Here is a 57,671-nt window from a genome sequence, read left to right as displayed (position 1 = left end):
TAGTCACCGGCATCGGTACGGTCACCGTTCAGCCCACGGTAGACATGCTGGACCGTCTTGGAACGGGGTACGGAGGGGTCGCCGTGGTAGGTCCGCACGGTGGAGTAGCCGACCCAGTTCGACCAGGTGCGTTTCGCGATCGGTGCCATGTCGGCCTTGTCGTGCGCCCACAGCACGTTCGTGGAGGAGGCCTCGGTCGAGTACTCGTATTCGGTCGTCTCCGGCGGGCTCCCGCCGACGAGGTCGCGGTCGGTGACTTTTCGGACGACGTACTTGTGGAACCAGCCCCAGCCGGTCGAGGTGCCGACGGTTGTCATCTGGGGGTAGCAGCGCCGAAAGTTGTTGTCCGGATCGATCTGCCCGGCGTCCAGCAGCGCCTTGGTGCAGTCCGTGCCGAGGTACTCGACCTCGACCTCACGACCGGTGCCGGTCTTGATGATCCACATCCGCCAGTGGTACATCGCCGGTACCCCGTTGGATGACGTTGAGTCGACCCTGTTCTGCAGCGGCCGTGCCTCGAACCGCATCGCCGGCTCGCTCATGCCGGTGACGCCGTCGGCGGCGTAGCCGGTGTGCGTGATCGAACGCAGGTACAGCGTCGGCCCGGAGCCGCCGCCAGCGTCGGGGAACTCATACGACAGGTCCCACTTGTCGACGTTGCGGTACTGCCCGGCCGCGGCGTTCCACGCCTGCGTGGTGACGGCATTGAGCCGAAACGGGGTGAAGAATGTCGGCGACAGCAGCTGTGGGCACGACGTGGCGGAGCAGTACTGGTCCCAGGGGACGTCGCGCCAGGTGCTGCTGGCATCGATCCGGTTGAACCACGAGTTCTGTACCCGGTACGGCGCCGGAGCGCTCATTTCCTGCCCGGCGCGCATGCCGTAGTCGATGTGATCGAGGGTCGTGGTCAGGTCGTAGTCCGCGGCGACCTGGTTAACGTTACGGCCGTACTTTCCGGTGTACTTCGAGTAGTGGTACATCATCGAGTTGCCCGACGGGTCCACGACGTAGTCGAGGTTCCACCGGTACGCCTGGTTGCACCACGAGTCCTTGTACTGGCCGTTCCAGTGCGCGTAGCACTCCTCGCCGGGGTCGTCGCCGAAGACCGGCACGAACGCCGCCGAGTTCGTGTTGATCGTGTCCGCCGGTTCGTAGCGCTGCCACCGGCCGAAGAAGTACTGCATGCCGTCCGGGGTGGTGACCTTCCACCAGTACTTCGGCGTGGTAGTCGCCGCGATCCAGCCGCCGAAGACCCGCTCCACCGACCAGCCCTCCGAGTCGACGACGCGATACTGGCCATCCCACTGACTGCGCACGATCGTCACGGACTTGCCGTTGAGGACCAGTTGGGCGATCTTGTCTGAATCGGACCAGCACAGGTCACCGGCGCCGACGTAATAGTCATCGCGGCACGACTTGAACGTCCGCTCGATGTAGCCGGGATTCCAGTCCCAACCCCGCCCCACCCACGACGCCTGGTTGTTCGTGCTCTCCGACAGCCCGTCCACCGACTGCGAGGAGTAGTTCAACTCCACCGTCGGCGACGGGCCGGCCAGCGGCTTCGGCACCGACATCGGATACGACCAGCTGAACCCGCCGCTGGCCGAGCCTGCCGCCCACGAGTACGACGGCGCCAACGACGTCGACGTGTAGGACCCGGCCGACGACGAGGATGTGGCCGCCAACGCGAACACCGTCTCGCCGGAAACAGCTTTCGCCTCCACGCTCGGATCCACGGCCGAAGGCGACCCGTCCGGGCGCGCCTTCGGCTGCGCCAACGACGGCGCCGTCTCCGCGACGTCGACCACCGGTGCCGAGACCACTCCGGAGGCCTCGACGTTCACCGCACCCGGAACCCTGGTCTGGACCTGGCACTCCCGCACCTGAGGAGTAGTCAGCACGCACGCCGGCATAGACACCAGCGTCAGCCGCTGCCCGAAGTTGCCCCCATAAAGGTCAGCGAACGCGGTGTAGTCCACGTTCAGGCCCACCACGCCCTTGCCGACCTTTCCATCGGCACGTGAGGCGGTGAAGATCACTCCGCGGACACCGGCACGTTCCGCCACCGCCGGCGCGGCGACCTCCACCCGTACTGACGCGGGCGGCGTCACACCGGCCAACGCGCGCTGCTGCTCAGCCGCAGTCCGCGGTTCGCCGGACTCACCGGGCGCATCCGCGGCCGCCGACACCCGCACCGGCAGACCACCCGCCACCGCCGCGCTCGACGTTCCCGGCGCCACCGCCCGCGCCGCAGCCCAACTACCGCCATCAACGCCGATTACCGCCGCACCGCCGGCCGGCAACGTCGCCCGCCGCGCCGGGTGATACTTCGGATCGTCCATCAACGACGGAGTTTCTGGCTGCGCCTTCAGCTGCGAGCCTGGAACAGACTGGCCACCTGCACCCGGCGTCGGATCGCCAGGAGCCGCCATGACGATCTCCGGAACCGAGAGCACGCCCGCAGCCACGGACAGCACCAGAATCCACAAAGGCATCCGGGCCCGCTTGTGAGCGGTCCAGGGCAGCGATAGACGACGCGGCATGCAGCACTCCAGGTGTCCCCGTCAGGCAGTAGCCGCCAGATCTTGCTCGTGCGCCGAACGGCCAGGCCAGACCCGAACCTGTGCAACCTTTCAGCGATCCGCCTCTGCCCAAGCCGCGTCAAACATGCGTCTCCACCACCTCACCACCAAGAGTGAAATGCCCGAAATCGGCCACCTGTTATCAGGCGACGAGTCGCGCGCATGAGTCGCCCGCACGATACGAATCGGCCGGTCAGAGGCGGTGAGCACGCAATCCGGCCCGCGGACGGCTCGGGCGAGGAGGTCACGGAACGGAATAGAGCGAAGTTCGGGCTCCGGGGCAAACGCGGCAGAAGATCAATGGCCCGCCGGTGGACAGTCGCCCGGGCGCGGCGCTGGTGGACCTCGCCCACAAAGTAGACCCGCCCACCTGATGCACGAACCACCACCAGTAGACGGGGCGCTGCACCCGCGACAAGCAGAACAAGCCACTGCGCCGACGCGGATCCGACGACAGCTCCACACCCGCCCGCCACCGTCCCGTCGCTCATCCAGTCGACCGGGCCGGGCAAGCGGACAGGCGTGGTAACGGTCGAAGCCGGCATCACGATCACGGTCGGCGATCCTCGCCGGGCTGGCCGCCGCTTTCGGTGAGTGACGGCAACCCGATCCACCACCCTTGTAAGCGACCTGCGTCGATATCATTGCCCCTCGTCACGTGGCCTGCCGAGGTCTCGCACCTGCCTGGGAGGTGCGAGCCTCACTTCCACCGAGGGACAGACCGAGTGCGGATACCGCGCCAGTCGGCGAAACACCAACGACCGCACGACCCCGCACTCCTAGAGGATTCTGAAGGGCCGCCGAGTGAGTCAACCGCCGCCCTACGACCCGCAGCACTACCAATACCCACCCGGCGCGCCAACGGCCGGTCCAGGCTCCTGGCCGCAGCCGTACCCGCAGCAGCGGCCGCAACCTGGTATGCCGCAACGACCACGCTGGAATTCGACCACGCTCGCCGTCGCTGCGGGCATGGCCGTCCTGTTGATCGTGGCCATCGGCTTCGTCGTAGTCGCGGCGATGTCCGACAACGAGCGCCCGCCGAACAAGGCCGATCCCCTTGATGAGGCCCGCGCGCTCGACCCGTGCTTGGTCGGCAACTGGAAACAGGAAGAGTGGCACGCCGACGTCGACGTCGGCGCCCTCACGCAACGACCGGACATCGGAACCGTGTGGATGAGCGGCAACGGACGGTTCTGGACCATCTTCCCCAGCGGCACCGCGATGGACGGCAACATCGTCGTTAACTACCACGGCACCAGCGCCGACGGCCGCACCATCCGACTCAGCTACAGCGGTTCCGCCCGGTACAAGATGACCACCACCAACAACAAGATCAACCTGGCCGGTCTCGACAGCACCGTCGACCTGACCATCTACGTCAACGACACCGAGATCCACTCACGGCAGCTATCCGCCGAGAACCGCGACAACATCCCCTACAGCTGCCGCGGAGACACCTGGGAAGTCACCGGGCCCGGCCCCAACGACCGGGCCCGATACACGCGCCAGTAGCGACCCACACGCACTCGCCCCGTCGCCGGCGAAGTGGGTGGATGGGGGAGTGGTGCCCCCGCGCCGAGTGAATGCGGGCGTGGATGCCCCGGCGCGGGGGAGTGCGCCCATTGTAGAACCGCCGACATGCAGGACCTTCTTCATGCCGGGCCGCGCCGCAGGATTCGGCACGGCCGGCCCTTCCGGCGAGCTTGCGGCAATGCCGCCGTCACTACAGTGGCGCCTATGAGCGTGGAGGGCGGCCGGGCGAGCGTGTGGACGATCCACGGCGAGCGGGTCATCGACGACAGTCGACGGGCTGTGCTCAGCGTCGCTGATGTGGAGTTACCCGACGGTGTGCGGTTCGAGCAGTACGTCCTGCGGGTGCCGCCGGCCGCGATGGTCGCGGTCCTCGACGACAACGAGCGGGTGCTGATGATCTGGCGCCATCGCTTCATCGCCCAACGCTGGGTGTGGGAACTTCCCGGCGGCTACCTCGATCCCGACGAGGATCCGATGGCGTGCGCAGCCCGAGAAGTCGAGGAAGAAACCGGCTGGCGACCACAGCACATGCAACACCTCGTGGCCTTCCAACCGATGATCGGCACCATCGACCAGCACAACGTCGTCTACCTCGCCCGCGGCGCCACGTACGTCGGTTCCACGCCGGACATCAACGAGGCCACCCGGATCGGCTGGATCCCGCTGTCTGACGTGCGACAGCACATGGCCGACGGCTCGATCATCGGTGCCGGATCGGCATGCGGCCTGCTGGCCCTGCTGGTGCTGAAATCGGAAGGCGAACTCTAGGCATCATGCAGCGCCGGCGATCGCCTGCTCGGTGAGGGCCCCTCACGGAATGCCAACATGCTTGACCAGTTGATCTGCTAGGTCGGCGAGGTAGCTACAGTTCGGTGCGAAGCGCAACCCCTGCAGTGGCGTCTGCGGCCCTGCAAAGCCCGCTCTGTGCATCCCTTGTCCCGCAGGGCGCCCGGGTCAGTGTTCAGGAAGCGGCGACAGGCCGGAACCGGTGAGGGTGTAGGCGGCCCAGTGGACCGGGTGGGCGTAGTCGATCTCGGCGTTGCGCAGCGCCGACCGTTTGGCAGCGAGACGCTGACGTGCGTGGGCGTCGAGGATCTCAGAGTTGGCTTGCCGGCTCGCGCGGTCGATCAGCTGGTAGAGGTCAGATCGCGAGGCTCCCCGTAGCGCGCGCTGCGCGTTGCGGAGAGCGCGCGGTGGGTTGGTGTTTCGCAGTTGCGCGTAGAACCGGTCCACGAGTAGGGAGGCCGGCTCGTCGGCGATCGCCCATTGTGTACTGAGCACGGTTGCCGCGCCGGCGAAGAGGAAGCCGCTGGCGATGCCGAGGTATTCGTCGGCTGGGTTCTGGTGGTCGCTCATGGCGGTTTCGCATCCTGACAGGGCAATGTCGGCGCCGGCGGGGACCGGCACCCGCCCGTCGAAGAGGTTGCCGAGGGTTAGTGCCCCGTCGGCGAGCTCGATGCGCGATTCCAGGGGATCGTCGCGGCGGTATCCGGCGTGTCCGGCGTAGTGGCACGGGTTGGCGTCTGCTGCGGCTCGAATCCACCGGTCGGTGGTAGCTCGACTGCCGGCAAGGATCCGGTTCGCGGCTGGGGCCGGTCGGACGGCAAGCGCGTCGAGGCGGGCCATCGGCAGGTCCCTTGTGGGATCGAGGAGGACCAGTGGACGTCTCGGGACGGTGGTGTCTGTGGCGTCGGCCCGCTGCCGGCAGATGTCAAGCAGGGTGAGGCTCGGCGTGTAGGACACGTCGAACCGGTCGCTGACGTAGCGGCGGCGGCGGCCGCGACGGTCGTACCAGGCGCTGACTGGCAGTAGGTGTAATGCGCGGTGCGGGACGATGAGGAGTTTGGTGATGCCGTGCACCTTGAGCCACGGGGTCAGCGGGCGGAACAGAGCGCCGTACAGCCAGCGCAGGCAGTCGTCTGTCGTGCGCTTCCAGGAGTGTTCGTCCGTTGCGCGGCGGCCGTAGGCGTGCATCCAGCCTGCCGGGCCGAAGATCCGCTGTTCGAGGTCCAGGCTTGTCACTTCCGGCACGGTGAATACCGTCGGCGCGGCCCAGCCCGTGGTGCGGGGTAAGGGGCTGTTGTTCAGGTCGGCGCCTTCGGCGATTGCGTAGATGACCGTTCCGCTGCGGGTGAGCGCGAACTCCACCACGGCTGTTCCCGGTGCGCGCAGGAGTAGCCGTGCGGCCTCTGCAGTTCCGACCGTTTCGCCGCGGGCGATTCGGATCGCGTACTGCCAGCGGGGGTGCTGGCGCGTTTCGAGGGCGGTAGTCGCCGTCGGGTGGGGTGTGATGTGGCCCGCGGCACCGGCCGATGTGCCGGGCGTCGCTGCGGTGAAGAATGGCCCCGCCGCGGCGAACGGACTGCCGGCAGGATTTGGTTCCAAAGAGGTTCGCGCCGTGCGGGCGGAGTGCTGAAGTGAGTCGGCGTCGGTGCGGGCCTCGCGTGCGGTTCGAGGGCCGCGCGTCCATACCGCCGTACGGCCGGTGACGAAGGCGGTCGCCTCGTGCAGCGCGGTGGCGAGGTTTTCGGCCACGGCCGACCGGCCGGTGACGAAGTCGCGTTCCCAGCCGCGGAACTCCCGCAGCGTCCAGCCGGGTGCCGGGGTGCTCACATCGTCCGACCATGGTGGCGGCCCAGCGGCGGCGGTCACCCTTGAGAGGGCCGCAGCCGCGTCGCGGCAGCGCTGCACCGCTGACTGACTGCCGTCCCGGTCACCGTTGTCCACGACGGCGCGCAACTCGGTGAGAGCATCGTCCAGATCGCCGACAGCGTCGCGGACCTCGTTCGCCGAGGAGGAGCGGTATCCGCCGGAATGCAGCAGGGCGGCGACTGTCCATATGTCCCGGACCATGATGATCGGGGGTGGTGGATCCCGGTCGATGGTTCGGCCGAGCGCGTCCGTGAGTGCTGCGAGTCCTGCCGGGAGAGTCTCATCTGGCGTGGCGGGCGGGTCGAGGGTGACGTCCACGATCTCCGACCCGGCGATGTCGGCGTCGCCGGACGGTGCACTCGTCCCGCCATTAAACAGGGGTCTGCGTTGCCCGCTCTCCCGCCAAAACTCCTCAGATGTCCGGGTCAATGCCGCGTCCGGGCGGCTGTGCCGCCGTGCGATCAGGTCGCCGAGGTATCTCGTCTTGGCCTTCTCCAAGGTGTCGAGAGCACATGCGGCGCGGCCGAGTCGTAGTCGACACAGCATGGCCTGCTCGTAGAGGTGGGCTTTGCCGGCGAAGAAGTGACGGTCGTTGGGGGCACCCAGCAGGCGGGCCCACATCCGGTCGATGACCCGCTCTGCGGCGGCGTACGAGCCCTCCGCCGCCCGCCACTGCTGTGCTGTGGCGAATAGGTCGCCGACTGCCATGTGGGCGCGCCAGACGACCTCGGGCGCGTCTGCGGTGACGGCGTCGGCTGCGGCCTGAAACCAGAACGCGCGCGCCGTGTCCCCCTCGCCGCGGTCTGCGGCACGTTGTGCGGCCAGCATGCACAGCACGATTGCGGCCTCACGATGTCGACCGCCGTGCCCGAGCCGGGTCAACGCGTTGAGCACCTGGTCCGCGCCGTACGGGGGATGAACCAACCTGGCCGCGATGGCTTTGATCACCCGCGCCGCCCCGGCATCGTCGGACGGGCTCGCGGTAAGGCCGGTGCGGATGACCGAGGCCAGATACGGTCCGGTCGCCGTCAACACCTCGGAGTCCGGCCAGACGGACTCCAGCGGACCGGACGGCAGGGTGGCCAGCGTCGCATGCCACGCATGGCGAGCTACCTGGTCGTTCGGGTCGCCGATGGCCGCGACGAGGGCCGGCAGCGTGCCGGGATCGGCGCGCGCGGCAAGCGCAGCGGCGGCGTCGGCCCGCACCGCGGGCTCTCGGTCCTCCAGCAGGGCGCACAGCTCCTCCACCATGACCGGGTCGGTTCGGCGCACGAGTAGTCGTGCCGCTGCCCGCACGGCGGCGCGGTGACGACGGCCGAGGGCACAGCGGATCATGTCGGTCAGCCGCGCGGCCTCCATACGCAGTAGGACGTCTTGGGCGTGCGGCTCGTCGGGGCCTGCCTGCAGAAGGGCCTCATGGGCGCTGTCGCTGCCGATCCGCTCCAAAGCTTGGACCGCGGCAGCGGCGACGGTCGGCCGCTGCCGCACGAGCTGGGCGAGGTGCGGTACCGCCGCGTCCAAGCGCCGTGTCCCGACCCGCGACACCGCAGCGTTGCTGGTGCTGTCGTCGGTGTCGTACATCGACAGGATATCCGCGTCGGTGAGCCTCACCACCCTGACCGTGGTGCCTTGCCTGACCGCGACGAACGTCCCTCCGGTCGCGACAGCGATTCGAAGAGCGTCGACCTTGCCGACATGCCAGGATCCGCCCCACGGCATCGACCCGTCGACTGACAGATGGCGGAAGTCGACCGACCCGGAAGTGCGGCCCCACCCCTTGAAGGCTATGCAGTTGCCGCCCACCACTGCACGCATCCCGGACTCGCCGGCCCGGCCTTGGCGAGGCTCCCCGCCCGTCGCGTCGGCCGACCAGAGCGCATCCGCCAACGGGTCGATCGCGTGCCGGCCGTCGGCACTGATGAGGGCCATCGCGCCGGGTCGCGGGTTGTCGATCGTCAACAGTGGACGGCGTGCCACCCGTCCACCGCCCGGCCCCGACTCGAGCGGGTACGTCGAAATCCGGCCGTGCCAGTCGTGCTCGTCCGCCCGCCACCACACCGCGATGCAGCCAGTCATGCAGCGAAGCTCGCGCACCTCGGGAAAATGTGCCAGTGCCACGACGGGACCGGCTGGGTCACCGGGGCGGGACACGACCGTCCACACCAGACCGTCGGTGTGCCCAGCCGCAACGACGGAGCCGTCAGGCAACCATTCGGCATCGGCAAGTCCCGCCATAGCCAGGGTACCGGCCGGAACGGCAGCGGGTTGAGAGGCGTCGATGCCGTACAGGTGCAGACGGTTCGACCCGTCCGACGATGCCGCGGCTGTGAGGATCTCGCGGCCGTCGGAAGAGAGCGCAGCCTTGATGACTGTGCCGGACTGCTCGACCGTCGCGCACAGCGAACCAGAAAAGTTCACGACATACGCCGAAAAATGTGCCCCCGGAGTCCGGGCCAGTGCCAGCTCGGCATCGGGCGAGATCCCTATGATCTCGTCCGTCGAACCGATCAAATCGAAGGTCGTCACCGGAGTGAGCAAATCGGGTGACATACCAGCCTCCGTTCTGTTCCTGCCCGTACAGTGCCAGGTAATTCGGCTCCTCACCCATCGATTCGCCACTGGAAGGTGTCAGGTGACCGACGATTCCGCGCCGGTTCAGCTCAGCCCGAACAACGTTGCGTTCTGCGGATCGACTGTGTGGCGGGGGGACGAATCATCGCTAGTGGGCACGGACTCCACGAAGGAGTACGCCACGTTCGTGAAGGACCTACTTGAGGCCGAAGAGAAACGTGGCACGGGTATGGAGACCCGTGCGCTCGCGGTTGTCACCAGTTCCGGAACGCTCGTCACACTCATGTTGGCGCTGGCGGCACTGGCTACCCGGGTGTTGCAATTTCGGGTGCCGGACCATGCGCTTGGCCTCGCCGGGCTGGCAACCGCCAGTTTCGTCGTCGCCGGAATCCTCGCGGCGCTGGTGAACGCGACCTGGCCAGCCTGGGGACCCGGGCCCGACTGCCTGCGGACCGAGCTATGGGACAGGTGGGGCAAACCGACCGACGACCCGCAGGCGAAGGTGACGGCGACCCGGCTCGCACTCTGGAAATCGGCGCACAAGCTCACACAACGGAAAGCGAAACTTGTGTTTGCTGCGGCGATCTCGCAGGTCGTCGGCGTCTTTGCGGTTGCCGCCGCGGTCGTGGTCGTGTTGTTCGCCGACTAGTGCTCCCACAGGAGATCCGTTCTATGGCTTGGTGAGGGCTTGGCGGCGTCGGCGGTAGATGGACCAGGTGATGGCGTCGGTGTGGCGTCGGGTCAGTTCGATGATCAGGGCGGGGAACAGTCGGCGGAGTTCGTGGCCGGTGATCGCGGTCAGACCGTCCGGGACACCTGCCGTGTTGCTGGTGCTGAGTGTTGCTGCGCATTGAGGAACGCGCGCGCGGCGAACACGAAGGTGTCCAGCGGTGCGATGCCTTCCAGCGGCGCACTGATGCTGGCCGGGGCCGAGGCCGGACTGGTTTACTTGGAACGATTCCTTGATGCTCCAGCGTCGGCGGGCGACCGCGACCAAGTGGTGCAGCGGCACCGGCCGCGGTGCCCGGCACCGGTAAGACGCCAGTTCGCCCATTGTGCGGTTGCAGTGGACCAGCATCCAGTGGTGGCCGCGGCGTGGGTCGAGGAATCGGGTTAGCCCGACGAATGCTTAGCCCTAGCAACGGAATCCGGCGCGGCGGGTCGGGGCTGGCAACTGCTGAACGGATCGGCACCGCCCGCCGATCCCGGTGAGCGCCGCGGTGTCCACCGGGTCGGGTTCACCGCGGTCCGGGTCCATCAGACGGGTGACACTGCACGAGCGAACAGTCAACCATCCGATGGCGACATCGAACCCACTCATGCTGTGGTGGGAGAGCACGCCGAGATTTCCCGGGACCGACGGAGGTGCGGGGGAGTGGACGAGGGCATCCAGGCCATCGGAGGCGACGGGATCACCGCCCGCTTCGTGCGGGACGCAACGGGCACGCCGGCGACTGTGAGCCTTTACGTCGATTGCGACGGCGGCGAGGACAGCAACGACAAGTTCCGGACGCAGTGGGATGTCGCGTCGGTCGCGGTCACGCTCAGCGGGACCACGGTGACCGCCACCCCGCCGGCGGTGCAGACCGCCTACGGCGGCGGGCGGTACACCGCGGCCCTGCCGGTCGGCACGACCGTCGGCGGCATCGCCGGAAGGGTGGTGCTGCACGGGTTCGTGACCACCGAGGACACCCAGAGCGAGGATCCACCGCCGCCCGAAACCCGTCCGTGGACGAAGGATCAGGCCTTCCAGGTGGTGGTTGAGTCGGACACCGTGGGGCCGGCCATCACCGCCGAAGCAGAGCCGGTGACCAGTACAGAGGCCCGGCAGACTGTTCGGTTCACCGCGACCGACTCGAACGGGGTGCGATCGGCGTCGTGGGAACTACCCGGCCGGGTGGCGGTCCCAGTGCCGGTGCAGGCCGACGGGCGGTTCGAGGCCGACGTCGATTGGCGGGCGAGCACGGGCGCCGGCCGGGGTGTGGTGTGCCCCGCCGAGTTTGTGATCCGGGTCCGGGCACGGGATCACGCCGCCCCGGTCGGCAATGAGGGTGTGCTAGACGTGGCGCTGCGCGACCGGGTGGCGCCGACCGTCGTGATCCGGTCGATCTCGGACGGGGACGAGTTTCCCAACGACGGCGACGGCGCCTCCGTGCCACTGGCCGGCACCGCTGAGGACTATTGGAGCGGCGTGACCGAGATCCAGTATGCGCTGGACCGCAACCCGTGGATGAGTCTGCCGTGGGACGGTATGGCCGTACCCGTGCGGGAGTTTTTCGCCTCGGTGCGGATCAAGGACTTCGGCCGGCACCGCCTGGAGGTGCGCGCCCGGGACGCTGCGGGCGTGTGGTTGGCCCCGCCTGCGGCCGTGGAGTTCGAGGTTGCGACGCCGGTCGAGACCTCCACCGCATATGACCCCCTGTCCGCCACGGCATATCTGGCCGACCTGCTCGGATTCGCCGGGCGGTCGGTGAAGGTGCCGCGCAACCAGCGGGCCGAACTGTCCGCCGCGGCTGAGCGCCGGTTGGTCGCGGTAGAGATCGGCCGGCTGTTCCACCGTTCGCCCACCACCCTCGTGTCCACGCCAGGCGCGGGTGTCGTGGAGATCTCCCCGGTCCGCGCGGTGGTCGAAACCTTCCGCACCGTTCTCGACCCGGTCCGTCGGGATCTGGTGGCGCATTGGCGGTTCACGGAGGGCGGCGGACCGCAGGCCGCGGATGGCACGGGCAACGGCTTCACCGCGCGGGCCGTTCCCGGCGCGGCACCGACCTGGGTGCCCGGGCCAACCGGCAGTACCGCGCTGCGCCTCGACGGCGAGCGCGATGAGCTGGCCGTGTCCGAGGCGGGGGCGCTCACCATGTCGAGCGCCGTCTCGATTGCCGCCTGGCTACGCCCGGAGAACGCAGCCGGCGCCGCTCCGGCCGTCATCCTGGCGAAGGAGTTCGAGTACGGGATCGGCCGTACCCCGGACGGCTTCCTCGCCGTGATTCTGGCGAACACATCCCCGGGCTGGCAGTGGCTCACCACCGGGGTCAGGCTGGACCCCGACCGCTGGACACACGCCTGCGTGGTGTACGACCGGGGCACCCTGCTCGCGTACGCCCACGGCCGGCTCGTCTTCCGTCACGCCGGTGGTGGCGAGCTGGGCAGCACATCGCCCAAGGTGCAGGACGTCCGGATCGGTGGCGGCCAGGCGTCCAGTATCCGGTACCGCGGTGCACTGGGCGACCTTCGGGTGTACCGCGGTGCTCTGGAGCCCGCGGCGGTTCGGATGCTCGCCGAGCCCGGGGTCGGCCCGCTCGCGTTCTGGCCGATGACCCACGCGACCGGCGAGGAGTCTCCGGACGAGGTGACCGGCCGGCCGCTGCTGCGCGGCACCGCGGAGTGGGCTGCCGAACCGGACGGCCGGGCATTGTCGCTCGCCCCGGGCAGGCAGGCCCGCATCGAGGACGTCGCCGGGCTGGTCATTGGCACCGGCGACTTCACCGTGAACGCCTGGATCCGGCTCGGTCAGCCGGCCGACGCGACCACCCCGCGCCGGACGGTGCTGCGCCGCAGCGACGGGGCGGGGCCGCCCACTCCAGAACTGACCCTGGTCCAGGGCCGCGACGCGCTGCGGTTCACGGTGGCGACCACCACCGGCGAGCTTGTGGGCCCGGAGCCGGTGCCGCTGGTGCCCGGCCGATGGACGCACGTGGCCGCGATGCGCAGCGGTTCCCTGTTGATCATCTACGTCGACGGGCGGCGCGTCGGCGAGCGGGAGGCCACCGGCCGCGTCCGGTTCAACAGCGGCCCGATCACCATCGGGGACGGCGACGCCGGTCCCGCCTTCACCGGCTTGCTGACTGGGTTAGAGATCCACGACCGGGCCCTCGCCGCCGCGGAGGTGGCTAGCCGGGCGGCCCGAGTGGACAGGGCCAGCGCGGCGTACCTGCGTACCGTCTACCGGATCCTGCTCGACCTGAACGGCGTGTCCTTCGACGAGCTGCGCCTGATCCGCTCGGTCGCCGATAGGCCGGTCCGCGAACGGCTGGCCGGGCGGCTCGGACTGCGACTGCGCGCCGGCCGGCCGGACGAACTGGACGACCTGCTGTGCCAGGGCCCCGTCACGGAGGGCTGGCTGGAGACCACCTTCGGCCTGCCGGACACCGCCCGGGAACCGGGGACACAGGCACCGCCGATCCGGCTCGTCCAGTGGCGGCGTGCGACGCTGCGCGCACTCTGGCAGGAACAGGACGCCGCGCCGGCGCGGCTGCGGGAACCGCTGCTGGATCCGGCGCTGGTCACCGCGGGCGAGCTTCCCGGCCAGGACGACCTGCGGCGGGTGCTCAGCGAACGGAGCGCCGAACTGCGGGCATACGCGGACGACGCGCACGCCGAACGCCGGGCGCAACCCGATCGTGCGGTGGCCTTCGCCGCGCTCGTCGACGGTGCCGGCATCGGCACCGCCCGGCTTGCCGAGTTGGCCGCCCGGCGCGCCGCAGGCGAGCCGATCGCCGACGACCTGGCCGGGCTCGATCTGCAGTACGGCGAGTTCGCCCGGCTACTGGTGATCCGTGACCTGGCCGCGGCCGCGCTCACCGACGACGAGGACTGGTCCGATCTGGTCGATGTGCTGGTGGCGGTACGGCGACGGCGGCGACTCGCCGGTTGGAAGGCAGCCGAGCTGACGATGATCGGCGGCCGTCCGCTGATCCTGGCGCCGGAGACGTTCGCGCTGCGCGAACGCCCGCCGGATGACTTCGCCGACCGGAGCCTGCGATCCCGGCGCAGCGACATGGAAGACCGTCTGGCGACGCGCGTAGGGCAGGATCAGGCGATCGCGGCGGCGAACACGGCGACCTGCCGCGACGCCGAGGCGGCACCCCTGTCCGTCCTGCGGGACGCGCTGCTGCCCGCCGTGGCCGCCACGCTCGGGCTTCCGGGGACCGCGAATGCGGTGTCCGAGGCACTGCTCGCGGACATCGGCGCCACCGCGGGCGCGCCGGTGGTCAGCCGGGCGATGTCGGGCGTGGAGCTGGTCGGCGGGCTGCTGTTCGCCCTGCGCACGCGGCAGCTAAACGACCTGCACCCGGCGGCCCGCTGGTCGATCCCGGAGCCGGCGGCCTTTGACGCCGACTGGCTGTGGATGAGCTCATTCGAGGCGTGGCGCGCGGCGATGCTGGCCTTCTTCTACCCCGAGTCAATGCTATATCCGGCATTCCGGCCCGGCGGGAACCGGCCGGCGAGCAGGTCGGCGGCATTCGAGGCGGCGATGGCCCAGCTTCGGCGGCGCGACGGTACGCCGGCGACGCGGGTCGAGTGGGCAATCCAGAAATTCACCATGATGCGCGCGAAAGGCGCGGACCCGATCCCGAACGACTACGCCCCGTCTCCCGCCTCCGCCGGCCAGCACCGAGAGCTCAACAACGCATTGGACCCACAGCAGGCCATCCCGGCCGTGGTCCAGGAGGTGCTGTACTTCGTTCCGCTGCTGGTCGCGGTGCAGTACTGGCGATGGGGGCTGTACCCGTACGCGCTGGACTGGTTCCGGCTGGTCTACGACGACACCGCGGCGGTCGGCGAGCGGGTCGTCTACGCCGGCCTGCGCAGGGAGCGCAACGACGCGCCGGCGCTGTCCAGGCCGGACGACTGGCTGCGCAGCCTCGACCCGCACACACTGGCCACCTTCCGCGCGGGTGGCAACCCGTACACCCGGTTCACCCTGATGGCACTCGCACAGTGTCTGTTAGATCTCGCTGACAGCGAGTTCACGAAGTCGACCACGGACGCGGTCGCCCGGGCCCGTTCGCTGTACCTGAGCGCGGACGGGTTGCTAGCTGATCCGGACCTGCAGCAGCCGCCGGCGGCACCGAACCGGCTGCTGGCCGAGAACCCCCTGCTTGTGTTGCTGCGCCTGCGCTCCACCAACCAGCTGCTTAAGCTGCGGCAGGGCCGCAACATTGCGGGCATGATGCGGCCCTCCGACGAGGAGCAGGCCGCGGGTACGCAGCCGGTCTTCGACGCGAACGGGACGCCCGTCCCTCCGGCGCGGCCGAAGCTTCCACCGACCGGCTACCGGTACGCGGTGCTGATCGACCGGGTGCGCCGCCTTGTGGCTCTCGCAGCCCAGGTCGAAAACGCCTACCTGGGGGCGCTGGAGCGGCAGGACATGGAGACGTACCGGGCCGTGGACGCCGGCCGGCACATCGCTTTGGCCGAACAGGGCGTGCAGCTACAGCGCCTGCGGCTCACCGAGGCAGGCGACGCCCAGGAACTGGCCCGGCGCAGGCAGCGGCGCTCGCAGATCCAGCAGGAGACCTACCAGGACTGGATCGACGGCGGACCCAGCTCGTACGAGAACACAGTGCTGGCGGCGTACATCGGGGGAGGCCTGTCTCGGATCGCTGCGATCGGGCTGGGAGCCGCTGCCGCGATCGCAGCCCAGAGCGTCAGCATCGCCACGGCGTCAGCTGGGTCGATGGGCGCGGCAGGGGCCGCCGCGGCGGTGCCGATGGGGGTGTACACCGGCACCACCATCGCGGGGGCGTTCGCGAACGCGGTGGCCGCCGAAGCCGACACCGTCGCGCAGGTCGCCGCCCTGCAGGCCGGCTGGGAACGGCGCGAGGACGAGTGGCGGCTCGAGAAGAACCTCGCCGACCAGGACTTCCTCATCGGCGACCAGGAGCGCAGGCTCTCCGACAACGCGTACGCCATCGCGGAGCAGGAACTTGCCACCGCAGCGCTGCAGAACGAGCACCAGAAGGCGATCGCGGAGTACCTGGCCACCAAGTTCCTCAACGCCGAACTGTACGAGTGGATGAGCGGTGTCCTGGGCGACGTCTACGCCACACTGCTGCAACAGGCCACCACGATGGCACTGCTGGCACAGCAGCAACTCGGGTTCGAACGCCAGGCGCAGCCGCCGGTCTTCATCAAGGACGACTACTGGGTCGCCCCGATCGAGGACGGCTCAAGCGGGGCGGCGCCCGACCGGCGAGGGCTCACCGGCTCGGCCCGGCTGCTGCAGGACGTCGAACGGTTGGACGAGTACGCGTTCCTGAACAACCGGCGCAAGCTCAACCTCAGCCATACGCTCTCACTGGCCAGCCTCGTCCCGTTCGAGTTCCAGCGCTTCCGGACCACCGGCGAGCTGCCCTTCAACACGCCGATGCGGCTGTTTGACCGGGTCTTCCCGGGCCACTACCTGCGGCTGATCCGCCAGGTGCGGGTGTCGCTGGTCGCGCTGGTGCCGCCGCAGCAGGGAATCCGCGCCACGCTCACCGCCTCGGGTGTGTCCCGCGTGGTGGTGAAGGGCGAGAGCTTCGCCACGGTGACGGTCCGTCGTGACCCGGAGCAGGTGGCATTGACTGGCTTGATCGCCGCGTCCGGGGTGTTCGAGCTGGACACTCAGGCGGAGATGCTGCTGCCGTTTGAGTCGATGGGGATCGACACGGCGTGGGTGTTTCAGCTGCCCCGGCCGGCCAACCCGATCGACTACGACATGGTCGCCGACGTCCTCGTCACCATTGACTACACCGCGCTGAGTGACCCCGACCTGCGCCGGCAGGTGATCGAGGAGATCGGCGACGTCGCCTCCGCCGACCGAGCCTACAGTCTGCGCTCGGATTTTCCGGACGGCTGGTTCGCGCTACACGACACCGCCCCGGGCGCGCGGCCGGTCGTCGAGTTCACCACACTGCGCTCGGACTTCCCGCGCTGCCTCGACGATCTGCGGCTGGCGCACGTGGTGCTATATCTGGTGCCCGGCACAGAGGAACCGAACGAGGCCGACGTGTTCGACCTGCGGTTGACGCCGGAGCGTGGTGCGGCGGCCGGAGGTCCGGCCCGGACCACGCCCGACGGCGTGATCAGCACCCGACGTGCCAATGGGACTGCGTGGCTCGGCCTACAGGGGACCGCTCCGGTGGGGGACTGGCGGATCGAGTTCGAGCCTGCGCTTGCCGGCCGGCTCGCCGACGGCTCGGTCACCGACATCTTGCTGGTGCTTAGCTTCGCCGGCCGTACGCCGCCGTGGCCGGCCTGGTGAGCAGCAATGACCGGCATCAGTACCCCCCGCGGCGGTGGTGCGCTGAGCGGAATCGGCGAGACGTTCCAGCCCGGCCTGCACACCGGCACCGGCACGCTGAAGGTTCCCCTGCCGCTGCCGCCCGGACGGGGGACGGTTGCGCCCTCCCTGTCCCTTACCTACTCCTCGGCCGCCGGTAACGGTCCGTGGGGGCTGGGCTGGACGCTGGACGTGCCGCGGATCGCGCGGCGCACCGACCGGGAGGTGCCCCGATACGTCGACACCGACGTGTTCGTCCTGTCCGGCGCGGAGGAACTGGTCCCGGTGCCACTCGGCCCCGCGGTGGAGCATCCGGTGCCGGACGGCGCGATGGCGGCCCGGTACCGTCCGGGCACCGAGTTGGCATACGCCCGGATTCTGCACGTCACCGGTCCCGGCAACGACTACTGGGACGTCTGGACCGGCGACGGGCTGCGCAACCGGTATGGCACCGCTCGGCCGCCGGATGTGCCGCCCGGCTGGGTGGACCCGGCCACCGTCCGCACGCCGGCCGGCGAGATCTTCGCGTGGCTGCTCAGCGGCACCACCGATTCGCTGGGCAACCGGATCGCCTACACCTACCGCGGCGACAGCGGCGCGCAGCGTTACCTGTCCACGGTGGCCTACGCCGACCACGGCGACCCGGCCAATCCGGAGTTCGTGGTCACCGTCTCTGTCCTCTACCAGGATCGGCCGGACCCATTCAGTGAGCGCCGCCCCGGCTTCGAGCTGCGCACCACCCTGCGCGCGGAAAGAATTGAGATCACCACGGCCGGCGTGTCCACCGTCGTCGAGCTGAAATACGCGGCGGGTGATCTCTCGCAGCTGGCCTCAGTGCGGGTGGTCGGTCACGACGCGGTAACTGGTGACCGCCAGGCGTTACCCCCGCTGACCTTCGACTACCGAGCGTGGCAGCCTACTGAGCGGCGTTACCTTCCGCTGAGTGGCACGCTGCCGCCGCGGCCGTTGGGCTCCGGCACGGAACTGGTGGACCTCTTCGGCGACGCACTTCCCTCCGTGGTCGAACTGGAAACCGGCCGATACTGGCGTAACCGCGGCGACGGGTCGTTCGACTTGCCGCGCACGCTGCGTTCGGCGCCGGCCGGGGCGCGATTTGGTGCCCCGGGCGTGCTGCTCACCGACTTCAACGCGGACGGCCGGCCGGAGGTGGCGGTCACCGTGGCTGGCCGCACGACGGTGTGGCCGGTAGCCGCCCCGGCGGACGGCGAGCCGGCCGGCTTCGCGCCGCCGGGCCGGGCGGTTGCCGCGCCGGCCGCCGGCTACGGCGTCGCTCAGATCCGCCTCGCCGATCTCGACGGCGACCGCGTCCCCGATCTGCTGTTCGGTGGCGCCACCCCGCTGGTCGCCACCGGTGACGGGCACGGCGGCTACGACCGGCCGCGGCCGCTGCGGGACCCACCGCCCGTGCTCGCGGACCTATCGCGCCCACAGGTGCACCTGACCGACATGACCGGCGACGGGCTCACCGACCTGGTGGAGGTGCGCGACGGCACCGTCCGCTACTGGCCCGGGCTGGGCCGGCAACGCTTCGGACCGATGGTGACCATGACCGGCCCGCCACGGTTGCCGGCCGGCTACGACCCGCGGCGGCTGCTGTTAGGCGACGTCACCGGCGACGGCGCCGCGGACGCGCTCTACGTCGGCGACGGCTCGGTGACCGTGTGGCTCAACCGGTGCGGTAACGGCTTTGCCCCACCGGTGGAGATCCGCGGCACGCCTCAGGTTGACGGCCGAGCTGTGGTGCGGCTGGCCGACCTGTTTGGGACAGGTATCGGCGGCCTGCTCTGGTCCGGCCTCGGCGCCCGCGGAGGCTGGGCCTTCCTGGATCTAACCGGCGGAGTCAAGCCGTACCTGCTCACCCGGGTCGATAACCACTGTGGGGCGAGCACGGAGCTGACGTGGACTACCTCCACGGCGCACGCCGTGCGGGACCGCACCGCAGGTCGGCCGTGGCGCACCACGTTGCCATTCCCGGTGCATGTGCTCGCCGCGGCCCGGTCTGTCGACTGGTTCTCGGGCACGGTGCTCCGCAGCGGCTTCGACTATCACGACGGGTTGTGGGATCCGGGTCGGCGGGAGTTTCGCGGCTTCGGCCGGGTCGAACGCCGCGACCTGCCGGGCACGCTGGACGCCCCGGCCACCGCGACAGCGGTGGAGGAACTGGACCCGCTCGTGCTCCCCGCGTCGTTGCCGGCCGACTTCGACGCGGCGGCACACGGCAACCTGCTGGCGAACTGGAGCTTCGACGAGCGGGGACCGGGACCGGTGGTGCTCACCACGACGCCCGACCGGCCGCACGACGAGATCGCATCGGCCGCGCCGGGATGGCGGGCGAGCAACGCGACCGCGGCCACCACCCGCACCGCGCTGGTCCCGTCCGCGCTGCCGCAGGGGCGGGGCGGCTCGATGGTCCGGGTGGCCACCGACGGCGAAGGCTGCGGCCTGGTCCAGGCGGTGCCCGGCCGGGCCGCGGTGGAGGTGTCGGCGTGGGTTCGCGTGATCCGCGGGACGGTCCGGCTGGACGTCGGTGGCCAAGCCGCGGTAGCGCTGGACCGCACCGGGCGGTGGCACCTGCTGCGCGGCGCCGGGGACGGCGCGGTCTCGCTGCTTGCCGGGGCGGGCGGGGCCGAGTTCGAGGTGGACCACACGTGGGCGCGTAGGCCTGACCTGCCAGCCGATCCGGGCGAGTCGCCACCCACACGCACGGTCACCTGGTTCCACCTCGGCGCGGCTGCGGAGTACGGTCCCGACGACTTCTGGCCCGGCGATCCGCCGCTGACCGCCCCGGTCGATCGGTCCCAGCTGCCGTCCACGTTGCCTCAGGCCGTTCGCGACACGGCGCTGCGGGCAACGCGCGGCCGGGTGGTCCGCACCGAGTTGTACGCCGAAGACATGCCCGACCGACCGTACGAGGTGCACGACATTGCGCTGCAGGTCGTGCCGGTGCTCGACGGCCGCGAGCTGGATGACGCCTCATGGCGGGGCTCCCCGGTCTTCACAGTGCGCGAGATGCTTAGCCGCGGGGCGATGTGGGACCGCGGAACCGAGCCGATGCACCGGCTGACCGCCACCGGCGGCTATGACGAGTACGGCCGTCCCACGGTCGCCGTCGAGGCCGGCGTCCCACGCGGCCGGGATCCGCGTTCACCCGGCAGCCCGTGCCTGGCCACGGTGATCCGCACCGGCTATGCCACCCGGGACGACGCAGTCCTGTACCGCCTGGACCGGGTCAGTCGGCGGGCCCGGCACGAGGCAGTGGACCCCGGAACCGGTGCGGTGACGGCGTTCGCGGCGACCCCGGTCGAGGGCGAGTTGCTCGACCTCCGGCTGACCTACTACGACGGCTCGGCCTTCACCGGCCTTGGGCTCGGCGAGCTGGGCGAGCACGCCCTGCCAACGCGCTCCGAGCAGCTGGTCCTGACGCCGGAACGGCTGGCTCACGTCACCGGTGCCGACCCGGCACCGCCGTACCTCGCCCTGCATGGCGCCGCACCACCCGCGGTGTGGCCGGCCGAGTACCCGGACGCCTTTCGTGACCTGGTCACCGGCGCACCGTCGGCCCGCGGGGCCAGACTCGGCTACGTCTGGCACGACGGGGACGCTGAGGTGCCGGCCGGCTACTACACCGCGGACAGCCGTCTCGAATACGACGTGCATGCACCCGTTGCTGGGCGGCCCCCGCGGGGGATGGTGCGGGTGAGCCGCGACCCGTTCGGCGGGGACATCCGCACCGAGTACGACGACCGGCAGCTACTGCCAGTGGCTGTGGTCGACCCGGTCGGCTTGCGCACCGAGGCGGTGTACGACCAGCGCGTGCTGAAGCCAGCGATCGTGATCGACCCGAACGGCAACCGCACCACCGCGGGGTACACGCCACTCGGGCTGACCGCCTGGATTAGCCACACGGGCCCGCCGGGCGCGGCTGCCGGCGACCTCCCTGGCCGGCCCGGGCAGGTCTTTCACTACGACCTGACCGCCTGGGACGACGCCCGCGAACCGCTCGGTGTCACCACAGTGCGGCGCGTCGAGCACGCGTGGACCCTGATCGCTGCGGAGGAGGCCCGACGGGAGAACGCGGGCGAGCCGCCAATAACTCCGGCCGACATCGACGCGATGTTCGGCCCCGACGAGGCGACCGACCATCCGGAGCGCTTCCTGCAGGTCGTCGACTTCACCGACGGCTTCGGTCGCCCATTGCAGACCCGCACGCAGGCGGGCGATCTAGCTGTTACCGACAACGGCCTGAGCTCGGCGCCGGGCGCGGCCGAGCGGATTATCGTCGCCGATCCGCCGGTGCCCGACGCCGTGGTGGTCAGCGGTTGGCAACGGTACGACCACCACGGCCGACCGATCGTTGTGTACGAACCGTTCAGCGACAGCGGCTGGCGATACCTCCCGCCGGCCGCCGACCGGCTCGCCGGGCTAGCCGCCGAGCGGCAGCACTTCGACGCCCGCGGCCGGAAGACCGTCACGGTCGCGGCGGACGGAAGCCGGACCCGGCTCGTATACGGCATACCGGCCGACCCGGCCGAGCCGTGGGCGGCCGCGCCGTCGCCGTGGGAGGTCTGGGCCTACGACGCCGAGGACGAGGCGGGGCGCACCCATGCCACCCTGTCGCCCAGCACCGCCGGGCACTGGGACACGCCCGGGTCGATCGAACTCGACGCGCTGGGCCGCACCGTCCGCGACATCCGCCGCGGGCCCACGGAAAAGTCGGTCACGACATTCAGCTACGACGCCTCCGGAAACCTCGTGGCGGTGACCGATCCGCTCGGGCGGATCGCCGCGACGACCGTCCACGACCTGGCGGGCCGGCCCTGGACGCGCTGGCGGATCGATTCCGGTGGCACCCGGACCGTCCTCGATCCGGCCGGCGGCGCCGTCGAGGACCGCGACGCCAAGGGCGCCATCGTCCTGACCGGGTTCGACGCCGCGCACCGGGCGGTCCGGCGGTGGGCCGCGGACCATCCCGACGAGCGGCCGACCCTGCGCGAGGTCACCGAGTACGGCACCGACACCGCAGAACCCGGATCCCGGGGCCGAGTCGTCGTGGCCTACGACGAGGCGGGCCGCGTCACCACGGAGGGACACGACCTCGACGGCAATCCGCTGCGAGCCGTCCGCCGGCTGCTGCGCGCGGACATCGACAGCCCAGTCGACTGGGAACCGCTCGATCAGGCCGCGGCGCTGCTGGCGGACGAGGTGTACGAGATGGACGCGCGCTACGACGCGCTCGGCCGGCGCAGCGAACTGGTTGCTCCCCGCGACGTCACGGGCTCACGCGCGGTCATCGAGTTCGCCTACGACCGTGGTGGCGGCATCACCCGGGTAACGGTCGACGGAGTCGCGCACCTGCGCGATATCGCCTACGACGCGCATGGCCGCCGCAGCGTGGCGCTGCTCGGCAACGGTGTGCTGCTGCGCTTCGGCTACGACCCTCGCACGCGCCGGCTGCGCCGGCTGCGCGCCGAGTCCGTCACCACCGAGGCCGGCACGTGGACCTGCGACGGCCCGGTGCTCCAGGACCTCACCCACCGGTACGACCTGAACGGCAACCTGGTCGTCCTCGCCGACCGCACGCCGGGCTGCGGCGTGCCACCGGGCGACCTCGACGCCCTCGACCGGGTCTTCGACTACGACGCGTTCGATCGGCTGGTAGCGGCCGACGGCCGCGAGACCGACACGGTTCCGGCGCCGCCGTGGTTGGACGTGCCGCGCGGCGACGACGTCACTCGCACCCGCCGTTACCAGGAGACCTACCGCTACGACGACGCCGGCAACCTGATCGAACTACGGCATGCGGCGACCGGCGGCGGATACACCCGGGTCTTCGCCACCGGGGACGGCAACCGGCTGGCCTCGCTCACCGATGGTGGCACGACGATCCCGTACCGGCACGACGACTGCGGCAACCTACTCGCCGAGGCCGACAACCGGTTCCTGGAATGGGATTACGCCGACCGTCTGGTCGCCTTCCGCGACCAGACCGAAGATGCGGAGCCGACGGTGTCCGCCCGCTACCGCTACGACGGCACCGGAAAGCGGGTCGTCAAGGTGGTGCGGCGCAGCAGCGGGCCGGACCTGGTCACCGTCTACGTGGGCCCGTTCGAGCGACTGGTCCGCGGGGACACCGTCGTGGACGAGATCCGGCTGACCGACGCCGGTGCGGCCCTGGCCACCATCCGGCGGGGGGACGCGTTACCCGACGACCCGATGAGCGCACACCCGGTCACGTACCAGCTCGGTGACCATCTCTCGAGCGTCGCCGCCACCCTGTCCGGGGACGGGACGCTGCTCGCTCGCGAAGAGTACCTGCCGTACGGGGAGACGGCGTTCGGCAGCTACCGGCGCAAGCGCTACCGCTATACCGCCACGGAACGCGACGAGGAGTCCGGGTTCGCCTACCACGATGCGCGGTACTACGCACCCTGGCTGGGCCGGTGGACCGCGGTTGACCCGGCCCCACGCACGGACGGGACCGGCGCCTACAACTACGCCGCGGGCAACCCGCTACGACTGGTCGATCGCGACGGACGGCAGGAGAAACCGGCCCAGCCGGGCCCAGACACGGCCAACGTCAAGCCGCGCGGCGACATCCGGGTCAACGCGGCTGTCGGCGCGGAACAGGCAACACGGCAACAAGCCTTGATCACGAGTAAGGGAACCAACGTGGTCGCGAGGGAGGTGCCGATACCCGAAGGGAGACTCGACGCGGTCACCTCCCGGCTCGGCAGGGGTCTACGCGCCCTCGAACAGAAGTCACTGACCGCCTGGAAGAAGGGCGGCCACTACGTGGATGAACTCGGGAAACTCCGGTCTGAGAACGTCGACGCCATGATCAGGAAGGCCGTCGAGCAGGTGCAGCGGCATATGAAAGGGCTCGAAAAGCTGCGCGTCGAAAACCCCGACCTGGTGCTGCCCACCAGAGAGAACATCCTGATCACGGTGCGCGGGCCGAAGGCGGTCGTGGCCGGGGTGATGGCCCGGGCGAAGGTCATCGCGGCGGAGACCGGGATCGGCATCGGGGTCATCGCGGAGCCACCCCGGATTAAGGCCCCGCGCGGGTTCGCGTCCGTGCCGGGCGTAGTAGCCACGCCGCTGCTCATCTATGGCATCTACTCGACCGGCAGCAACATGGTGGCGGCGTACGAAGAAGGGCAGCGCACCGGTTCATCGCTGCCGGTCGTCGAACAGGCGGCCCGAGAAACCGGCGGATGGGTCGGCGGCTTCGTTGGCGGCTTCATGCTCGGCGCGGCACTGGGCATCGAAACCGGCCCTGGCGCCCTCGTTACCGGACTGATCGGCGGTTTCGTCGGCGGGACGGCCGGCTACATGGGCGCCGACATCGGCATCGACCAGCTACACAAAACGGCCGACGCCCTGCGCCAGGGCATCGAGACTTTCGTCCTGCCTGTCCCCGGGCCGCGGATCGGCCCATGGGGCGGATGGTGAGGCATTGGCCGCCGGGTCCCAGACGGTCGTTGCGGATAGCGCGGCCGCCCGTTCGTTGCAAAGACTCGACCGGCTCGGGTCGGCCGAGGTGGTAGCCCTGCACGAGGCGGCAGCCCATTCCGGCCAGCAGCACGAGCTGTGCCTCATCGTCTCCCTCGACCACCACCCGCAGGCCGAGCGTATTTCGAGCTGGACCACCTGCCCTTGCCAACGAGGCTTGTCGGCCTGCCACCGAACGGCGGATTCCAGATGAAGCCAACACACGCTCTTCAAGCCACCGGCCTTGAATGCGAGGTCCGGTTGGACGACCGACGCCAGTCTGAGACAGTGTACGAGCCGCGGCCTACGTGCGTGCTTGCGTTTCAGTCGAGCTGGGCGATGCCACGGCACCGGGATGTCATCTTTAGGTAGAGTTGGCTGGTCCGCTGGTCGCGTAACGAAAGACGCACGATAATCGCACTTATCGAGGCACCCGTGATATCAGCGCCGTCCTGTTCCTGCCCAGACGACACGCCAGCGCCGAATGCAATATGACCAAATTAGATCCCGTCGGGAACAATTAGTTCAGTTAATCTCAAAGCGCTGAAGTCGCTAACGCCGCAACTCCATCCGATATCGACAATGCTGCTGCAAACTTGCGAAGCGTCTTCAGCCAAGAGTGCTCCGTCTCGTATCTCTGCGGCAAGAAGCGTGGGGTAAGTGGCGATTGGAATTCCTCTGCTGTGCGCGACAAACAAAGCGGCCCGGTCGTTCGACAGGAAAATCCCGCCCGCGTTGTGGGCAGCCAGAATGCCTTGAATTTCGCCTGAGTGGCCGTAAGGTTTCGGCCGATAGTCCCGTCCCCGGGACTTAGCCAAACGTTCCTCCGCGAGTTCGATCTCTCTTCGAACTGCCCGCCGAGCGTTCAATTGGCTATTGTCTTCAATTCGGTTGATAAACACTGCACGCCGGCCAAGGATCTTTTCTGCGGACCCTCGTAGATGGCCGTTGTTGCTCCGGCGATGCTTTGCCAGCTCGTCGATCACCGCAGGGGGAATGCATAGTCGAGGATTGAGGCGCTTGTACAGCATGCCTAACCCGTATTGCTTGTCAACGAAGCCTGCACAGAGTAAGACGTCGCAGTCGCCGACAACTGCTGGCGACGCAATGCTCGTGACAAGCTGCACGTGGTCAACCTAGGCTAGTTTCGGGACAAGAAGCTCGACCATCTCGCCCTGATCGACGTCCTCCTTCTTCCCCCACGCTGCATCTGCATACGCGGGCCAGCCATCGGGCACAAGCCTCTCCGCACTAGAGCGTTCGACCGGCGGCTCGGTCTCCTGATAATCGCGATTAATGCACACGATGGGGTCGAACATGTCGAGTGGTACGGCAAGTGAAGTTCTAGAGCAAATGGCGTCCCCAATTTCGCGTGGTTCGTCAAGATCTTCCGGCCCTACTAGGTCACCAATGAGATGGTGAATACCCGCACGCCAGAAACGCACGCCCTGGAGGCCGCGGAGTGGTCCGTCATAGAGACAGGTGCGCAGCGAGTCTGCAACGCTTGAATCCTCGCCCAGAATCCTAAGCAGACTCGAGCCAGTAATTCCCAGTAGCGTGGCTGTGCGATTTACACTTAACAAGAACGTGGGAAACGGCAAAATCCGCTGAGCAAGCCACCGGACCCAAGCCAGGCCATGCTGACTCGTAGATGCGACCTCGATCGGAGGCCGGCATTGGAGCGCTTGGCGAATCGCGAGGGATTCCCAGTCACGTGACGGCACTGATAGCCAACGAAGACCAGTTTCACGCGCAGTGCGAGACGACCAGGCCGAGGGATATGAGAAAAGTGCCTTCGCGAGGGTTGCGACCTGACCTAATGGATCCGTGTCGGACTGATCAAGCGAAACGACTTGTTCCTGCTGTTTAGCGACAACCCACTCAAGATCATGAGCAGCAGCCACCAACGGCTGGCGAACCCCTCGGGGAAGACCAACGGTCAGCTCATCCAATTGTCCGGTGCGCAAGGTGATACCGATGGGCTGCCGTCCCCGGCGAAGGGGTTTGCTAGCTGACCGAAGCACGGCCGCCAACGCCAAGCCGTCTTGGGGAACCGTCGAAATCGGAAGATTCGGTGACAGCGGAGTGAGGTCGTCGCCATAGGTTTCATGGCGAAGATCGAAATACTCGTCAACGGCCAGCAGGGTGGCTGTCTCGAGGTGATGTGCGGCAACCTCGAGCGGGTGAAGCCAGCTGGCTGACACGTCAAAGGCCTCTAAGCCATCTACCGCTGCCAGCTGTGGATCGTCGTCTACGAGGTAGACAACGGGTTGATCATTTCGATCAAATGGATCAAGCACCCGCGCCTCCCTCCTGGCGCACGTACTCTACTGCACCGTGCGGAACCTTGGTGTATCACGTCGGTTGATCACGTGGAGGCCGAGGGCGGGGATCAGGAAGTACTACCTCGACCGATGTCTGAAATCCGTCAGAAGGGTCGACAAATTGGGCAGTGCCGTTGTAGTCCGCGAGAAGGCTCCGCACGATAGGTAGGCCAAGGCCCATGCCTTGCCCAAGAACTGCGTCGATCTCGACCGTCGTCGATTCGAAGGGCCGGAAGAATCGCTCTCTGTCGGCTGTGGCGACGGCCAAACCCGAATTTTCTACAACCAAATGGAGCGACGCACGCTCGTCTAGCCAGGCGCGCACCAGGATCTTTCCACCGATGCCTGCAAACTTTACGGCGTTGGTAAGGAGGTTGGTCAGAACGATCGCGAGCTCGGCAGGAAAGATTGGGGGAGATTTTGTTAAGTGATCCACTGTAATGGTAACGATCTGTTGTCGTCGACCAATACGCGACTGAAGTAGGCGAAGGGCCGATTCGATGCGGTCTCGCACTACTAGGCGCTGTCGCCGGCGCCTTGCGTCAGGACCAATGACATCACTTAGATAGCTTGCTTGGCGCGTAAGTGCCTGCACGAGTTCGTCGGATGTTCCCAGGATGCGCCGCAGCCCTCGCAGTTGCTCAGGCGTGTATGGGCCAGCGTCCATAAGCCGTTCGACAGATCGGCGCATCGCTTGAGCCTGTGACAAGAGGCCATTAACCTCATGGACGAATGCCGCGTATTGTGTTCCTAGTCCGGCAAGGGTTCGGAGCATCACATGCTCGTCGCGGACATCCTCTATCTGATGCCGTACAAGATCAAGGGCCTGCACCACACGACCGAGATTCTTTGATGACTCGTCTGTCTGTGAGGCCCTAGCGTCCGAAAACGCCTGAACCGCATTACTTAAGACTTCTTCCAGGCTAGCGATTCCAGAAGACGGTGAAACTGCCTGGGGTGCTTTTACCGCCGGTGAACTGGTCGATCCGGTAGATGCTGGCGTCGTAGATAAGTCCTGCCGGTCAGACCCAGTTTCTTGATTCGAAGTGTTACCATTTTCGTCTATTCTTCGAGCGGGCTCCTGTTCAGAGGATGCACTCTTGCGGCGCTCGGTATGCTTTTCAGAATCCGTGATTCGACGATCTAAAGCTGCGCGTGTCCTGACGCAGAGGTCAACGCCGGATCGGACCATAGACCGAAGATTTTCAAAGTAAGAGTCCGGAAGAAAACCTTCGCGATTGACTAGCGCTTGAAGGTGCGGTGCTCGGCCTTCAGTCAAGAAGACCGCTCCGTAGTATGCGCGATTGCCGAGCTGAAAGAAGCCTTCGTTGTCGACCGGGGAGAGCTCTGAGTCCTCTACATCGACTTGGTACTCACGGCGCCTCTTAACGTAGTCCCGGTCGAGAAGAAGCCAGTCATCACCGGCGGAACCATAAGGCAGCACGCGGAATCCCTCAAGAAATACGCGGATGCCGGATTCGTGTCGGGAGAAGTTGGCGAGGGGCGCCCTGCTACGAGCCGGGCCCAGCGTCCCCTCTGTAACCATAATCCGTGCTTGAAAAAAGGGCCCCCGCTTTGGATCGGGATGGGTCCCGGAGAAACGATAGGTCCGAATCCACGACGGTTCCGCTCGCTTGGAGAGCTTCTCGAACGTTCGCCTTGTTGGGGAGACTCCGTAGTTGACGCCTTTAGAAGTGCTGTCTATCTCGATAATCCAGTCGGCTCTGTGTGCCATTGTCAACCAGAGTTCGTCGCCGCTCTCGAAATCACCGGTCAACTCAAGGAAGAACCCTGGATCGTCTGGTCCATGTTCGCGGATGATCGGTTCCGCGAACAGAAGCGGATCGCGAATCACTTCTGCCGGAAGCCTGCCAATTAGAACCTCAGGCGGTCGACAGCGCCGGATCTCTGAAAGAAACGGACCTAGCCGTGACTGCGGCCAACTGTCGCGCAGGCCCGTCAAGGTGAGGCTAGTTCCTCTCGGTGCGTCCTCCGTGACCTCGACGCGGCGAGCGATTAGCGTGTCCCCGAGAGACCCAAGATCCTCGTGCTCATGCTCCATGCGATCCCAGTCGAGCCTGGCATGGACGCCAACCACCTCATCGATATTATCGCGATCGGGAAGGTCGCGAGGAAGACTGTCAATTATCAAAGAGCTCGCAAGTTTATGAGCTGAGAGCCTGCCGATACCTTTCGCCCCGGTAAAACGTCTACCGAAGCGGCGCGAAAGTCGGTTATTCTCTTTGTCACGACCTGCGATTCTCAGGAATGCGTCGCGGAACCTCGCGAACGTCATTCCATTCCCATCATCGGAAATTAGGATGTAGCCTGAAGGGTCGTGCAGCGCCTCGCCGTGTACAGTCACGCGACGAGCGTCGGCGTCGTACGAGTTCTTGATCAGCTCGAGCAGAGCGGTAGATTCTCGGCCGACTAGAAGCGCACCAAGCTCACGCAACAAGTGCGTATCGACTGTAAACGAGAGTTGCTCTGGAACAGCGGCTGTCATGCGTTGCCCGCTCCTTCCCTGTTCACACATGTCGACACAGTCACACACAGCGTACCTGCCGGTGCTGCTGTAGCCCTCAGGGAAGTCCTCTCCGTGCGGCGGATCTCTGTCCGGCTGCGATGCCGGGGGAGGAGGTCTGCCGGCGTCGCGGCAGGGCTTCGACTGCTGGCAGGCGGCTGTGATCCCTGGGCAAAGGCAACGCCTGATATTGAAAATGACTTGCGATGCTGTCCGGGAAGATGTAGCAGCTTTAAGGCTCCTAGTTCGAGCTCGACTAGACGTCGCTGTGATGCTTCCGTGCCGCCCTCCTTGGAGCCTCCTGCTTAGGTGCACTACCGATCCAGAAGGTAAGTTTGTGCACGTTGTGCATGATTCTATTGTCGCGCCATTTTAGGCGTAGTCCGCATAGAGTGTTGGTGGAGATGGCCGCTGCGCTATTGACGACGATGCGAAAATTCTTTTCCCATTGGGCCCCAGAATGTCTGGTGCGGCGATTTTTTCGATGGCGGACCAGCAATCCCTGATGTCGCATAGATGACGCAGATGGAAACCGGCCGCTTCGCCCTCATCTACGATCTTTCTAACCTCGGGATGGCCACCTTTACTATCGTCAATCGTCAAGAGCCAGCAGCGGGCGCCGGAGTCCGCAAGCCTAGGGTGCTCACTAGCGTCTAGGAGTCTGCTGGTTGCGTCCCTTAGCTGGCCACAGAGGTTGAATGGTCGGGTTGAGCGATGGGTGTCCGGTGTGTCGGCGTGACATCGGTCGATCGGGGTCGGCAGGCCGGTGGGATGAAACATCCCGACGGTGGCGGCTTGGACGAATCTCGGCTGGCCCGGCTCGCCGAGGCGCTCGATGAGGGCCCGGCGGTGCACGGGTTCGGTGACGATCAACGCTGGACCTTTGCCAGGATGTCGGATCTGATCGCGCGGAGTTCCACGTCCGGTACACGCTGCGCTGGGACCGCGAACATCATGTACCGCCTCGGCTGGTCGGTGCAGGTGCCGAAACATCGCGCGGTCGAGCGTGACGAGCAGGCCGTCTGACCGGCTACCGACCCGGACGCCGCTCCCGGTTGATCTACCGCACGATGGCGCGCACCGCAACCGCAAGGGCGAACGACGCTCCTTCAGCGAATGCGACTACATCGCCCTGATCGACGCCGCACACCAAAACTCGCCGGGCAGATCTTGCTGGTCTGGGACAACTTGAACACCCACATCAGCGCCGCGATGCGGCAGATGATCGACGCCAGACTGGCTGCAGGTCATCCCACTCCCCGCCTACGCCCCGGACCTGAAACCCGACCGAAGGCGTCTGGTCGCAGCTCAAAGGCAGCATCGGCACCTCGCCGTCACCGGCATCAACCACCTCCAGGCGATCGTCAAGCACCGGCTCAAGAGCATCCAGTACCGCATCGACCTCCTCGACGGGTTCCCCGCCCACGCCGGCCTCACCCTCGAACCCCGACACAAACCTGACCATTCAAGCCTTGTGGCTTCGCTGAACTGAACCGGCCACGTCGTCACCCCATCAGTAGGTTCGCAACAGTCCAAGGAACCATGACCTGCTTGAGTGCACCTGGCTCCAACTTCACAAGGCCGTCACCATGGTGACTTCTCGCGGCCACTCGCATCGCATCCTGCCCGGAGTCGCTCCGTAGCCAAGACGCAAGAGCACCGATTTCCTCAGTGATCCCGCCAGAACGGCGCCTATTGAGGCGGAGACCATAGAGAGTGTTGGTGGGTGTTGCGCCCACGGTGTTTACGACGACCCGAAATGTTTCCTTCCCCATTGGGCCGATCAGAATGTCGGGTACGGAGATCTTCTCAACAATGTACCAAGGATCGCGGGTCCGACAGAGATAGCCCTTGTGGTAGCCTTGAACCTCGCCTTCGGCAATTAATTCCTCAATGCGTGCATTCTTCGCCATGTCTTCATTTAGATTGAGGAGCCAACACCGCCCGCTACGACCGCTGAGGTCTGCATGGGCGGCCCTATTGAGTTCGTCCCCAGGCAGGTCGCGCAGCCGGCTGATGGCGGGGATGCAGGATCCAATTGGCAAGGCATCCGCTTCTACTTTTGTTCGCAGAAAGAAAGCGTTTGCTCCAGTAGCAACTCCGCGTCGGACGACCGCAAGTACCCCGAGGGGCACAGGCTCCGCTCCGCGTATAGCGCGAATGGCGGTACTCGGAGAAGCGAGCAGCTTGCGTGGGCTGAAGCTCGGCGGCGTGACACCTTCGCGTTGAACCTCGCTTGGAGTGGGTTCAATGAAACCGGACTCCAGATCGCCTGCCACACGAAAGATTTTTAGCGGCTGCTTTCGTTTTCGTTCGGGTCCTACGTAGATAATCATTGCCGCTACTTGAGCGTTCGGAAAGACGTTCAAATCGTTCGAAAAGAGGTGAAGCTCGGTTGGTCGCCTAGCGTTCATCCAAATTCGCTGCCTAACCGACTTTGCATAGTGTGCCTCTAGCCAGTTCGCGGGCAATAACAAGCACAGCGAATCTTCCGGGCCGAGTGCTGCCAAAGAAGCAGCCAGAAAATACGTAGAGAGGCCTGATCGTGCGCCCGGCGATAGGTCCCCCGAAGCGGCCCGAGCGGAAGCCTTCTCGGCAGCAGTCAACTGCTGGTGCCTCGTATATGGAGGATTCCCGAGCAATAGGCGCGGCCCATGCAAATTGGGCCACCTGAAGGTGAGCCATTCCAGGAAATCCTCATGTCGAACCCTAAGCCGCGAGTTGCTGCCGATCCCGGATCCAGGCATCTTCAGATCGGGTCGAGAGGCAAGCAGGCCAAGCGTGACCAGGTTGACGTCTACGGCATGGATTTCGCAGTTCCTCCACCATCTCAACGCTGCGACCGTGAATGCGCCAACCCCAGCCCCCGGATCAGCGACGATACGCGGTGGATGCGGTGCCCGCTTGACGATTCCGCGGACATAGTTCAAGACTGGGGTTGGAGTAAAGAAGGTACCAAGCCGGCGGCGCCTAGGGCCGGAGACGATCCGCTCGTACACCAGTGCCAACGGATCGATTCCATCATCGATATCTTTGCAAAGCGCCTCAACCAACTCATGCGGCGGTTCCGGAGCATCAGCCAACCAGCGCTGTACTGCCAGTGGAAAGGTATCCAGTGCAGATGATCCACCCGAACGGCGGACAAGTGCCGCCGCGACGCCACCAAGCGCAGCAAGCTGCTGCCGCTCGCGATGATTAGGGCCAACGACCGCACTTTGCGCAATGGGTTCCAGCTTTTGCGCTCTGCACCAGCGAGCGACCTCCGAAACCGAAGGCGGCCAGATGCGCAAGTTCCTCTCGGACGGTATAGTGATGGGGTCCGCCTGAGGTGGAGTGACGCGACGATCGGCTGCTCGGGGTGGCACGGCTTGTCTTCCTTAAAGGTAGGTGTAGTCGATTCTGCTAATTACGCGGCCTGCGCGAATATCCCACGGCCGGAGTTTCGATCATGGGTTCGGCCACCGAATTATATGGGGTCCGGCAAGCCAGGAAACAATGTAGATATGGGCAGCGTGACTAATGCTTCGGTCCACCTACCATTTCGGTCCTGAGGCAAATACGGGGCTAATGTGCCAGCTTTGCACCATCCGACCACATTAGGGCTTGAACCGACCTGGCAACACACCAAAGACCATTCGGGGCAGCGTCGACCCACCTCAAACTCGTTTCGGGTCAAAAAGAATCTGACGAATGGGCGACTCGATGTGCTTTGACCCTTCACTTCAAGTCGCCGGGAAGCGCCGCCGATAACAGGCGCTAATATATCGAAGCCGAGTGAATCTGAAATCAGGCTCACACGCTGCGTTTTTGCCGCTAGATCGCTCCGTCCAAGAGAGTCCAACTCTCGACGGCAGACATCTAGCACGAAATCTTCTGCGGCGGCCCCAATCTCTGCGCGTTGGTCGGGATCTGTAAGGGGAGCCGACGGAGCGTCGGGATTGACCTCGTGGTCTGGAGTGCCGGCAAAGACGGCCAAGCAGACCGCTAGAATCTCTACCGCATCACGATCTTCGAATGCGCGGAGACGCACAAGCTGATCTGTTGGACGGATCCGCCGGTCAACCCTAAGAATCAGATTCGCATGTAGGAGAGCAGCTTCAGCCTCTCGAAGGGTGGCAGGTGAATACATACCGTCTGTTGCCGCCGTGAGGTACGCACGCTCGACTGCTGTTTCGTCGCTCCCGTCGGGATGCAAGACTCTGGCGACGTAAAGCGCCGCCAGCAATTGGTAATTCGTGAAAAGACTAACGTTCATCTGTCGCCACGTCGCCAGTAGGCGCTTCTCCGAGGTGACGAAGAATATCTTCAAGGTCGTCAGGATCATCGACGAGTTCGCCGAAGTCATCATCGTCCGGAAGTGCCATCTGGACCAATCCAGGATCGGACAACATGCGAGACAATCGTCGGGTCTTTTCTTCGACGCGCCGGTTCACCCGCTCATCGATAGTCCCCTCTGCTACAAGTAGAGTAACGTTTGTCACGACGTTTGGCGGAAGCCCGAGTCGATGAATCCGGTCAAGTGATTGAAGGTATTGGCCCGCATTGAACGTGCGGTCTAGATAGATAGCATTGTGGCAGACACGATGCAGGCTGACACCTTCCGACATGGCTGCCGGGTTCGCCAGCAATACCATACACCGCGGGTCATTTCGGAAGCGGTCCAATTCGCGCTCGCGCGTGCGGACGCCTGGCTGTGCATCCTCGTCGCTTGATACTGCGCCGTAAATGATGGCCGGATAGAGGGCGGCGAGTTGAGCTTCCAACGTCAGCAAGTTGTCAGGGAAGTTGGACCAGACTAGAGTCTTTTCGCCTCTATTAACATTGTCTCTCACAATAGCGCACGCTCTCTGCACCTTTGCCGGCACCTCGTGATCGGAATACGAGTCAACAAGAGCCGCCAGCCGGCTTCCGGAAGGAATCGCGAGCGGTGGGTAGCGATAGCTCTGCGTCTGGTCGGTCCCGCGGGACAAAAGCCTCGGGCTCGACGCGGCCTGAAGCAAATACATCGACACCTCTCCCATCTGGGAGAACATGGCACTGTCGCGCCGGTCAAGGTCAAACATTCCAGCGTAACGGCTAAGCATTGCGTCATAAATATTCTGTTGAAGAGGGCCCATCGCCACGCGCACCGGCCGAATCAATACTGTTGGCAACTCCAACTCACGCTTGTTGGTTCGGACAAAGATCGGTCGGATCGCATCAGCAATTGCCGCCATCGCGTTTAGCGGCGGATCCTGCTGAAGCGCCTGCCGAGGAAGTCGAGACGATACGCGGCCCCCGGGCCAAAGAATATCGATAAGAGACCTCAAATCCCGGGGATGATTCGGGGCCGGAGTTCCAGTAAGAATGTCTCTGCGTTCTGCAAGCGGTGCCAGGTCAAGTAGCGCTCTTCCCCATCCGCCAGTCGCCCCACGCTTCGCGCGATGAGCCTCATCGATAACGAGATGGACAGATTGCTGGCTCATCCAATCTGAAAGGCGATCGACGGCCGTAGGCAGACGCTGGTAATTGATCAGAACGATGTCGGTTCGGGGTACGGCACCGCCTCGCCACCGAGCGATGGTCAAGGGCGGATCGACAATGTGGGTTGCTTCCTCCTCCCATGCGCCGAAAGCGGAGAGGGGAGCCACAACGAGCATGCGTTGGATTCGGCCCACACTGCGGGCGATTAGGTGAAGGGCCAGCGTAACTGTAGTCTTGCCAGCGCCGGGTACGGAGAAATTGGCTCCGTGAGAGAGAGAGGCCAACTTTGCGAGGTCCCGTTGCTGGAAGGGCCGAAGGTCACGGGTTAGACGATGAGTGAGCGGCCCTTCAGGCAGCGTCCCTGTTGACATTTGGTCTACAGACACCACGACTTCCGAAGCGCTACCGGAAAGGGAGTTGAGGGCTCGCTCGTCATCCAATTTGGTCCGGGAAAGGAGCTGTCGAACCGCCGGATCTGGCTCCAGCCGTATCCGGTGACGCGAAAGGATGCCTTTCAGGCCGCCTCGGCGTGCCAACAGAGTTTCTGGTCGCACCTTCATGGGTTGAGTCGGCCGAGGCTGCTCTTCGGCCAGCAGCAGCCCGACCTCCATCCACTGGTCATCCGTTACCGCGTATCGCGTCACCACGATCCTTACAGGACTGCCGGCAAGCGTCATGGTCAGCCGCGGATTCCCCTGCGCCGTCGTCATGCCGGAAGCTCGGTCTGCTCAAAATTTGTATCGTCATGGCGTTGGTTCAACTTCGCCAGGATTTCGGCCGCTAGTTCAGCGAGCTGCTGTGCCCGGCTGGCTGTCGGTTTGAGGTGGGAGGCAAACTCTGGATCTGCTATCACCTCGGCCAACGCTTCATCCGCATTCTTGAGGGCTGTACGTGCTCGATCCAGCTCGGTAATGGGACGCGTTAGTCGCCCCCCAGCCTGGCGGCGTCGCTTTACTGAGTCGAGAGCAGCTTCAACTCCGCGACCGACGGCATCCAGTGCCTCGGTGCCGGATATCGACGTACCGTTGGGTAGCGATATTAGGTCATCCCCGACGTTATTCGCCGCTACAACGAGATTGAGAATTGCGTCGACTTGCTCAGATCCGGGAGCCGGCTCAGTTTCATCGTCGATGAGTAAATCGAGACCAAGATCGGCTTCGAAATCTGCCTCTTTATCTGATTGTTCTGAGGCGCCATTCGTGTTTGCGGACTTGGGCGAGGCTTCGGTTGTGTCGAGAATGGAGCGGAGGTCATCATGCTCCTGGATCGACTCTAGTACCCCGTCGCGTTCCACCCAATCCTCGACAGCGAAACGAAGTTTGTGAACTGAACTAGCGCGAGAGAAGTAGGCGATCAGCCACCGCTTTATGTGCATGTCTCCAGAGCGCGGACTCTCCCCATCTACGCTCTTGACCTCCCGCAGCAACTCTGACCAATTCTGGCGTCGATCAACAGCAGAGTCGAAGGCGGTCAGTGGAAGCGGATTGACGGTCAGAGCGCGGGCGCGGTGCATGAGGTTGAGAATTTCTCTCGCTTCTTTGACCTCTTTCCCCTTCTTGCGAAGCTTGCGTGCGATTTGCTCGTCTGAGAAGCCTTCGTTGAAGAGTCTTTGGATCATCATTAGCTCGCTGACCAGCCTGTACTCGTCCTTGAGTTCGACCTGCTGTTGAAGGACCATCTCCAACTCGAGCAGCTCGGGGTCAGTGATTCCATTGGGCAGGACCGCAACACGAAGTGTGCTGGTTGGACCGGTTCCCTCCCGCTCAAGTTCCCTTAGGAGTACGCACCTTGTATTCGCATTAATAAGCTTTCCCTCCCGGGTGATTACGCCCGGCTGGGTCTGCCCGCCTTCTGCCAGCAGATTTGCTTTGAGCTCTTCGGCTTTGCGGTGGGCGGCCCGCACGAGCTCTGCGACCACCTCTTGCGCCTCGGCCGACTCGGGGTCTGCCGCCACAAGGTCACGCTGGGGATGTTCTGCGAGTTGAGGAGCAATACGGAAGCTATCCGCGTTCAGGATTGGCACGTTCAAGGGCACTTCGATGACCGGCAGAATTTCGGAGTTTCGCAGCGGAAGACGGACCGTCTCCGGGCTTACACGCTCCTTATGATCCGTAAGTGCCCGGTGAATGTACTGCTTCCGACTACTCTCGGTCACGAAACACTCCAGACGATGAGGTAGATACCCTACGGGGAGTGGCGCGCCATCGGCCGCACCGCTGACATTCTGCACTGCACCCCTGACATAACTAGGCTTCGGCCGTCCGTGATCCTCCGGTGCTGCCGCGTTCGGCTGGCTGAGCTGGGTGTGAGGACGAGTTGCCTCCACGCTCTTACCACGAGTCGGTTGGCGGTATACGGCACCCATCGGGTCGTTGCCAGCGTCGTGCGGTCGGGTAGGCGCGCGGCTGCTTCGTAGGCGCGTCCGCTGTGAACGCGGCCCACTGTCCCGATTTGTGCTGCGGCTGACCTGGCCCGGCTCCGCTCACGCCATTCACTCGCTCCACTGACGTGCCAGCTGGCACCAGCGCCAACTGAGCGGAGGAAGGAACCTATCAAGTCCAGTATCAGTTGGGCGCCGTGGTGATGGGATACTGCGATCGATCGCGCCTGTAGCACCTCTGGGGCTCGGATGCGGGCGGCCCCGACCCTCCCCTGGACCCGCCGCGACACACGAGGTCGCAGGCCCGAACACGGCACCGAATCCAGTACCGACACCTATGGCGCTCCAAGCATGAGGATCCCATGGAAGCGTGGTCCGAAGTTGAGGAGTGTCCTCACAAACGCATCGTCGCCGGCATCCGCGCCATACGGAACAGTCGGGGATGCTCAGGGGTCCGTGCCTCTTGCCTTGCGGAGATCTAGATCACCTGGTCGACCTGCAGATGATCATCATGGCGCCCGTCAGCGCCAGCGGATTCGATGTCCGCTGCCGTCGGCGGAATCGCTCTGGGCTGGATCGGCCCTCTCTGGAGGATCGATGCATCGCTACGCTGCGTAGCTGCATTCCTGGCCGGAGAACCAAGCCGGACCTTCGGAGAGGCTGCTGCGTCTTGTCTGTGTCGGTTCGGTAGAACGAGGTGGTGGACTACGCGGGCGCGTTGAACGCGCGGCAGGTGGTGGTGCTGTCGTGGATCGCTGATGGCTGCCCGGAGGGAGTGGTGTCTGGGTACTCCTACAAGGCGACCGCTGTTGCGTTGCAGGGCCGCCGGCTCGTGGCGATTTCGAAGCGGGGCGGGGTGTGGTCAGCGACGGTGACTGATGCCGGCCGCTTCTACCTCGCGCATGGCCGCATGCCTGAGCGGCCCACCTGGAAACGCGCCGGCCGTCAAGATCGTCGCACTGTGGTGGCGTCCGGCAGTAAGCCGAAGCGGGACAGCAGTGCCGCACCGGGCGGGGACAGGCTCGGCACACCAGGGGATGCGGCGGTCGTCGAGACTGCGGGTTCGAATCCTGATGCCGATGATGACTCGTCGGCACGCACGAAGGCGGCCGCCAAGGGCCATCGGCGTGGTCCGGTGGAGCAGATGCTGGCCGACCTGGTCGATGGCGGCGGGGTCCTGCTCGTTGATCAGCCGCTGTATGTGGCTGGCCGGCCGAGCACCCCGGACTTTGAGCAGTTGGTGTTGTCAGCGAATCGGTACGGCAAGGTCCCGGCTGGCAAGCGTCTGGTCACCTCGCACGCCGCCGGCCGGAAACTGGAGATCCGGCTCGAGGATGCGATCATCGGGACCGATGTTGTTCGTCGTGCGGTGCCGGTGCCGCAGCGGGTGTCGCGGTATCACCCGGTGGCGGTGTTGTTTCGCGACCGCAGCGAACGCCATGAGATCTCCAAGCCGGTGGTGTCGCGGGCGGTGCGGCTGGTTCATGCGCTGGTCGTCGAGGCGGAGAGGCGTGGTCACGAGGTTGGGCTGGCTCCTGATCCGGTGCCGTACGGCGGCTACAGCAGCGGCCGGCGGTGGAGCGGCACTAACGACGGGCACATCACGGTAACCATCGGCGGGCATGCGCAGGCGGTGCGGGTCATCGAGGTGGGGATGCCGTCCCGCAGGCATTGGGAGCAGCAGAACTATCTAGGTCGCGGTTCGTACTCCGCGAGCAACACCGGAACGGGTGTCCTGCGGTTTGAGCTGACCGGCTACGGCGGGCGGGAGGGAAGAACCTGCCGATGGGCGGACGGCAAACGCACGACGTTGGAGGACAAGCTGCCGGACGTACTTGCCGAGATAGAGACCCGTGCGGCGGAAGACGCGCACCGAGCCCGGCAACGGCAAGAGGCTGAGGCGGAAGCGCAACGGCGGCTCGAGCGGGCGCAGCGGCGAGAGGCGCAGAAGCGGCTGGAGAAACACCGCGCCGAGGTGTTGCATGACCAGGTGAAGCGGTGGGAACGCGCGGCCCGTACCCGCGCCTACGTGGCCGCGATGCGCACCGAGATCGAGACCCGCGCCGCCGCCCTCGACACGGGCAACGGCGGCGGCGAGGTCGCGCGGGCGTGGGAGTGGCTGGCATGGGCCGAGCAACATGTCGACGACATCGATCCGTTGACCCAGCCGCTGGCACTGCCTGCCGAAGTCCCGGGCCAGTAGGGATGGTCGCTGCACGGTTCCGCGATAGTTACCGGCCGGTTTATGACCGTGTGCTGCGGCCGAGGACGCGAAGTCGACGGAACGAGCGTGCGCGGCGGGGTTGCCGCCGGTCCGGCGCCTTCCTGTGGGCTCTCAGCGGACCGTCTCCGGGGCGGCGGAAGGGGATGCTATCCGCCTGGGGTCACGTGGGCGCAGACGCCGCGCGGTCGGTAACCGCCAGGGATGTCGGCGCCGACGGTGTCCCAGAACGCCGGCGAGCCGTCGATGTGGCCTCCGAGGGTGTGCCAGGACAGGCCGGGATGCTCAGCGCGGAGCGCTGCTAGCGCGGCAGCGGCGAGGCCGCGGCGCTGAAATCGGGGAAGGGTGTAGGGCTGCTCCACCGAGCCAAGGCGACAGGCCATGCAGGTCTGGTAGTCGACCTCGGCCACGGGCTCTTCTCCGCCCTTCAGGTACGCCGATCGGCTTCGCCACCCCCGGCGTTCCGGAGACGGTCTGTCCTGCCAAGGCGCACCCGCGACCGCGGGTACAGCCGGATGGTGTGCGTCCGGCGTTTCGTGGCTGAGTCGACGAACCAGGCTTCGCCACCACGGAAGCGGTTCGGCTGCCTGGACCTCCACGCCGCTGTGCGCGACCTCAGCACGACGCGCGATCAGATCCCGTACTGCCTCGGCGCATGCGCCGTCGATCGGCATCGGGGTGTTGTTGTCGGCCATTACCGGCAGCAAAAGTCGCTGAACTCGGTAGGTCGGCTCCGCATCGCCCTTGGCGTACATAGGCGGCGGTCGGTGTCACGGACGCATCTATTCACGGGGCCACGGTATGTCACGGGGCCGGTGTGTGCGGAGGCCGAACCTCTTGGCGGTCCCGCCGACATCCCGTGCCTTGCTGCGACGGCGGCGCCCAGGCGAGGGCGCTTGATCAACGCCGACGCGGATCTACGGTTTTGAGGCGGCGCGCCAGTCGTCTTTGGTAGCGCGGAGGGCGGCCTCGATGTGTTCGCACGGGCGTCGAGGTGTGTACTGGAGGGATACGCGGGTTCTGACGTGTTGCCAGAATGCGCGGGCGTCGTGGAGTTGGCGGCTGGTGATCCACGTGAAGTCGGGCGCGAAGTGCCGTGAACGGTCGAGCATCCAGGAGGCGTAACCCCGTCGCTTCCACACCTCACTGGTGTGGATCTTGAAGATGGTGCCGAGACGGCACAGGTCGCAGATCCGGTAGTTCAGGCGTCCGACATGCTCGGGTCGCGGATCCCACGCAGATGCAGGCATGTAGGTCAGCAGTGTGATGTCTCGTCGGCCGAGCGGGCTACGAGGGATCGTGTGCCGGGCGAACACCTCACGATCCACACGTTCGTCGCCGGTTCGGTACCGCATCAACAGGTGGCGCAGGGCGAGGCGCATCGGGAACTTCTCGTGTTCGTCTCGACCCACGGCGTCACCGTACCGGCCGGGTATGACATCCCGTCGATGCGGGATTACCGGTTGGCGGCGCTCGGGCGTCGGACGAGGACGAGCCGTTCGGCGCGTAGGTCGACGCGGGTGGCTGTCCAGCCGGCGTCCTGGATCGCGCGGGCGACGGCGCTGCCGTCGTAGGACGACCAGTGCGCCGGGTGCCGGCGGCACGACCCCGGCAGCGGCATGCCGATCACCTTCTCGATGTCGGCGAAGCTCGTGGGTAGCTCGGTGCCGGGCTGGCCGCACAGCCACTCCCACAGGGCACGGAACTTCCCGACGTGCCGGCCACTGTCGATGCCGGCAGTGGCCGTCCGTGTCGCAGCGGCGACCTGCGGTGCCACTGCCGGCGTCGGGCGTTGTCCGGTGAGGAGTTGGTGGACGTCCTCTTCGGACCAGACGAGTACCTGTGGGCCGGGACGGTCGACCAGGGCCTGCGCGAACCGGCGGGTCGCTTCCACCTCGTCGCCGTCGCCGAGCAGGACGAGGACGCCGACTGCGGCGCCGAGGTCATACAGGTTGAGGTAGTCGCCTTTGAGGTGCTTGCGGGTGCGCCACGATGACTCGATCTCGAACCCGACCACCGGCCGCGGATCGCCGATGCCGGGCAATACCCCAAGGGTCGGCAGCAGCCACACGAGGTCTAGCCGGCCGCCCGGTACCGGGTACTCCGGCTGGACGACGAAACGAGTTCGGCGCCTTTGGCTGCCAGCGCTGCCACGACCCGGCGCCCGCGTTCCGTCGGCGTTTCCTCGAGTGCCGCGTCCGGCGGCGTGCTCGCGGCCGGAGCAGCGGTCGGCGGGCTGAGGTGGTGGATGCGCACGGTGTAGGAAGGCTGGTTGGGGGCCCGTTCGCCGTATTCGATGTGGCGGATCTGTCGGTCGTCGCGATAGAGCGCGACAGCGGCGAGTTCACCCAGGTGTGCTACGTCGAGGTTGCGTCCGACGATCTTGTCCTGCAGGACATCGCTGATACCGCCGAGGTAGTTCGTCGCGTCGGCTGGCGGCTGTCCGGGCCCGCGAACGACAAGGTCGAGACTGACATCAGCGTCGGTCGTCACCCAGCCGCAGATCGTGGCGGCGTGTTCAGCGGCCTGCAGCAGAGCTCGGACGCGGGTGGCCTGAGAACTGCCGGCGGCGAGCAGCGACGTGGCTTCGTTCTTCGTCGGTGGCCATCCGTCAACATGGAAGCTGATTCCGGAAGGTGATGTTGTCACCGGAGACCTCGACCTTTGCCGTGCGCACGATGGGGGACGGCAGCAGTATGAGCCACGTCCCGCGCTACGCGGCGGGCCGCGAAGCGGACTGAACGAGCGTTCCTCTTCTCGTTGACCGATCGATCACGGTGCGGGAGACGAACACCGCGTTCCCGCGCCCATAGGGGCTGCGGTGTCGTCGAACGGCGTGCCGATGGCCGGCACGGGCCGCAGATGTGACTGCGCGGACCATCGCGCCGCTCCGCCAACGGTGGCAGGTTCGGGTCGTGGGATTCCGACTGCCTGAAGCGCTGCAGAAGCCTGACGACACGCCGGCGATCGACCTCCTCCTGCGCTACTACGGCCGCCCGTACCTGAGCGCCGGCTGTGCCACGGGCGCGTACTTCGACACGTGGACGGCCGAGTCGGACCCGACCCGGTTCACCGCCGAGGACCTCGTCGCGGTCACGTTCCTGTCCGTGCAGGTACCACCGATGGCGGCCCTGCGCCTGTTACGCGACCGGTCCGAGGAGTTCACGGTGATGCTCGCCGCGCTCGGTCCTGACCGCGACCTCGCCCACGAAGCGGAGCCGCTCGCCGATGACTGGGCCGGGTGGACCCTGATGCGGGAGCTGAAGACGCTGCCAGGGGTCGGCACCACCATCGCCTCCAAGCTGCTCGCCTGCAAACGACCCAAGCTGCGCCCCATCTGGGACACCGTGGTCACTGCCGTCACCGACACGGCAGCGAGGCAGTGGGAACCGCTGCGCATCGCGTTGCGCGCCGACAACCATGCGCTGCACCACCGACTGTCGCGCCTGCGCGACCTGGCCGGCCTGCCGGAGTCTGTCACCGTGCTGCGAGTGCTCGACGTCATCGCATGGCGGGAAGGAAAAGACCGCCGTCTGGCATAGCCGCCATGTCGGCCAGTGGGCAAAGTCGAGCTGGACGGACCTTTGTCATGGTCGGGCTGTCCGGCTCCTGCTAGAACTGCTTGATGCCCTCCTCAAACACCGCCGAGATCGTCGCCGCTGTGCGTGCACAGTTCGGCCCGGACTTCGCTGCGGCCCGGCTCGCCGCCGAGGAGCAAGTACGAACGTTCCTCGACGCGCACCTGGGCTCGATGGACGCCGAACAAATCATCGCCTTCGGCCGGTTGATCAATTGCCACGGGAAAGCAGGGCGGGAGAGGTACGACCGATTCACGCCGGGCTTCACCGGTGCGATCATGACCAGGCTCGGCAGCGACCCCAACACCTTCAACGACATGGTGGCCCGGCTCTGGCGCGAGCCCATCCCCGACGCCCTGGCGACGCTCGGGAAAATCTATGCCGACCGCTCAAGCTTCCCCCATGCAGGGTCTTCGCTGCCCAGTTTCCTGCTCTACCTACGCGATCCCGACAGGTTCGGCATCTGCATCAACGCCACGATGCTCGGACTTGCCCACGAGACCGACACCAGGTACAACGCGAAGAGCGGCCCAGCTTACGAGAAGTTCTGCGCCGACCTACGCGCGTGGCGTCAGCAGCACGGTGTGGCGCCGCAAGAGGCCGACGCGATCCTCACCGCGGTCATGCGCGCCGACCGGCCATCCACGGAGGATGAACTGCCACCCAAGGCCAGCGTCGAAGAGGTCGCCGAAGGCTGCTTCCTCGACGTCGAGCAGGTGGACCAGTGGGTTGAGGCGCTCACCACCGGAATGCGCCAGGGTGTCTTCCACGGACCCCCAGGTACCGGCAAGACCCACGTCGCAGAGCTGCTCGCCCGGCACTTGGCCACCTCACCCGCTCACGTAGAACTCACCCAGTTCCACCCGGCGTACTCCTACGAGGACTTCATCGAAGGGCTACGGCCGCAGACGAGTGACGGCGGACTGCAGTATGAGGTGCGACCCGGGATCTTCACGCGGCTCTGTGAAAGGGCACAGCAAGCACCGAACGAAACGTTCGTCATGATCATCGATGAGATGAACAGGGGCGATCTTGCGGCGGTCTTCGGCGAACTGCTGTACCTGCTGGAGTACCGCGGCAAAGAGGTGACCCTGCCGTATTCACAGCACCGAGTCTCCGTACCCCCGAACGTCTTCCTGCTCGGCACGATGAACACCGCCGATCGCAGCCTCGCAGTCCTCGACTTCGCCCTACGGCGGCGATTCAACGCCTTCCCGCTACCGCCCGACGAGCGCGTACTCGAACGCTGGACCAAAGGCCGGGCGGACAGCAATGCCGAACTCGCCCTGAGCCTGTTCCGGCTGATCCGGGACCGGGTCGGCACTGACGCGCCGGTCAGCCCCGGACACTCCTATTGGATGACCGAAGCCCTCGACGCGGCCGCCGCCGAACGGATCTGGGACTACCAACTCCGCCCCTACCTGGCCGAATACTGGTTCGAGCAACCGACCGAACTGGAGCGGCTGGACGCCGATGTGCGGACCCTCATCGCGGAACTGACCTGACATGCTGCAGCTGGTCGAGTACCGGACGCAGCCCGTGGAACTCACCGCAATCGAGGCGGCAGAGTTGGCCCGGATGACCGTCGGGTCACAGGACCGCGACGGCCGGCCCCGGGTGATCGAGCGGCTCACGCCGACCGCGACGCCCGGCTCGTACGACATCCAGCCCGGCCCCTACGTCGGCAGATTTCAACTGAGCAGCGGTCGAGTGATCGAGGTGGCCGGCAGATTCCCGTTCCAGGACCTGGCAACTCTGCTGGGACTGGGCCACAGCACCGCCCTGCTCCACGACGCCGCGGCGGCGGGTGGCGCGGGGCGAAGCCTGGTGGACCTGATCGCGCTCGCGTTCGTCCGGGAGGCTGAACGGATCTGCGGTCAGGGACTGGCGAAGGCGTACCAACGGCGCGCGTTCACGCGGCCGCCGTATCCGGGCGTGCCATCGGCGACCGTGCACCTCAAGGTGCATGCGGGACGTCCTGACCGGTTGGCCACCGCCGCCAACCGGCTCACCACGGACATTCCGGCGAATCAACTGGTGGCGACCGCACACCGTCGGCTGAACGCACTCGTCTACTTGGATGAACGCCTCGGCGCACGAGTCCGCGCCCTGGACCCGGTCTTTCGCGGCATCACAAGCCTGCCCGGCCGGCCGCCACCCAGTCCCGGACCCGTTCGTTACCGGGACATCGAGCAGCTGGCCCGGCTGATTCTGGACCACCACAGCACACTGCCCACCGGTGCCGGTGTGACCGGCGTGAGCGTCCTGTTCGACATGTCCCGCATCTGGGAGGACTACGTAGGCCGCTGGCTCCGTCGCCGCTCGCCCGGTGTCACCGTGACCGCCCAACAGTCCATCCCACTCACCGACACCGGCGGCAAACGCACAGGCATCGCCGACTTCGTCCTACACCAGGACGGCAGCCCGATCGCTGTCTATGACGCCAAATACCGACCGTGGCAGTCCTGGCCGAGCACCGACGAGATCTACCAACTCTTCACCTACGCCCAACGGCTCGGCGTCCACACAGCAGCACTCGTCTACCCAGCGGCCGAAAGCCACCACACCACGACCACCGTCGGCCCAGTGACCATCGAATGCTGGGCCGTACAGGTCGAGGAGATCGCTGAACGACAGAGGATTCGACCATCTCCTACCTTCGGTGCATGACGGGGACGTCGTTCAGCAAGGTGCACTGATCTGCCGAATAGAGCGCGTCCGATCTTGCGTGGGGCCGCGTCCTCTGCATGATCGACTAGGATCGCACCGAACATACCGACTGATCACATCTGGCAGCCCACGGCGCCTACTCGGTCACCCACGCCGCATCTGAGCCCGCCGTCCAGATGCGGCGGTGAGACGATGTACATCGCCAAGCGCAGCACCAAGTATTACCAGCATCACCGAGCCCATCTGCCCGCGCGTTTCGCGCAGAACGTGGCGTACGCAAATGGCTATGCACGTCAGTGCCATCGGTGCGTTCTACGATAAGGCGTCAGATGCGCCGGCAGCCTAACCTACCGCGACAACGGTCTATGGCCACGCGTCGCAGGGCGCTCCGGCGGCTCGGATCCCGGTCCGATGTCCGGCCTGCACGGCCGGCCTCCTCGAAGAGACGCGCTCGCGGCTCGCTTTGATCGCGTGCGTAAGGATCGGGGAGCGCATCCTCCGACCGTCGTTTCGGCTCGACATTCGGCTGAAACGACGTGATCGACAGTCACCCTGCTGCTACGGCTAAGGATAATGACACCGGAACGAGGAGGTGTCCTCTTGGTCGAGGCCGTGATGGACGTGGTGGTGGTGATCCCCGGGATCACCGGCTCGACCCTGGTCCAGCGGCGAGGCGATCGACTGGTGCCGGTTTGGGCCCCCAGCGCTGGCGCCGTGGTCAACGCGGTGCGCAGCCTTGGCGGCAGTGTCCGCGGGCTGCGCCTTGACCGGACACCCGACGACGGCCCGGCGGACGACGGCATCGAGCCGGCCGGGCTGGTGCCCGACCTGCACGTAATCCCGGGCGTCTGGACCGCGAACCTCGGCTACAGCGCGATCATGTCGTGGCTGTCGAGCACGTTCCACGTCTTCGAGTACGACCCTAAGGTGCCCCTCGCCGACCAGCATCCCGTCCCGAACCTCGTGCGGTTCCCGTACGACTGGCGGCTCTCCAACCGCTACAACGCACTTCGGCTGCAGCAGACCGTCGAGCCGGTGCTGCGAGCCTGGCAGGCGCAGGGCGAACCGTACCGACAAGCCCGCCTGGTTCTCGTCTGCCACTCGATGGGCGGCCTGATCGCCCGCTGGTATGCCGAGCAGCTCGGTGGGGCCGAACAAGTCCGCGCAATCGTCACGGTCGGCACCCCGCACCGTGGGTCGCTCAACGCGCTCGACAGCATTGTCAACGGAGTCCGCAAGGGCATCGGGCCACTGGCGCTCGACCTCACAGCCGCGGTGCGCAGCTTCCCATCCATGTACGAGCTGCTGCCCGCGTTCCAGTGTGTGGCCGACAGCGACGGGCTGATCGCCCCACATCAGGCAACGCTGCCGAACCTCGACGCGCAGCGGGCCCGTTGGGCGCGTGAACAGTTCCACGACCGGCTGCACCGCAATCCAACGCAGGATACGGCCGGGTACAACCTGCACACGATCGTCGGCATCCGGCAGCCCACCCGTGCCACGGCCGTCCTCGACGGCCAACGGCTGAGCTTCAGCGACCTGATCGATGGCGACGATCTCGGCGGCGACGGCACTGTCTCCCGGCTCGCGGCCACCCCGCCGGGCGTACAGCTCGACGGGCCCACCGTCCACGGCGTCAGCGAGCAGCACGGATTCCTGCAGCACCACAAGCACACGTTCGAGCAGCTGTACACCGCGTTGACCGGCGCGAAACGCGTCTACCTTGACGGTGCCGCCAACGCCGCTCGGCTTGGCGTCCGGGTCGATGCCCTGCACCTCACCGACGAGCCGATCACCGTCGCGGTGACCTCGTCCACCGACGCTGTGCGCCTCCGGGCGACTTTGACCGACGAGGCCGGCCGGCCCGTGGCGTCGGCGCTGCTCAAGCGGGAGGACCGGGCCCGGTTTACCGCGTCGTTCGCTCCGCCGCCCGAGGGCGGATACCGCATCACGGTCGACCGCGACGGGCCGAGCGCCAACCCGGTCCGGCCGGTCAACGCGGCGACGCTCGTCTGGGACGCCGACAAAATGGACCCGGAGGCGGGCCGTGACGGCTAGCTTCACCGTCGAGCCACCGCCGCTCACGGTCGTGGGCGTCGCCATCGGCACGTACGAGTACGCCGAACTGTACGAGCCGCTGGCGAAGACGGTCGCCTTGGTCCAGGAGGTAGCCGGACGGCTATCGAACGAGTCAAGCGTCATCTCGGACCCGTGTGGCGACGACGTCCGTAGGGCCCTCGACAAGGCGCTTCCGGACGGCGGCCTCACGGGGCGCGGCCTGATCGTCGTGTGGTCCGGGCACGGGGCCAACGTGCAGAACGAGCTGCGGTTCGTCACCCGCGACACAAAGGAGCCGACCCAGAACGGCACCTATCCGCCGAGCGCACTGGCGGAGCTGGCGGTGAACTCCGGGGCCGAGCAGATCCTGCTGATCGTCGACACCTGCTACGCCGGGGCTGGCCTAGTGCCGGTCCTGTCGATGGCCGACCGGATGACTGACGCGGCGGGGCAGACGCCGTCGATCTGGTTCGGGGTGCTCGCCGCGACCGTCAGCTACACCGAGGCGGTCGAAGGCGCGCTGCTCAGCCACGTGCGTGACCTATTCCGGCAGAGCGCACCGAATGCCTGCGCTGCTGTGTGGAGCCCGCACAACCGGTACTTGCGGGGCGACGAGGTGTTGTGGGGCCTTGTCGAGGCGTGGGGGACGGGCGGCAACCAGCGGCCGCACCAGGCCACGAAGGGGCACGCCCGGCCGCTGCTGGAGAATCCGCGGTACTCGCCCGGGGGCGAGTTCCTCGTCGCGCACCTGCTGGCGGCGTCTCGCGGCGCCGACCCGGGCGAGGAGGCGTGGTACTTCAGCGGCCGGCGCGGCGTCCTGCGGCAGCTTGTGGACCGGATGGCCGTACGACAGCCCGGCCTCGTCGTCGTCACCGGCCCCGCCGGCTGCGGCAAGTCGGCTGTGCTGGGCCGGATCGCTGCCCTGTCCGACCGGGCGGAGCGGCGCAGGATCATCGAGCACGCCCCGCTGGCCGCAGCCGATCCCGACCCCGGCGAACACGCCGTCGACGCAACGGTCAACCTGCGCAACAAGGCGCCGCAGGAGGTCATCGTCGAGCTGGCCGGGCGGCTCGGGTCCGGCAACGCGCAGACCATCTACGCGCTTATGGACTGGGCCGTCCAGCAGCGAACCCCGCCGGTCCTGGTCGTCGACGGGCTCGACGAGGCCGGCGGGCAGGCCCGGCTCATCGCGGCGGACATCATCCGGCTCAGCGAGGTCTGCTGCATCCTGGTGGCGACGCGGCCGTTCGAGTCCGGCGCGGCGCTGGCCGCCCAGGAGGAGTCGCTGCCTCAGCTGCTTGCCGCGCCGAGCACCCTCGTGGTCGACTTGGGCGAGACCGGCCGCGCCGAAATCAAGACCGATATCGAGGAGTACGTCGGTCGGCGGCTGGCCCTGCTGCAGCTCACCGCCGGGCAGTTGGCCGCGGCGGTCGAGCGCATCACGGGCGTTGCCGTCGACGACGCGGAGGGCGGCGCGTTCCTGTTGGCCCGAGCGCTGACCACCCACGTGCAGGGCGCCCCGCTGGACATCGACCGGCTGTCCAACTCGATTGAGGAGGCTTTCGACCGCGACCTTGCGCAGTGGCCCGAGCTGACCCGCGACGGCGTCCCGATCCCGGGCGCGGCCCGCCACCTGCTTTACGCGCTCGCCTTCGCGGCCGGCGGCGGCCTGCCGGCCCGCGACGTGTGGCCGACGGTCGCCACGGCCCTGCGCGATGACGGCTTCGAGTTCGGCGAGGCGGACGTTTACACGCTGCTCGGGTCGCTTGGCGACTCGTACGGCAGGTACGTGATGTCGTCGAGCGAAGGCGAGCAGGCGGTGTACCGGCTGTACCACCGCCGCCTCGTTGACCACCTGCGTGGCAAGATCGGGATCGGCGACGAGCGCCTCGTCCGGGTGTTCGCGGCGCTCAAGACGCTCGCCGAGCGGCAGCTGCGGGAAGGCCAGTAATGGCGATGATGAACCCCTATCTGGAGCGCCACCTCGCCGAGCACGCCGGACGCGCCGGACGCGTGGGGCTTGACGGCCTACGCGAACTCGCGGCCGTGCATCCCCCGCTCAACGACCGGCTCGCCGAGGCGCTCGAGTCTGCCGCCCTGCAGTATCGCCTGGCCGGCCAGCTTGAGGACGCTGTCGAGACCGGCCGCGAGGCGGTGCGGGTCCTTCGGGACGACCCGCGCGACCCGTCCCGCTCCAGCCTGTTACTGCCGGCGCTGGAGAACCTGGCCGCCGCATACGCCGCGCTGGGCGATGACGACCGGACCGAGGCCACGCTGATTGAGCTCGATGAGGTCCGCGCCCGGCTGTCAGCCCGCCGGGCCGAGGACACGTCCCAGCCGCGCAGCCTCGCCGAGGACATGACGTGGATGGGATCTCGCCGGACGCCGGCCGAGATCCGGCGGCTGCAGCGGCGGGTGAGCCAGCGCGAGCGGCTCGCCCACGTCAACCGGGTGCACCTGCCCGAGCTGGCCGCAGCGCTGGCCGAGCTAAGTGAAGCGCTTGCGGCGGCCGACGAGCCCGAGGGCGCCAAGGCGATCGCGATGCAGCTCGTCGCCGTCAGCTCCGAGATCGCACACATTGATCCGGCCCAAGGTCCCGCACACGCCGGTGCGCTGATGACGCTGGCTCGCCGGCAGATCGAGGCGGGCGATAACGAGCATGCGGCCCGGTCGGCGCGTCAGGCCGCCGAGCTGTACCAGGCACCGTTCGACAACCGCGGCATGGCCGCGGCGGCCAACGTCGAAGGTCAGGCCCTGCGTAACTTGGGACGCGTCTCCGAGGCATCCCGGGCGATGCAGCGCGGGGTGGAGCTGCTTCGCGGCGAGGGTGAGGCGAGCACGGCCGAGGCCCGCCTCCAGTTGGCACTGGCGCTGCAGGACCTCGCGACGCTACAGACGCTCACCGGCCTCCGATCCGGAGCGATTCGCCCGATCGCGGAGGCGGTCAGCCTGTTGGAGGGCCTCGTCGCGGACGACCCGTCGACCCGCTACCGGTTGGCCGGAGCGCTCGTCACTGAGGCGCAGGCGCTCGCCGACGTCGGGCGGCACGGCGAGGCGCGGGCCGCGTGCGAGCGAGCGGTGGCCGAGGCCCGGTCGGCCGACCATCGACCGGTTCTGGCCGACGCCCTCACCACGTTGAGCTCGATCCTGGAGGCCCAGGGTCTGGTCGCTGCTGCCCTGGTCGCGGCCGAGGAGGCAGTCGCGACGCTTCGGCCGCTTGCCGATCGGCCGGAGCGACAGTTGACGCTAGCGTCGGCCCTCAACAACCTCGGTTCCCTGTACCGGCGGGACGGACACCGCGACACCGTCCTGGTCGCGGAGGAGGCCGTGGCACTGGCCCGCGCCGTCTCCGCGACCCGGGCCGACGCCGCCGCTCTGTTGACGACGTCCCTTATCAACGTCGCTGACGCGTACCTCGCCGCGGGCGACCCTGTCAGAGCTGCGGAAACAAGCGAGGAGAGCATCGCGCTGGCTGGTCAGTTGGACTCCAGGCCGCACGTCGCGGCCGGCCTGGCCATCAGCATCGCCGCGTACCGGCAGCTGGGGCGGTGGGCGGACGCGGTGGCGTCGGCACGGCAGTCCGTGAACATCTACCGGGATCTGACCGCGACAAACCCGGCCGTCTACGAGCCGGACCTCGGCCAGTCGCTCATCGCGCTGAGCGCAACGCTGCTGGCCACCGGCAGCTACCACGAGGCCCTAGCGGCTGCGCGGGAGGGCGCCGACATATACCGGCGGCTGGCCGAAGTGGACCCGGACCGTCACCGGCCTGCGCTTGCGTCGGCGCTCGAGGACGTGTCACGCATCGAGCAGCAGATCGGCGACATCGGTGCGGCCGTCGATGCCATGAGCCAGGCGATAGACATATACCGGCCGCTGGATCGCCATCGGTTTGCCCTGGCTCGGTCGCTGCACGACTGCGCCCTCCTACTGGCCGGCGTCGGCCTGCTCGAGCGGGCGCGCCCGTACATCGACGAGGCTGACGACGCCGTCCGCCGACTCCTCAACGAGCCCCGCGCCGACGACGAGGTCGCCACCCTCGCCGAATACACCGCCGACATCGCCCACATTCGCGGCAACCACGACGAGGCGTTGCGCATCCACCGCGAGATCGTGTTGCCGGTGTACGAGCGGATTGGCGATACCCGCGCCACCGCTATCACCTGGGACCGCATCGCGAACATCGCCTACCAGCGCGGGGATTACGACGAAGCTGCCGCCCTCCGCCAGCAAAGCCTCGACGTCTACGACCGCCTCGGCGACCTTGGCAGCATCGCCATCGCCACCTGGGGTCTCGTCCAAATCGACCTCGCCCGCAACGACTACCAAGCCGCCGCGTCCCGACTCATCACGGCCTACCAGATCGTTGCCCAACTTCAACAACCCGAGGGTATCGCCATCATCGGCTATACCCTCGGCCAACTCCTCCTCGCCGTCGGCCACAAAGACGCGACCAACGTTCTCAACGCCAGCGCCGAGGCCGCCACCAATATCGGCATGACCGACCTCCTCCACGCCATCAACAACCTCCGCAGCCAACACAATCAAGACACAGAAACCGACTCCAGTTCGAGCTGAGTGACCCCACGATCAGGTGCGTGACGTGCTGGCGATCAACGTTGGTGGTGACGCACCGTCGGACATGACTGACTTCGATTCTTCTGAGCCTGCTGTTCCGTCCTCCGCGGTTCTCGTTCTACGCGCGGCAGTTGCCGCCTACCTAGGCCGATATCGGGGCCAGACCCGGCTTCACACCGAGTCCGATCTGCGGATCTATCTGCGCTGGTGCACCGACCACGGCATCGACGTCATGGCCGCGGTCCGGGTCGATATCGAGCGGTACGTGCGGTGGCTGCAAGACGTCCGCCGGTTCCAACCCTCGACGGTGTCCCGACGGTTGTCGGTCGTGGTCGGCTTCTACCGCGTCTGCGTCATCGACGCGCTGCTGCCGAACTCGCCGGCCGCCTACGTCCGGCGGCCGCCTGTGCCGGCCGAGTCGCCGACGCTCGGCTTGGGACATCTGCAGTTCGAGGCGCTGATCACCGCAGCACGGCTGTCGGGCAACTCGAACGACTTCGCCCTCGTAGCACTGCTCGGCCTACTCGGGTTACGGATCTTCGAAGCCTGCGGCGCCAGCATCGAGGACCTCGGTGAGGAACACGGTCACCGCGTTCTTCGCGTGCGAGGCAAGGGCGGGAAAGTCGTCCTCGTCCCGTTGCCGCCCGCGGTCGGCAGGGCGATCGACCGGGCATGTGACGATCGGACCGGCGGCCCGATTCTGCGCAACAGCCTCGGCCGCCGGATGGACCGGCACGCCGCCAGCCGCCGGCTCGGGCACCTCGCCGCCACCGCGGGCATCCGCATGCCGCGAATGCACCCGCACATGCCGCGCCACACCTTCGTCACGACCATGCTCGATGCCGGCGTCAGCCTCCGCGACGTCCAGATCGCCGCCCGCCACGCCGACCCACGCACCACGATGCGCTACGACCGTGCTCGCAAGATCCTCGACCGCCACCCCAACTACATCCTCGCCGCCTACATGGCATCCGGAACGTAACGACCCGTACGGCTCTGCCGATGAGAAGACGTTTGGCCCCGCGGCGACATTATGAGAGTGCAGCAGCCTCGTCCAGTGCTTGCTAAGTCGCCAGGGCTTACGCTTCATAGATGGACATTGGCCCTGGCGGCGACCCCGCCGATCAAAGCCCAAGTGCCGTGTACGAGCTGGTCCAGAAGTGGAATCAGCGCCTGACGGAATCCCTTAGCGACGCTCGTACGAAGCTAATTCACCGTGGCAGTAAAGGTGATGTCAACGAAATCGCATTCCGGAACTTCCTTCGAGAGTATCTCCCGCGCAGATATCGAGTCGGCGAAGGTGAAGTGATCGACTTTCGTGGGCGTCGTTCCAAGCAAACTGACGTGGCAGTGGTGGACGACGACCAGCCCTTTCCGATGGACGACGGCCCTCAAATGATGATCATAGAAGCGGTCGCGGCCAGCGGGGAAGTCAAGACTACTTTAACGGCCAGCGAACTCGAAGATTGTATCGAAAAAGGGCGCGCCTTTAAGGCACTCGAGCCAGTTCTAGGCAAAGCCGTGATGTTGGCACACCCAGAAAGACGTGGAGTTCCGAACTCCGACATCACGCGATTCTACCGTAGACGGCCGTTCTTCGTCTTCGCGTACGAAGGGGTGATGGCTCCAAGGACCCTCCTCGAAGGGCTCGCCGGAGGAGAGCAGGATGGCGAGGTTCCACCCATCGATGCCGTATTCATTCTCGACCGCGGATTCGCGCTTAATCTATGGGATGGTAACGGTTCGTTTAGCTATCTCGACACTGTCAGCAATGAGATGAAAACCGGATGGATATTCGGTAGTCGTCCCGAATTGAGCCTGCCGTGGCTGCTGTTCTGGCTTCACGGAGCGATGCCTCAGTTTTCGGTCCGATCCTCGCCTATGCTGCCCTATCTCCTGCCGGGCATCCAGTGGACTGAGACGAACCCTCCCGGTAGCGGGAACGTTTGAGAGCCGGATGAGGTCTTGGGCTCCCGATTATTACCGGCACTCGATCGGACCCTACGATCTACGATCATCCGGCAACCGCATCGCCCGCAAGCTGCCACACCAGGGGGAGCCGTGCCCATCATCAACGTCCCGCTCGACGTGCCGGAGGATATCTTCGTAGGTCTAGAGACCGGTGAACTCACCCGCTACGGAGGGGTGGTGCGTGACGCTGCGGGCGCGATCGTGAAGCACCTCCAGGACGGGCTGTTCCCGGAGGACGCGGCAGGTAAGGCCGCTGGCGGAAAGGGTTCCCGGATCGTCGTGGCCAGCCTTGCGGTGGCAGCGGTGACAGCGGCTGGCGTCGCGGTTTACAAGGTAGTGGCCAGCCGGAAGCAGAGTGCTGAGGTGCCGGAGTGTGTCCGCAAGTTCACCGTCTCGCTGGGCGCTTACCTGGACGCGGCACGCGCTGGGACTCTCGGTGCCGATGACGTCGAACTACTGATCGCGGATCTCGACGCGGTCGGAGCGGAATCCGACAGTGGCCGGATCGTCGTCGACTTCACCGTCGACCGGTGGCAGGAGCTAACCCGCTTGGTAGCCGAACACACTCGGAAACTCGCCATGGCGAACAACATCGGGACGAACGACCTCCACGAACTGTCCCACTCTGCCGGAGATAACGTGATCGTCGACCTACGCCGCCACCTTGAAGGTCAGGGGAGAATCTTCAAGAACGTCGCCTGAGTCAGCCCCGCCTCAACTCTGCGGCGGCTCTCCCGCAGGAGCCCCCTCACGCTGCGTGCAAACGCTCATGAAGCCAAGCTAAGCGTGGATGCGCGGATCTGCCGATGGGTGGATGCATGTATGGATGATCGTTGCTGTCGACGGCCAATCAGGCCCGATATTATCTACGGCATGGAAACTTCCGAGGCGATTACCTCGTTGGTTAATATCGCCGCCCTATTCTTTGTTGGCGCGCAGGTTCTTCTTGCCCGACGCGCCATTAGAAATACGACGGCAGCGCAGCAGGATGAATGGTCACGGCTGCGCAAGCAGGCAACAATCGACGCATCCATTTCGACTGCACAGTACCGTGAGTCTTTGAAGGCCGACCTTCCCTGGAACGACCGTGATCCGGGAGAGGTTGCAGAATTTCTGCGGGCAGCGGCTGGTGACCCCGAAAAGCTAGCACCGGTCCGGCAGTACCTAAATCATCTGGAAGACGTTGCTGTCGGCGTCAAGCAAAAGGTTCTGGACATCGATACGTTAAGCATGCTTTCTGGAAGCCGGATCGTCGATACGGTTGACAATTACGCGTCCCACATCGAGAACGTCCGCAAGCAACTCAAGCGGCCACAAATCTACATAGAACTCGAAGAGCTTGCCAATAGACTTAGAACACTTAACTAAGTGACCCATCGGATCCGAGACCACTCGGATCCGCCGCGATACGCCCGGCTACCAGCCTCAAAGAAGGTACCTAGAACAAAATTTTCAGCCGGCGAGGCCGCAGAAAGTTCTGTGCGGCCGACAATGACCCATCATGCGGCGTGATGCACGTTCGGGACCGTCGACGAGCACTTCTTATCGCTAGCCGCTATATGCCCGCAGGCAAAAGGCTACGAGGCAGTCGGCTACAGGTATGACCGCACGAGCCAGGTCACCTTTCCTCGGTTGGTGATGCATGCCAACAACGCATGAGCCGAGTCGACACGGCAACCCGTAGACCCAGGGGCTAGCCAAGCCGCGCTGCCTCAATTTTCCGCTAGCAGGGTTACGGCACTACGCGAACATTTCGAGCCTCAAGGCCCTTGCGCCCTTCGGCAATCTGCAGCTCAACCCTCTGGCCTTCACTTAACGCTCCTCCTGGCGTCTCGTCGATGGCGGTTTGGTGAACGAATATTTCAACAGAGATAAACCCGTAGCCCTTTTGTTCGTTGAACCATCGGACTGTACCTGTCGTGCGGGGTGCACCTGTCGAGGCTTGGACATTCCGATTCGACGATGCTTGCCTACTCTGGGCTCGCTCGCCTCGTCGAAGCTCTAACTCTTCCCGAAGTGGCCGCAACTGTGAGTAGTTGTGCTGGATCGCTTCGAAAAGAGAATCGTCGCCTTGCTGGTCGGTTGGATCAAGTCGTCGCCGCTTTGCTTCGAAATGGCGGATGCCTTTCTCCCAAGCTTTTATCTCCTCAAATAGTTCTCGCTCGGAATGGTGTCTGTACGGTCGTTCCGGTTCGGACAAGTCGCCCTCCTTAAGTTTTTCCGTCAAACCGCAACGGCCGGTGTCTCCCGAGCGATTAAGTCGAGCATACCCTGGGGCGGTAATTCGACCTCGGGCCGACGATTGTATGTCATCTGGGATCAAAAGTCGGCGGCTGATTGCCACTACCATCGCATACCAAGCACGTTCCCGATCCACTGCATGCCCCGCACTGGCTGTCGTAAGCTGGCGGCTCGTTACGAATAGTGCCATCACCGCCGCAGTGACGACACTTACCGCTACCCCCGCAGTCCTCGCACTTTTCTGCCATGTCGCACCTTCCTTCGCCGCGAGTTTAGTGGTGCATTGTCCGGGACCACACATCGATATTGCACCTACGCCACCCGAGTTTAACTCGCACAAAATTCTTAAGGGACCAATCGGACTTAGTTATCGCACGCTCAACGAAAACCGCCTCCGAGTTGAGTGTCTCAGAGAGATGTTGACGGCGTCCTCAGCAGAACGGGCTACAGCAAGAGACGAAATCCCTCAAGCTCGACCCGATCATCGGCGCATTCGCAGCAGCAACAGTCTTCGACGAAGGCGGCCTGTTCCGATAGCCACCTTTGCCAGCAAAGCAGACACCGCTGGCGGCAGCCGCACGAATCCCCGGACTCAGCAACCGTGAAAGGTGCGAACACGAGCCACCACTGATCACCTGCGCGCTCATGCCGCCGTGCGTGCGTCGTGGCGGTCGTCGCTTGTCACGGCCGGCGGCCGGCACCTCCGCCGTCCTGCATCCTGACTTGCCGATCACGGCATATTCGAGGAGTCGTATGTCGACGGTCG

The 57,671-nt window shown here is 66.2% G+C and carries 34 protein-coding genes and 1 pseudogene (1 of these 35 running past the window's edge); 17 read left to right on the top strand and 18 right to left on the bottom strand.

Features of this window, described 5'->3' with window-relative positions:
• Window positions 1-2,495: the 5' portion of an RHS repeat-associated core domain-containing protein gene (locus Val02_RS42685; RefSeq protein WP_203905071.1), read on the bottom strand. It extends 3,841 nt beyond the left edge of the window; 2,495 of the gene's 6,336 nt are visible here — the first part of the coding sequence; its start codon is at window positions 2,493-2,495; its stop codon lies off the left edge, out of view.
• A gap of 1,056 nt (window positions 2,496-3,551) precedes the next feature.
• Between Val02_RS42685 and Val02_RS42680 the strand changes: the two genes are divergently transcribed.
• On the top strand, window positions 3,552-4,094 hold the full coding sequence (locus Val02_RS42680) for a hypothetical protein (RefSeq protein ID WP_203905070.1): 543 nt from the start codon (window positions 3,552-3,554) through the stop codon (window positions 4,092-4,094).
• Between the two features lie 225 nt (window positions 4,095-4,319).
• Window positions 4,320-4,883: an NUDIX hydrolase gene (locus Val02_RS42675; protein ID WP_203905069.1), complete on the top strand. Its 564-nt coding sequence runs from the start codon at window positions 4,320-4,322 to the stop codon at window positions 4,881-4,883.
• A gap of 186 nt (window positions 4,884-5,069) precedes the next feature.
• Here Val02_RS42675 and Val02_RS42670 read toward each other — a convergent pair whose 3' ends face one another.
• Window positions 5,070-9,317 (bottom strand): CHAT domain-containing protein, encoded by a 4,248-nt coding sequence (locus Val02_RS42670; protein WP_203905068.1) that lies wholly within the window; start codon window positions 9,315-9,317, stop codon window positions 5,070-5,072.
• An 82-nt stretch (window positions 9,318-9,399) separates the two neighbouring features.
• Between Val02_RS42670 and Val02_RS42665 the strand changes: the two genes are divergently transcribed.
• Entirely contained in the window at window positions 9,400-9,987 is a 588-nt protein-coding gene (locus Val02_RS42665) for a hypothetical protein (RefSeq protein ID WP_203905067.1), read from the top strand.
• A 21-nt stretch (window positions 9,988-10,008) separates the two neighbouring features.
• On the opposite strand, the gene Val02_RS42660 is transcribed toward Val02_RS42665, so the two are convergent.
• Complete coding sequence (locus Val02_RS42660) at window positions 10,009-10,392, bottom strand: hypothetical protein (protein WP_203905066.1); 384 nt, start codon at window positions 10,390-10,392, stop codon at window positions 10,009-10,011.
• A gap of 321 nt (window positions 10,393-10,713) precedes the next feature.
• Here Val02_RS42660 and Val02_RS42655 point away from each other — a divergent pair, with 321 nt between their 5' ends.
• A complete protein-coding gene (locus Val02_RS42655; RefSeq protein ID WP_203905065.1) occupies window positions 10,714-17,367 on the top strand; it encodes a Tc toxin subunit A-related protein in 6,654 nt (2,217 codons plus the stop codon).
• 6 nt (window positions 17,368-17,373) lie between these two features.
• Window positions 17,374-24,858 carry a SpvB/TcaC N-terminal domain-containing protein gene (locus Val02_RS42650; RefSeq protein WP_203905064.1) on the top strand — a complete coding sequence of 2,495 codons (7,485 nt, stop codon included), beginning with the start codon at window positions 17,374-17,376 and terminating at the stop codon, window positions 24,856-24,858.
• 539 nt (window positions 24,859-25,397) lie between these two features.
• On the opposite strand, the gene Val02_RS42645 is transcribed toward Val02_RS42650, so the two are convergent.
• The 4 genes from Val02_RS42645 to Val02_RS48970 all read right to left on the bottom strand — a co-directional run bounded on the left by Val02_RS42645 (window position 25,398) and on the right by Val02_RS48970 (window position 30,525).
• Window positions 25,398-26,024 (bottom strand): hypothetical protein, encoded by a 627-nt coding sequence (locus Val02_RS42645; RefSeq protein WP_203905063.1) that lies wholly within the window; start codon window positions 26,022-26,024, stop codon window positions 25,398-25,400.
• A gap of 9 nt (window positions 26,025-26,033) precedes the next feature.
• On the bottom strand, window positions 26,034-27,197 hold the full coding sequence (locus Val02_RS42640) for a hypothetical protein (RefSeq protein WP_203905062.1): 1,164 nt from the start codon (window positions 27,195-27,197) through the stop codon (window positions 26,034-26,036).
• Between the two features lie 55 nt (window positions 27,198-27,252).
• Complete coding sequence (locus tag Val02_RS42635; protein WP_203905061.1) at window positions 27,253-29,727, bottom strand: sensor histidine kinase; 2,475 nt, start codon at window positions 29,725-29,727, stop codon at window positions 27,253-27,255.
• Window positions 29,728-30,117: 390 nt separating this feature from the next.
• Window positions 30,118-30,525 carry a hypothetical protein gene (locus tag Val02_RS48970; RefSeq protein WP_506023857.1) on the bottom strand — a complete coding sequence of 136 codons (408 nt, stop codon included), beginning with the start codon at window positions 30,523-30,525 and terminating at the stop codon, window positions 30,118-30,120.
• A 15-nt stretch (window positions 30,526-30,540) separates the two neighbouring features.
• Between Val02_RS48970 and Val02_RS42630 the strand changes: the two genes are divergently transcribed.
• A complete protein-coding gene (locus Val02_RS42630) occupies window positions 30,541-30,771 on the top strand; it encodes a helix-turn-helix domain-containing protein (protein ID WP_239153769.1) in 231 nt (76 codons plus the stop codon).
• A 175-nt stretch (window positions 30,772-30,946) separates the two neighbouring features.
• Here Val02_RS42630 and Val02_RS42625 read toward each other — a convergent pair whose 3' ends face one another.
• From Val02_RS42625 to Val02_RS42605, 5 genes are all read right to left on the bottom strand, one after another.
• Complete coding sequence (locus Val02_RS42625) at window positions 30,947-31,198, bottom strand: hypothetical protein (RefSeq protein ID WP_203905060.1); 252 nt, start codon at window positions 31,196-31,198, stop codon at window positions 30,947-30,949.
• A 52-nt stretch (window positions 31,199-31,250) separates the two neighbouring features.
• Window positions 31,251-33,035, bottom strand: coding sequence for an Eco57I restriction-modification methylase domain-containing protein (locus tag Val02_RS48910; RefSeq protein ID WP_203905059.1), 1,785 nt, complete (start codon window positions 33,033-33,035; stop codon window positions 31,251-31,253).
• A 176-nt stretch (window positions 33,036-33,211) separates the two neighbouring features.
• Window positions 33,212-33,874, bottom strand: coding sequence for a protein NO VEIN domain-containing protein (locus tag Val02_RS48805; RefSeq protein WP_373318042.1), 663 nt, complete (start codon window positions 33,872-33,874; stop codon window positions 33,212-33,214).
• A gap of 115 nt (window positions 33,875-33,989) precedes the next feature.
• Window positions 33,990-35,918, bottom strand: a complete 1,929-nt coding sequence (locus Val02_RS42610; RefSeq protein WP_203905057.1) for a DEAD/DEAH box helicase — start codon at window positions 35,916-35,918, stop codon at window positions 33,990-33,992.
• Complete coding sequence (locus Val02_RS42605; protein ID WP_203905056.1) at window positions 35,915-37,363, bottom strand: hypothetical protein; 1,449 nt, start codon at window positions 37,361-37,363, stop codon at window positions 35,915-35,917. The genes Val02_RS42610 and Val02_RS42605 overlap by 4 nt, the downstream gene beginning before the upstream one ends.
• Window positions 37,364-38,285: 922 nt before the next feature.
• Between Val02_RS42605 and Val02_RS42600 the strand changes: the two genes are divergently transcribed.
• On the top strand, window positions 38,286-39,791 hold the full coding sequence (locus tag Val02_RS42600; protein ID WP_203905055.1) for a hypothetical protein: 1,506 nt from the start codon (window positions 38,286-38,288) through the stop codon (window positions 39,789-39,791).
• A gap of 167 nt (window positions 39,792-39,958) precedes the next feature.
• Here Val02_RS42600 and Val02_RS47990 read toward each other — a convergent pair whose 3' ends face one another.
• The 4 genes from Val02_RS47990 to Val02_RS47985 all read right to left on the bottom strand — a co-directional run bounded on the left by Val02_RS47990 (window position 39,959) and on the right by Val02_RS47985 (window position 42,458).
• Entirely contained in the window at window positions 39,959-40,504 is a 546-nt protein-coding gene (locus Val02_RS47990) for a hypothetical protein (protein WP_239153768.1), read from the bottom strand.
• A gap of 222 nt (window positions 40,505-40,726) precedes the next feature.
• A complete protein-coding gene (locus tag Val02_RS42590; RefSeq protein ID WP_203905054.1) occupies window positions 40,727-41,221 on the bottom strand; it encodes a hypothetical protein in 495 nt (164 codons plus the stop codon).
• A 44-nt stretch (window positions 41,222-41,265) separates the two neighbouring features.
• A complete protein-coding gene (locus tag Val02_RS42585; protein ID WP_203905053.1) occupies window positions 41,266-41,853 on the bottom strand; it encodes a DUF7662 domain-containing protein in 588 nt (195 codons plus the stop codon).
• Window positions 41,854-41,885: 32 nt separating this feature from the next.
• On the bottom strand, window positions 41,886-42,458 hold the full coding sequence (locus tag Val02_RS47985; protein ID WP_239153767.1) for a hypothetical protein: 573 nt from the start codon (window positions 42,456-42,458) through the stop codon (window positions 41,886-41,888).
• Between the two features lie 266 nt (window positions 42,459-42,724).
• Here Val02_RS47985 and Val02_RS42575 point away from each other — a divergent pair, with 266 nt between their 5' ends.
• The 10 genes from Val02_RS42575 (at window position 42,725) to Val02_RS42530 (ending at window position 56,032) form a co-directional block, all read left to right on the top strand.
• Window positions 42,725-43,351: a DUF6308 family protein gene (locus Val02_RS42575; RefSeq protein ID WP_203905052.1), complete on the top strand. Its 627-nt coding sequence runs from the start codon at window positions 42,725-42,727 to the stop codon at window positions 43,349-43,351.
• 83 nt (window positions 43,352-43,434) lie between these two features.
• On the top strand, window positions 43,435-44,892 hold the full coding sequence (locus Val02_RS42570) for an McrB family protein (RefSeq protein WP_203905051.1): 1,458 nt from the start codon (window positions 43,435-43,437) through the stop codon (window positions 44,890-44,892).
• A 1-nt stretch (window position 44,893) separates the two neighbouring features.
• Window positions 44,894-46,057, top strand: coding sequence for an McrC family protein (locus Val02_RS42565; protein WP_203905050.1), 1,164 nt, complete (start codon window positions 44,894-44,896; stop codon window positions 46,055-46,057).
• Window positions 46,058-46,657: 600 nt separating this feature from the next.
• Window positions 46,658-48,115: an alpha/beta fold hydrolase gene (locus Val02_RS42560; protein ID WP_203905049.1), complete on the top strand. Its 1,458-nt coding sequence runs from the start codon at window positions 46,658-46,660 to the stop codon at window positions 48,113-48,115.
• Window positions 48,105-50,066 (top strand): AAA family ATPase, encoded by a 1,962-nt coding sequence (locus Val02_RS42555; protein ID WP_203905048.1) that lies wholly within the window; start codon window positions 48,105-48,107, stop codon window positions 50,064-50,066. Before Val02_RS42560 ends, Val02_RS42555 begins: the two co-directional genes overlap by 11 nt.
• A complete protein-coding gene (locus Val02_RS42550; RefSeq protein WP_203905047.1) occupies window positions 50,066-52,693 on the top strand; it encodes a tetratricopeptide repeat protein in 2,628 nt (875 codons plus the stop codon). Before Val02_RS42555 ends, Val02_RS42550 begins: the two co-directional genes overlap by 1 nt.
• A 25-nt stretch (window positions 52,694-52,718) precedes the next feature.
• Entirely contained in the window at window positions 52,719-53,675 is a 957-nt protein-coding gene (locus Val02_RS42545) for a tyrosine-type recombinase/integrase (RefSeq protein ID WP_203905046.1), read from the top strand.
• 110 nt (window positions 53,676-53,785) lie between these two features.
• Window positions 53,786-54,643, top strand: coding sequence for a DUF6602 domain-containing protein (locus Val02_RS42540; RefSeq protein WP_203905045.1), 858 nt, complete (start codon window positions 53,786-53,788; stop codon window positions 54,641-54,643).
• Window positions 54,644-54,754: 111 nt separating this feature from the next.
• Entirely contained in the window at window positions 54,755-55,366 is a 612-nt protein-coding gene (locus Val02_RS42535; protein ID WP_203905044.1) for a hypothetical protein, read from the top strand.
• 171 nt (window positions 55,367-55,537) lie between these two features.
• The gene (locus Val02_RS42530) at window positions 55,538-56,032 is read left to right on the top strand and encodes a DUF4760 domain-containing protein (RefSeq protein ID WP_203905043.1); all 495 of its coding nucleotides are present in this window, start codon (window positions 55,538-55,540) and stop codon (window positions 56,030-56,032) included.
• A 364-nt stretch (window positions 56,033-56,396) separates the two neighbouring features.
• On the opposite strand, the pseudogene Val02_RS47980 reads toward Val02_RS42530, so the two are convergent.
• Together Val02_RS47980 and Val02_RS42520 are read right to left on the bottom strand one after the other, a co-directional pair.
• Window positions 56,397-56,579 (bottom strand): annotated as a pseudogene (locus Val02_RS47980) (cold-shock protein); the annotation flags it as partial.
• 757 nt (window positions 56,580-57,336) lie between these two features.
• Window positions 57,337-57,671 (bottom strand): hypothetical protein (locus tag Val02_RS42520; protein WP_203905042.1); only part of this gene is annotated, 335 nt, incomplete at its 5' end.

It is taken from the genome of Virgisporangium aliadipatigenens (assembly GCF_016863615.1).
Classification (GTDB): Bacteria; Actinomycetota; Actinomycetes; order Mycobacteriales; family Micromonosporaceae; genus Virgisporangium; species Virgisporangium aliadipatigenens.
Note: the sequence above shows the minus strand (reverse complement) of the source record. Positions and strands in the feature narration are given on the sequence as shown.

Coding starts and splice junctions, on each gene's coding strand:
- Val02_RS42570 (WP_203905051.1), top strand. CDS start 43,435: ATGCCCTCCTCAAACACCGCCGAGATCGTCGCCGCTGTGCGTGCACAG.
- Val02_RS42650 (WP_203905064.1), top strand. CDS start 17,374: ATGACCGGCATCAGTACCCCCCGCGGCGGTGGTGCGCTGAGCGGAATC.
- Val02_RS42530 (WP_203905043.1), top strand. CDS start 55,538: ATGGAAACTTCCGAGGCGATTACCTCGTTGGTTAATATCGCCGCCCTA.
- Val02_RS42610 (WP_203905057.1), bottom strand. CDS start 35,918: ATGACGACGGCGCAGGGGAATCCGCGGCTGACCATGACGCTTGCCGGC.
- Val02_RS42565 (WP_203905050.1), top strand. CDS start 44,894: ATGCTGCAGCTGGTCGAGTACCGGACGCAGCCCGTGGAACTCACCGCA.
- Val02_RS42550 (WP_203905047.1), top strand. CDS start 50,066: ATGGCGATGATGAACCCCTATCTGGAGCGCCACCTCGCCGAGCACGCC.
- Val02_RS42635 (WP_203905061.1), bottom strand. CDS start 29,727: ATGACAGCCGCTGTTCCAGAGCAACTCTCGTTTACAGTCGATACGCAC.
- Val02_RS48805 (WP_373318042.1), bottom strand. CDS start 33,874: ATGTATTCACCTGCCACCCTTCGAGAGGCTGAAGCTGCTCTCCTACAT.
- Val02_RS47990 (WP_239153768.1), bottom strand. CDS start 40,504: ATGGCCGACAACAACACCCCGATGCCGATCGACGGCGCATGCGCCGAG.
- Val02_RS42680 (WP_203905070.1), top strand. CDS start 3,552: ATGGCCGTCCTGTTGATCGTGGCCATCGGCTTCGTCGTAGTCGCGGCG.
- Val02_RS42540 (WP_203905045.1), top strand. CDS start 53,786: ATGGACATTGGCCCTGGCGGCGACCCCGCCGATCAAAGCCCAAGTGCC.
- Val02_RS42670 (WP_203905068.1), bottom strand. CDS start 9,317: ATGTCACCCGATTTGCTCACTCCGGTGACGACCTTCGATTTGATCGGT.
- Val02_RS42660 (WP_203905066.1), bottom strand. CDS start 10,392: ATGGGCGAACTGGCGTCTTACCGGTGCCGGGCACCGCGGCCGGTGCCG.
- Val02_RS48970 (WP_506023857.1), bottom strand. CDS start 30,525: ATGTTTCATCCCACCGGCCTGCCGACCCCGATCGACCGATGTCACGCC.
- Val02_RS42675 (WP_203905069.1), top strand. CDS start 4,320: ATGAGCGTGGAGGGCGGCCGGGCGAGCGTGTGGACGATCCACGGCGAG.